Origin of the sequence: Acetobacter papayae JCM 25143 (assembly GCF_000613285.1) — a bacterium.
In the GTDB taxonomy this organism is placed as follows: Bacteria; Pseudomonadota; Alphaproteobacteria; order Acetobacterales; family Acetobacteraceae; genus Acetobacter; species Acetobacter papayae.
The window spans coordinates 1-57,671 of record NZ_BAIN01000013.1 but is presented as its reverse complement, the minus strand read 5'-3'; the positions used below and the strand labels follow the sequence as shown (position 1 = coordinate 57,671).

Below are 57,671 nucleotides of genomic sequence, written 5' to 3'. Positions count from 1 at the left end.
CACCGCTCACTGGGGTGCCATGTCATTCTGTTTCTGGCCCGCCAGACAATCCTGCTGGGCAAGCCTTACCTGTATCTGGGGTACTGGGTGCCGGGCAGCCCCAAAATGGCCTATAAAAGCCGATACCGCCCGGCGGAAATCCTGCGGGGCGGCCATTGGCGCCCCCTGAATACGGATGAACCCATAGCAACCGGGCGGGAGGATCTGTTTCCAGATGCCCCCCTGTTCTAAAAGCTAGGCTTTACGCAGCGCCCAAGGCGGAGCCTGTTTGCCAACCGCCGCCCGCTTGCCCTGCCATTCCCGCAGATCGTCCTCGCTTCTCGGGCGGGCATTGCCCGGCCAGATCAGCCCCTGCGCGCTATCAAAGACCATGGCCTGCCGCAAACCACCCTCGGCGTATTTCTGCAACGCCACACCCAGACCGCGCGCCATGACAGGCAGTTCCGCCAGCGGGAAGATCAAAAAGCGCCGGTTATCGCCCAGCACCGCCACCTGATTGCCCTGAGCGGCAACGCATACGCGCGCTACCTCTCCGGTTTTGAGGTTAAGCACCTGTCGGCCAGAGCGCTTTTCCGCCACCAGCGCATCATCCTCCACTATCATGCCGCGCCCTGCACTGGACGCCACAAGCCTGCGCCCGCCTTCTTCAAGCACGAATACGGCTACCAGTTCCTCGTCATTCGACAGATCCATCAGCAGACGCACAGGCTGGCCATCACCCCGCCCGCGCGGCAGATCTCCTGCACGCAGGGTAAAGGCGCGCCCATCGGTTGCGAAAAAGCACACCCTATCCGTGCTCTGGCAGGGCAACGCCAGCCTGAGGGCATCGCCCTCCTTGAACTTCTGGCTTTCCAGATCGCTCACATGACCCTTAAGCGCCCGCACCCAACCTTTTTGCGACAGGATCATGGTCAACGGCTCACGCTCCACCGCCTCCACCACGGACACATCCACCGCCTTGGGCGCGCTGGCGATGGTGCTACGCCGCTTGCCAATCGGGCCTTTGGCCAGTTGCACGGCCATGCCGTCCAGTTCGGTCGCGATACGCTCCCAGCGTAGGCTCTGGTCTCCCAGCAGGCCCAGCAGGCTACGCTTTTCGGTGGAAAGCGCATCATGCTCGCGCTTTATATCCATTTCCTCAAGCCGACGCAGGCTACGCAGGCGCATGTTCAGCACCGATTCCGCCTGCAGGTCTGTCAGGCTGAAAACCTGCATCAGACTGGCCTTTGCATCGTCCTCCTCACGGATGATGCGGATTACCTCATCAAGATTGAGGTAAACGACCAGAAAACCGGCCAGAATTTCCAACCTGCGCTCCACCGCCGCAAGCCGGTGGCGGCTCCGGCGCTCCAGCACCTCGTGCCGGTGGTCCAGCCATGCGCGCAAAACCGCTTTCAGCCCCATGACGGCAGGCGCGCGGTCTGGCCCCAGCACGTTCATATTCAGGGCAAAGCGGCTTTCCAGCAGCTTGGCCCTGAACAGGGTTTCCATCAGCACCTCGGGCTCGATCCCGCGTGACTTGGGCTCCAGCACCAGACGGATTTCATCCGTGCTTTCGTCACGCACATCACCCAGCAGGGGCAGTTTTTTCTGCTCCATGGCTTCGGCAATCTGCTCTATCAGGCGCGATTTCTGCACCTGATAGGGAATTTCCGTCACCACGATCTGCCACGTGCCAAAGCGCCCCTGCTCGACATGCCAGCGCGCCCGGATAAGAAAACCACCTCGGCCTGTCTCGTAAGCCTGTGCGATGGCGCGCGCATCTTCCATAATCAGGCCGCCGGTCGGGAAATCCGGCCCTGCGATATGGGTCAGAAGCTCCGCCGTTTCGGCCTCGGGCTTGCGTGCCAGCACAGCGGCGGCCTTGCACACCTCGGCTGCATTATGCGGCGGAATGTTCGTGGCCATACCCACCGCAATACCGGCCGCGCCATTGGCAAGGATGTTGGGAAAAGCCGCGGGCAGGACAACTGGTTCCTGCTCCTCGCCATCATAGGTCGGACGGAAATCCACCGCATCATCTTCAATACCGTCCAGCAGGGCTACAGCCACATCGGTCAGGCGGGCTTCGGTATAACGCATGGCGGCCGCGTTATCGCCATCAATGGAGCCGAAATTGCCCTGCCCTTCCACCAGCGGGTAGCGGGCGGCAAAATCCTGCGCCAGACGCACCAGCGCCTCGTAAACCGAGGCATCGCCATGGGGGTGGAACTTACCGATAACATCACCAACCACGCGCGCGCATTTCTTGAACCCGGAGGCCGGGTCGAGCTTGAGCTGGTGCATGGCGTAAACCAGCCGACGGTGAACAGGCTTGAGCCCGTCACGCACATCAGGCAGCGAGCGCGACATGATGGTGGACATCGCATAGGCCAGATAACGCTGGCTCAGCGCATCCGCCAGCTTTGTCTCTTCTATGTGACCTGCGACTGTCTCGTTCATTTCATGCTCCGCACACACGCCATTCCATCAATCGGGCGTTCCGACCTGCCTGCCAGACATATAGACCCTGCTTGCGTTGTGCCAGTCTTGTCATGACCGTATCACGCCAGAAGCGCGCATCACCTCATGCAAACGCGTCCTTTACCTGACCAGAAACACGGTCTGCCACGCCACGAGCAGCCCGCTCTTTGGCAGAACGCTGCCTGACACATCTTCCACCTGACATGCTCCCACCTGCACTCGCAGTGTCAGCCTGCCTCGTCACTCTGTGCCAGTCTTTGCGCAAGACGCGTGCGGGCGGCAGGCAGGGGGTGATGCCGCTGGCCGAAAGCGTGCCGCTCCAGAAAATATCCCGTTAACGCAAGACCCTGCTGCCAGTCCTTTATATCCCCTTCGGCCTGCGCATCGCGCAGGAAGGCGGGTAACGGCAGCAAGCGGTCTTTCCACGCCCCTGCCCCTTCCTCGCTCACAGCCCGGCCACTGCGCGGCGAGACATAGGCCAGATTATCCACACAGCCCGTTACGGCGCAGGCCTGCAGGTCCAGCCCAAACCCGAGTGTGCGCAGCAGCTCGGCCTCCCACAGAATATAGTGGGGCATGCCCTCGCGTTCCGCCACCGCCGCGTCATACCCCAGAAACGACAAAAGCCGCACGCTGGCGGCAAATAACGGCAGGCAGGGTTCGCGCTCCGGCAGGGTCGTTTCCAGCAGCGTGCAGGCTGACTGCACCATGCCAGCGCCAGCGGTGCTGAAAACAGCCGCCCCGCGCAGCCATAAAGCAGTTCGCCCGAAAACGTGGGCAGTCCCGTATCGCCCCGCTGGCGGATTGTGGTGCGCACCACATTACCGGGCTGCCACAGCGCACGCCCGGCCCGGCTGGCACCCCCATGCACCATACCGCGCACCAGCCCTTCGGCCTCGGTCAGCACATGCACGCGGGCTGCCGTCTCACCCATGAGGGTGGCAGAAACAACAAGGGCGGGGGCCTCCGCCGGAGACACCCCGCCCTTGTTCATGGCCACAGAAGCCTTACGCTCAGGCGCCGGCAACCTTGGCGACTTCAGCAGCGAAGTCGTCAGCAACCTTTTCAATGCCTTCGCCAAGCTGGAAGCGGTCGAAGCCAACCAGCTTCACGCCAGCCTTCTTCACCACGTCCTTCACGCGGGTTTCGCCGTCATGCACCCACACCTGCTCCAGCAGCACCACTTCTTCGTAGAACTTGCGGATACGGCCTTCGACCATCTTTTCGATGATGGCTTCGGGCTTGCCGGAAGCGCGGGACTGCTCGATCAGCACGGCGCGTTCACGTGCAACGGCATCCTGATCCAGATTGTCGACATCCAGCGAGGAAGGACGGGTAGCAGCAACATGCATGCCGATCTGACGACCCAGCACTTCAATCGCATCGGAGGTGCTCGGTGCTTCGATAGCAGCCAGAACGCCAATCTTGCCCAGACCCGGACGCAGTGCGCCGTGCACATAAGTTGCCACCACGCCAGACGGCACGGTGAAAACGCGGGCGCGACGCAGGGACATGTTCTCGCCGATGGTGGCGATCAGGTGCGTCAGTTCCTCGGCAACGGTGCGACCGCTGGCCAGCGTAGCTGCTTGATGGCTTCGAGGTCTTCACCAACCTTGAGGGCAACCTTGGCCACTTCCTCAACAAAGGTCTGGAAGGCTTCGTTACGCGCCACGAAGTCGGTTTCGGCGTTAACTTCAACCATGGCAGCGGAAAGGTCGTTGGAGGCCACGGCAACCAGACCTTCAGCCGCGACACGGCCGGACTTCTTGGCAGCGGCGGCAAGGCCCTTCTTACGCAGCCAGTCGACAGCGGCTTCGATGTCGCCAGCCGCTTCGTTCAGCGCCTTTTTGCAATCCATCATGCCCGCGCCGGTTTTCTCGCGCAGATCCTTGACCAGTGCTGCGGTAATTTCCGCCATGTTCCGTACTCCTTATAAGCCCTTGGCGCGCCCTTGCTCAGGGCGCGCCAAGGTATTTTTCCACCCGCTTAAAGCGGGCCGTGACAAATGAAAACAGCCCGGCCTAAACCGGGCTGCCTTCCTTGAAGACGTATCAGCCAGCCGCCGGGGCGTCGGCTGCGGCTTCTTCCAGAGCCGGTTCTTCAACCAGATCTTCAGCCGCACCAAGGTCAGCGCCGGAAGCGCCCAGCTCAGCCGAAATGCCGTCCAGAACGGAAGCAGACACCAGATCACAGTACAGGCCGATAGCGCGGATGGCGTCATCGTTGCCCGGAACCGGGAAGGTCACGCCACGCGGATCGGAGTTGCTGTCCAGAACGGCCACAACCGGGATACCCAGCTTGTTGGCTTCTTCAATGGCCAGCTTTTCCTTGTTGGTGTCGATCACGAACAGGACGTCCGGCAGGCCGCCCATTTCCTTGATACCACCGAGCGAACGCTCCAGCTTGTCGCGCTGGCGGGTCAGATCAAGAACTTCCTTCTTGGTCAGACCGGAGGTGTTGCCTTCGAGGGTTTCTTCGATCTGGCGCAGGCGCTTGATGGAACCCTGAATGGTCTTCCAGTTGGTGAGCATGCCGCCCAGCAGCGATGGTTGACGTAATACTGGCCGCAGCGACGCGCTGCTTCAGCAATCGGGTCCTGTGCGGCGCGCTTGGTGCCAACGAACAGAACGCGGCCACCACCGGCTACGACATCACGAATCGCCTTCAGGCGCGATCGAGCAGGCCAACGGTCTGCTGCAGGTCGATGATGTGAACCTGGTTGCGCACACCGAACAGGTACGGCGCCATGCGCGGGTTCCAGCGGCGGGTGTGGTGACCAAAGTGAACACCAGCTTCAAGGAGCTGGCGCAGAGTGAAATCGGGCATCGCCATTGGCGTTATCCTACTTATCTGGTTGTACCTCCGCGGAGCGCTACCGGGCTGTTAAAGACCGGCACCAGTGAGGCATGGCCCCGCGTGCGTTGTCCCGGCCATGGCCGGGCGGCGCCTGTATGGCGTTTTTTGGCCATGCAGGCAAGGATAAAAAGCTCAGACCGCAGCCGCAGGCACCTTGTCGGGCAAGGGCTGGGCATAGCGGTTGGGCACACCATGCGCAGCCAGTAGGGTGCGCAGGTTCCGCACCACGGGAAAGACCTCGATATTGTGGTCTCCCCCCAGTTCACGCCATGCGGCCTGCTCCATCTCCACGATTTCGCGGTCTTCTTCAAAAATACGGTGCGTGAACAGGCCAAGGGCGGGCCATGCGATATCGAGCAGAAATGCCCATTTGGGTTTCTTGACCGACAGGAGGCCGAAAGCCTGCGTAACCTGCTGGGTTTCGCCCAGCGGCACATAACACACCCACAGATCCATGATCAGATCGCCATCCTTATCGTGGATCTGCAATGTCTGGTACGGATAGGTGGTGCGGATGGAGACCACTTCCTCCACCGGCTGTTCACGCCCTTCAAGATCATGATGCCGCCCGAAAATCAGGGCTTCGGCCAGTGGCTGATTACCCGCCGTACGGGCAAAGCTGTACCGCGCCTCCATAAAATTCTCGCCCTTGTCCTGCCCCAAAAAGCGGGCGGTAATGGAGCCCATCTGGCGGCGGTGCAGGAACTGATGGTTCATATCCATCAGGTTTTCATGCATGAAGGTGTAGTGGCATTTCAGCCGTGGGTTGAACTGGCGGGTCTTATATTCCGGGTTACCCACCTGTGCGATATCGGGCACCGGGACGCTATCGGCCAGTGCCGGGTCTCCGGGGAAGATGAAAATCAGCCCACTTTTTTCGCGGCACGGAAAAGTCCGGACAGGGCGGCCCACATCCTCACGGTTAAGATAAGGAACGGTGACACAATGCCCCTGCTGGTTGAACGCCCAGCCATGGTAGCAGCACTTCACGCAGCCTTTTTCATCCACCACGCCCTTGCTCAGCGGCACCTGACGGTGGGCACAGCGATCTTCCAGCGCATAGACGGGGCCATATTCAGGGCGAATCAGCGCAATAGGCTGGCCAGCATAACGCGCGGCAAAAGCCTTGCCGGGCCGCACCTTGCGTGACCACGCGATCGGGTACCAGAAATTGGGGTCGCAATCGATCTGCCGCAGGTCATACCGGGGAGCATTCGCGCCACTGTCCTGCCGTGCTGTTGTTTCCGCCTGCATGATATCCCCCTCATGTTGCACTGCTTTGGTGCCACGGCATTACAGGTGTGATCGATCCATGCGTGGCATATGCCGCCCGACCCTGCGGCGGCTGGCACGATTCCGCCTAATGTACCGTCATGCAAGCGCCGTCCCTGCATGCCTGACCACCTGTGCACTCCTTAGGCCACCCGGCCAAGCCTGCCCGCCAGTATTCAGGACGGCCCGAAGCGGGCAAACCTGCATCAGCTCCATGCATCAGGCACGGTATCGAAACAGGTCGCCAGAGTCTCTGTCAACGCCAGATCGGTTGCCAGTGCCTGCCCATCCAGCACCGTGACTTCCCGCAAAGAAAGGGTGTTGACCAGCCAGACCCCACGCGCCCACAAAATCTGCTCATTCTCGAGCGTGGCCTCACGCACTAGACCGCGTGCCAACAGCACCCCGCGCGCAACCCCCGGCAGAGCGCCCTCGCTCACAGGCGGGGTTGTCAGTTCACCATCTTCCGAAGCGACAATAATCGTGCTGATGGTACTTTCCGCCACGCGGCCCTGCATGTTCAGCAACAAGGCTTCCTCCGCGCTGGCGCGGGCGGCTTCCTGCCGGGCCAGAATACCGGGCAGGTAGTTCAGGCTCTTGATCCGCGAAAGGGGCGAGGTTTCATCCCGTCGAATAAGCTTGCTGGTGATGGCACGCACCGTTGTGCGGGCAAACGCGCCGGGGCTGGCTGTCAGCGCCAGTGTAGGGCGGCCATTCACAGGCGGCTGCAACCCACGCGGGCCTTCGCCCCGGCTCAGGGTCAGGCGGATACTGCCTTCCTCAAGATCGGTCGCATCGAGCAGTTCACACAAAGCCTGACGCACGGCGGCGGTGTCAGGCACTGGCAGGCCCAGAACCCGCCCACCTTCGACCAGGCGCGCCATATGGGCATACAAATTCATGACCCAGCCTGCGCGCACGCGCATGGTCTCGAACAGGCCATCACCCAGTGTAAAGCCACGATCCATGGGGCTGATCCGCGCGGCATCGAGTGCCACCAGTTCCCCGTTCAGCCACATCAGGCTCATACGCCCTCCGCAAACGCAGCAAACGGAGCCAGTTTCAGACGCATTTCCTCATATTCCTTCTGTGGGTCGGACAGAATGGTAATACCGCCGCCAACGCCAATCCTCATGCCCCGTCCCGCACACTCAAAACTGCGGATAATGACGGCACTATCCATGCTGCCATCCACCCCGATACGAAAAACTGTTCCACAATAGGCCCCACGGGCGGAAGCCTCCAGCGCGTCAATAATTTCCAGCGCCCTGTGTTTGGGTGCCCCCGTTACCGAACCCGGCGGTAGGGTCGCACCCAGCAGGTCGAACGCATCACGTTCAGGCAGCAGGGTGCCACGCACTTCTGATACCAGATGATGCACATGGGCAAAGCGTTCAACCTTTAAGAAATCCTTAACCCTCATGCTCCCTATGCGCGCAACACGCCCTATGTCATGGCGCATCAGATCGACGATCATAAGGTTTTCGGCACATTCCTTTTCATCCGCCGCCAGCAGACCAGCCAGCACCTCATCCTGCGCAGCATCCACCCCACGCGGGGCTGTGCCTTTAATCGGCCGCGAGGTAACATCGCCCTGAGCGCTGACGCTCAGAAACCGCTCCGGTGAACAGGAAAGCAGCGAAAATCCTGCCCCGCATGACAGATACGCCCCAAAAGGGGCCGGAGCCTGCACGCGCAGGCGGCGGTACAGATCAACCCCGGCGACACCTTCAGGCAGCCGGGCCGTATATCGCCCGGTGATGTTAACCTGAAAAATATCTCCCGCAGCAATCAGGTCACGGGCTCGCGCAACAGCCTGACAATACGCGGCCTCAGACTGGTCGGCCTCAAGCCTCAAGGCCGGGCAGACCGGAGCCGGAGCCACCTGTTCCGGCAGAGCATGCCATGCTGCGACACAGCCCGCCTCCATATCGGACACTGACGAAAAACCGCTGACATAGCAGCGTTTTTCCTGCCTATCCCATACATAGGCATGATCATACAAGGCAACGGCCATATCCGGCACGCCACCCTGCGCCGGGTGGATACTGGGCACAGCTTCGAGCGCCAGACCAAACCCATAGCCCGCAAACCCCACCAGCCCACCACAGAACGGCACACCAGAATCCGCCTGCTCCAGCGCCTGAGAGGGCGGGCACAGTTCGCGCAACAGAGCCAGAACCTGATGGGGAGACAGCGCACCAAGATCACGCCCGTCCATAGTCACGTGCCCGGCACTAACACTCAGCACATGCCGTGGCGCGTGGCAGAAAAAATGCCACCGGCTACGTTCTTCCAATACGCCACCGCTATCGAGAAACGCACACCATGGCGCATGCCCCCATGCAGCCAGAACGGCATCCGGCTCGCGCCAGGGCAGTTCACGCAACCAAACCATGAATCAGAGCTGCTCCACCTTGGAAATACCGGGCACGGTGCGCAGTTTCTGGGCCAGAACGGGCGTAACCTTGTAGCCGCCTTTCAGCCTGACCTCGACATCGCGGCTTTCCGCCACACCGGGCATGAGCACAATACGCCCGGCTCCCCCTTTCTGCTCATCCAGCAGGGCCTGCAAAGGTGGCAGAGCGTGCACCCCCTCAAGCCAGACGCGCATCCGCCCCTCTTCCTGTGCTGCGGCCTGCTCCAGATCGATAATATCCTGTGCTGTCAGGCGCAGAGCCTCGCCCTCGAGCTTGACTTCTGCCGTCACCAGAACAGCAGCGCCCGCCACCAGATTTTCGCGCACACGGGTCAGCACTTCGGAAAACACCGTTACTTCGCATCCGCCAGAGGCATCGGACAGGCGCACCCAAGCCATCTTGTTGCCTGTGCGGGTTGGCCGCTCCTTGCGGTCCACCACACACCCCGCAATCCGCACCCGCCCCATGCCAGCTTCCGCCGCAGACAGAAGGTGCGACATACGCGTAACCCCCAGCCGCCGCAAAACCGCGCCATAGGAATCCAGCGGATGTGCCGTCATGTGAAAACCCACGGCCTCGGCTTCCATCGCCAGCCGTTCGAACTCGGGCCAATCTGGCCGGTCTTCCACCCGCAGGGGCTCTTTCTGCCCGCCCCCACCAAACAGGCCAATCTGCCCCGAAGCCGCTTCCTGTGCCTGTGCATGCGCGCGGCGCAACAGAGTGTCCGCCGCACCATGCACCCGCGCGCGATTAGGATCGATACTGGAAAATGCACCGGCTTTTGCAAGATTTTCCACCTGCATACGGTTGATGTTGCGCGGGTCTATGCGTGTGGCAAAATCCACCAGATCGGCAAAAGGCTGGGTGCCGCGCGTGGCCACGAGAGATTCCATGGCCCCAAAACCTACTTTCTTGATCGCGGCCAGCGCGTAGCGGATGGCATAGGTTCCATCTGGCTGCTGCTCCACGGAAAAATCGGCTTCGGAATAATTAATGTCTGGCGGAAGCACGGCAATACCCATGCGTTCGGCTTCCTGCCGCAGGGCTGCGAGTTTTTCGGTTTTTTCCCGCGCCAGCGACATGCACGCAGCCAGAAACGCCACAGGATGATTAGCCTTCATCCACGCTGTCTGGTAGGACACCAGCGCGTAAGCGGCTGCATGCGATTTATTAAAGCCGTAGTCAGCAAATTTTGCCATGAGGTCGAACACCTCAACGGCCTTGTCCTTGGGTATTCCGCGATTAATGGCGCCGGAGGTGAAAATCTCGCGCTGCTGGTCCATTTCCGCACGGATTTTCTTACCCATGGCGCGACGCAGCAGGTCAGCGCCACCCAGACTGTAGCCCGCCATTTTCTGGGCGATCTGCATGACCTGTTCCTGATAGACCATGATTCCGTAGGTCTCTTCAAGAATCTCGCGAATTTCCTCGTGCGGGGGTTCCCACGCCTCGCCATGCTTGCGCCGGCAATAATCGGGAATATTCGCCATAGGGCCGGGACGATACAGCGCCACGGCGGCAATCAGGTCTTCCAACCGTGTGGGGCGCATCTGCTTGAGCACGTCGCGCATGCCCGCGCCTTCGAACTGGAACACGCCCGCGGCATCGCCTCGGCCCAGCATGTCGTATGTTGCGGCATCATCCAGCGGGATACGGCCAAGCTCCACACTCTGCCCCATACGGGCAATGAAATCGACCCCGCGCCGCAGAATGGTGAGAGTTGTCAGGCCCAGAAAGTCGAACTTGACCAGCCCTGCCTGTTCAACAAACTTCATGTTATACTGGGTAACCAGCATATCACTCTTGGGGTCTCGGTAGAGCGGCACCAGTTCCACCAACGGGCGGTCACCAATCACCACACCTGCGGCATGGGTGCTGGCATGGCGGAAAAGCCCTTCAAGCTGCTGGGCAATTTCCAAAAGCCTGCGCAGAGCCTCATGCTGTCGCGCATTTCCTGCAATTTGGGTTCCCCCGCGATAGCTTCTTTCAGCGTCACGGGTTTTGCAGGATTGTTTGGTATAAGTTCGGCCACACGGTTGACCATACCGTAAGGCAGGCCCAGCACACGCCCCACGTCACGCACGGCCGCACGGGCCTGCAACTTACCGAACGTGATGATCTGCGCTACACGATCGGCCCCATATTCACCCCGCACATAGGCTATGACCTCGTCGCGCCGGTCCTGACAGAAATCGATATCGAAGTCAGGCATGGAAACACGTTCGGGGTTCAGAAACCGTTCGAACAGCAGGTTGAAGGGAATGGGGTCGATATCAGTAATGGTCAGCGCCCATGCGGCCAGCGAACCAGCCCCCGACCCACGCCCCGGCCCCACCGGAATGTCATGCGCCTTCGCCCACTGGATAAAGTCCGCAACGATCATGAAGTAACCGGGGAAACCCATTTTCGAGATGATATCCAGCTCGAATGTCAGGCGGGCCTGATAACGGGCCTTGGTTTCCTCATCCAGCGCCATATCGCTAAAGCGCTGCTCCAGCCCTTCATGCGCCATGGCGCGCAAGGTCTGGTCTTCGGTCGCTCCTTCACGCACTTTGGGGCAAATTGGCAGGAGTGGACTACGGGTTTCCACTTTAATGGCGCAGCGCCGGGCAATTTCCAGCGTGTTGTCACAGGCCTCGGGCAGATCCGCGAACAGGGCACGCATCATCTCGGGGGGTTTGAACCAGTGTTCTGACGTTACACGAAAGCGCTCCTGCTCCGCCATGGTGCGCCCCTGCGCAATGCAGAGCAGCGCATCATGCGCCTCGTATAGATCAGATGCCGGGAAGAAACATTCATTGGTGGCTACCAGCGGCAGGCCAAAACGGTTTGCCAGCCCCAGCACACCGGGCTCCACCGCTTTTTCAACGGCGAGCCCATGGCGGTGCAATTCCACGACCAGCCTGTCGCCAAAGACCCCAGCCAGTCGCTCCAGCCAGCGTTCGGCCTCTTCTTTCTGCCCTTCCGCCAGCATCTGGAACAGGGGGCCGCGCGTGCCACCTGTCAGCAGAATCAACCCTTCGGATTTTTCACATAGGGTATCCAGCCCCACAACGGGGTCTGCCGGATCACTATGCTGAAAACCGTACGATGACAGAAACTGGAGATTAGCCAGCCCCGCCTCATTCTGCGCAAGCAGGACAATGGGCTCTGCCGGCGCACCCGGCTTGTCGTTACGCGCGGGCAGGCCGATCTGGCAGCCAATAATGGGCTGCACGCCGGCCTTGGCGCAGTATTGCGAAAATTCCAGCGCGCCAAAAAGATTGCCTGAATCCGTCATGCCCACGGCGGGCATCCGCATTTCCTGCGCTTTGGCCGCGATATCGGGAACACGAATAGCCCCCTGACTCAGCGAGTAAGCGGAATGAACCCGAAGATGAACAAAATCTGCATGCGCCATGCCCCTGCATAGCATAACCCGGCAGTATTTTCCCACCCGTCTGACAGGCGCACCCGGCCTATCCGCACCGCAGCACGCAGCCCCAGCGACAGGCCGATTGCCCCCACCCGAGCCGGCACATCACTCAACCCCACTCAGCCCTCTGGCTGGCCCTGCGGGCAGGCTGGAGCTAGACTGCCGCCCGCGCTCTCTACCGCGCGGCTTGGTGTGATTGTTTTCAGGATTTTTCATGCATATCGTCCAGACCAGAAAAGACCTGCGCGCCCTTATTGGGCAATGGCGCGATGCGGGAGAAACCATTGGTGTTGTGCCTACCATGGGGGCCCTGCACGATGGACATCTGGCGCTGGTCAAAGCTCTTGACCGCAGGGTTACCCGGCGGATCGTGACCATTTTCGTCAACCCCATCCAGTTCAACAACCCCAAGGATTTTCAGCTCTACCCACGCGGGGTGGAGGCCGATGCCGCCCTGCTGGCCGCCACAGGCAAAGTGGACGTGTTGTACAACCCGTCCGAGCAGGAAATGTATCCACCGGGCTTTGCCTCGCACGTCATGGTTTCGGGGCTGGATTCCATGCTGTGTGGAGGGGACCGCCCCGGCCATTTTGATGGCGTGGCCACGGTTGTCAGCAAACTGTTCAACCAGACTGGTGCACAGGTCGCGGCTTTTGGCGAAAAAGACTACCAGCAACTCTGCATCATCCGCAGGCTGGTGAGCGATATGGATATGCCGGTGGATATTCTGCCCGTTGCCACCGTGCGCGAGGCCGATGGGCTGGCCCTGTCCTCACGCAATCGCAGGCTTAGCCCTGCCCTACGCCAACAGGCTGCCCTGCTACCCGCAGCCCTCAACACCGCCCTTGCAGCCATGCAGGCAGGCCAGCCGAGCACCGCGGCTCTGGCAGATTGCACAGCAACCCTACAGGCCGGGGGCTTTACGGTGCATTATCTGGAACTGCGCGCGCAACAAACGCTGCAACCCGTCACGCAGGCTGAGCCGGTGCCCGCCTGTTTGTAGCCGCAACCCTTGGCGATGTCAGGCTGATCGACAACATGCCTGTGCTGGTATCCGCGTAAACCGTCCCGCGAGACACCATCAGCAAACCAAACATAAAGGAAAAACCTCCATGACCAGCCCTACCCCACTAACCCGCCTAGCCCCGGAAGAGCGCCTGAGCGGTGCGGTCATTCATAACGGCCTGATCTATCTGGCTGGACAGGTAGCAGATGATTCCAGCTTGATGCGCAGGGACAGATGACCGACATTCTGCAACAGGTAGATGCGCTACTGGCCGAAGCCGGAACGGACAAAAGCCGCCTGATTTCCGTACAGATTTTTCTGGCTGACATGGCCGATATGGACGGCATGAACCGCGCATGGGACCTCTGGCTGGACCCCATGAACAAACCCGCCCGCGCAACGGTTGAAGCCAAGCTGGCCGACCCACGCTGGAAGGTGGAACTGACAGGTATTGCCGCTCTACCGTAATAGATTTTTTGGGAAATATTAAGGCTGGCTCCCGAAGTAGGACTCGAACCTACGACCCAGCGATTAACAGTCGCTTGCTCTACCAACTGAGCTATTCGGGATCAGCGAGGCATCGTATAGCCGCCCTTTTGGTACGCGTAAACCCCCTTACTGATGTTTTTTTTGCATTTTTTTGACTTCGCCGCCGACAGCCGCCTAACTCGTAGTAAGCAGGGAGAATGAGTAACCAAGGTCTTTCTTCCGTCTCGCGTCGTGCCCTGCTTGGCGGAGCAGCAATTGCCACAACCGCCACAGCCGCGGGTCTGTTGCTTGCCCCGCAATTTCGCCACAGACACCCACGCCTGCAACCGGATGGAACTTACCGCAAGCTACGTCTGGGCTGGGCCGGGGCGGAACACTGCCCGGTTTTTGCGGCGGCGCAGCAGAAAGGCTTTTTTGCTCATTACAACCTCGATATCGAGGTTGTTTCTTCCAGCGCCAACGGCCATGAGACGCTCGACGCCATGCAGAATAAAGCGTTTGATTACGCCGTGGCCTCGGCCCTGATCTGGATCCAGTATCTTAACAAGGCCATGCCTGCCCGGCTGGTTCTGGGTGTGCAGCCCGGCAACTTCCGCCTGCTGGTACGCCGCAGCAGCGGCATTACCCGGCTTGATCAACTCATGGGCCGCACAGTAGCCATTCCCGACCGCAATGCGGCGGACAAGCTGTTTTTTGCGGTGATGATGCGCCGCAAGGGGCTGGACGCCATGAACCGGATTACATGGCAGGACATGCCTTTCGGGCAGATCAGCGAGGCCGCACAGGCACAGAAGATCGAAGCCGTGGCCGCACATGACCCTTATGCCTGGCAGCTCCTGCACGACCACCCGGACCTGTTTACCGAACTGGTTGGCAGCAATACCGGCCATTATGCCGAACGCACCAGCCTTGTAATGGGCGTGAGTGACGCAGCACTGGCCGAAGACCCGGCAGCCGCCACCGCACTGGTGCTAGCCCTGATGGATGCCGCCCACTGGCCGATACCCACCGCGATGAAGCCGCCACACTTATTGCTGACGATACCCCGGCCCTGAGCAGCGATAGTGCCCGGGCCATGCTTCATAGCGAGCCACTCATACGCCCGGTTACGGGCAGCGCCTTTCGCGACCAGATCGCCCAGTATTGCGATGAACTACAACTGATCGGCCTTATGCCTGATCTTGAGGATTCCGCCGCACTCGCACACAATTTCACCCGCAACGTGCTGCACGCCTGATCACGCCATGCCCCCCGAAAGAACACACTCCCTGCCCGGCCATCAGCACCAAGACGCAAACAGGGTTTCCTACCTGCACATCAAACCATTACTCTTCACCTGTGAGTTATCCTGCCCAATGCAATCTTGTGACCCTCGGTAGGTTACGGGCAATCTCTCATGCATACCGCAAAACAACTGCGGTGGAGAAAAGTTTCACAGAACCCTAACCCCGCCCTGAAATTATGATGTATATAGGCTCTACGGCCTAAAATCAGGAGCACTGGGAAAGTATAAGGTATTGTATGGAATTTTTTTTAAAATTCAAAAACATACTCAGTCTGGAAATAATATCTTTTATCTCCGCCTGTCTGGCTTTGCTGGGAGCTTTACACGAGCGGAGCAATCATACCTCCACGCCCGCTAGTAAAATTATAAAGGCCAGCATACCCTGTTTTATGGCAACCAGTGTATGGATTATACACCATGTTGTGCTCGTTAAAATTTTTGGCCTTTCCAGCGAAAATTTCAATATCCCTCATTCCATTCTATCTTACGCCTTCCTTGTTTGCGGGTTTTATTTCGCTTTAAAGATTATAGATTTTGGTTTTCATTTTTCAAATTATATAGCCGGCGCAACTATCGGTATATTTATTTGCATTTATCACATTTCTGATAAATATTTTCTCATTCACCACGCCATTGCCCGCCCCTTTAAGGCGGAAATGAATGCAAATACTGTTTTTTTGATTTTATCATTTATTATTCTCTGGTCATCTATTGTTGGTTATTTAACGGATTATTACAAAAACCGCGAGCAGATATCCTATCTAAAGAAAATTGCCTATACCGATAATCTGACAAGCCTATCCAACAGAAACGCGCTGAATGACCACTTCAAAAATATACTTTCAAAAAGCACCCAAACAGGCAGACAATTTGCCTGTATGATCATTGATCTTAATAACTTTAAAGATATCAATGATAATTACGGCCACCTGATTGGAGATGAAATTCTCACACTCATTGGTGGCAAGCTTAAAGCGGCTTTCAAGAACACAAATCATTTCCTCGGCCGCCTCGGTGGCGATGAATTTATTGTTCTGGCGCATTATCAGAATCTGTCTGAAATCGAAGCCATTGCAGATAAAATCTACAACACTGTTGTTGAAGGCAATCGCATAGGGAATGACCTGCTCAAGGTCGGGTGCTGCATAGGCATTTCCCTATTCCCGGAAAATGGCACAACGCAAAAAATACTTATGAACCTTGCAGATGTCAGTCTTTATAAAATGAAAAAACAACGTCTGAATGGCGTATGTTTTTATAGCAGCAGCGCTACAGAGGACTAAAACAGGTAGCCATCCACGCCCGGTCAGCCGGATCGTGTAACAAAAACCTAACCGGGGTTTTTGTCAGCCGCTTTCTTGCCCAGCCGCATTTCACTCACCAGAACACCCAGCACAACCAGCCCGGCACCGGCCAGAGCACGCGCTGGTAGCGCCTCGCCAGCCAGCCAGCCCACAAGCCCGGCCCAGACAGGCTCACCCGCATAAATAACCGTTGCCCGGGTGGGAGAAACCGTCTGCTGTGCCCAATTCATGGCCGTATAAATCGCGGCACTTAAACCGCCCAGCCCCAGAACAGGCAAAGCCCAGCCCCATGAAAATGCAGGCGCAGCCTCATGAGCCAGCGGCATACCGCAGAGTGCAAGCACCCCCACCACCAGAAGCTGCACCACGGTCATACGGAAACTATCCAGACCGGGGCGGGCAAAATACCCAACCAGAACAATTTCAAGCGCGATCATGACCGCTGCTATCAACGTACCAACTTCGCCAGCGCCCAATTGCAGGCTGACAATCTGCCGCCACCCTGTCAGCAGCACCAGACCACAAAATGCGCAGCCTATACCCAACCACCCGGCAAGACGCGGCGCACGCCCGCTGAACAGCCACTGCACAAACGGCACGACCGGCACATACATACCGGTAATAAAGGCAGACTGACTGCTGGAAATGCTGCGCAACCCCCATGTCTGCAAGGTATAGGCGCCAAACATAACCACGCCGATCACACCACCCGCTACGCATTCCGCCCGGTTGAGGCCTCGCATGATCCGGGCAAAAAGCAGGCAGGTAAGCGCGCCGGCTGTCATAAACCGCGCAGCAACAAAAAACAGCGTGCCTGTATGCTGCTCCGCGCGCTGAACCACCAGAAAGGTGGCCCCCCATAAAGCCGCAGTAATAACCAGAACCAGTTCAGGCAGAAAAGAGCCAGAACGCGGCGTGTCAGCCCCCGCGCTGGCCTCTGCCATTACCGATGCATCGTTCAGCATAAGCCACTGACAAACCGGCTGATCCGCGCGCAGGCCTCGGCCAGTGCCTCGTCAGAGGTCGCGCAAGACAACCGCAGATAGGGCGAAGCCCCGAATGCGCTGCCCGGCACCGTGGCCACATATTCCTCTTCCAGCAGAGCCTGAGCAAAATCGAGATCACTCTCCAGCAGTCTTCCGCCCGCCGTGCGGCGACCCAGACACCCCGCCACACCGGGATAAGCATAAAAAGCCCCGGCTGGCAGGGCGCAGGTCAGCCCCGGCACAGCCTGCAGGGCTTCCACCACCATGCGCCGCCTGCGGCCATAAACCTCCACCATGGCCGAAACCAGATCAGCCGGGCCATCCAGCGCCGCCGCCGCCGCCGCCTGCGCAATGGTGCAGACACCTGATGTCGCATTGCCCTGCACGCCGCGCATGGCCGCGATAAGGTCTGTCGGCCCACCTGCAAACCCCACGCGCCAGCCTGTCATGGCATAGGCCTTGGACACACCGTTGAGCGTAACGGTGCGGTCTTTCAGGTCGGGCGCAACTGCTGCGATCGAGGGTGCATGCGCGCCGTCAAACACTAGGTGTTCGTAAATTTCGTCTGACAGAATCCATGTATCGGGATAGGCGCGCAGCACTTCCGCAATAGCCTCGAGATCCTCCACCGTGCACACGGCCCCGGTCGGATTGGAGGGGAAGTTCAGCACCAGCCAGCGTGTACGCGGTGTCATAGCCGCGGCCAGCGCATCGGCCCGGAGGCGAAATCCGTCTTCCTCCCGACAGGGCACGAATACCGGCTTCGCCCCGAACATACGGGCAATAAGCGGGTAGCTGACCCAGTATGGCGCGGGCACCACCACCTCATCCCCCGGATTGAGCGTGGCCATGAACGCGTTGAAAATGACCTGCTTGCCCCCGTTGGACACCATGATGTCCGATAGCGCGTAATCCAGCCCGTTATCGCGGGCAAACTTGCGCGCTACCGCAGCCTTGAGGGCGGGCGTGCCATCCACTGGCGGGTATTTGGTCTGCCCGGCAAGGGCTGCTTCATGCGCGGCCTGCACAACGGCTGGAGGCGTTGCAAAATCCGGCTCGCCCAGCGCCAGAGAAATGACCGGTGCGCCCTCGGCCCGCAGCGCGCGGGCACGGGCGGCCATTTCTATGGTCGCGGGGGCAGGCAGGCCCTTGAGGCGGTCAGCAAAAACCCGCGCCATGCGCCTAGTTCACACCCGCGCAGAAACGCTGGATACGCGTGCAAGCTTCACGCAGGCTTTCCGTATCCGTTGCGTAGGAAATACGCAGATACCCCGGATACATGAAGGCCGAACCATGCACGGCGGCCACGCCTTCCTCTTCCAGCAGGGCCCCCACAAAATCTTCATCCGTGGTCATCAGGCGGCCACCGGGCGAGGTCTTGCCCAGACAGTCCTCAATATTGGGGAACACATAGAACGCACCCTGCGGTGTATCGCACTGCATGCCCTGCGCCTGATTGAGCATGGACACCACCAGATCGCGCCGCGCCTGATAGACCGACACCATCTCGCCAATAAAGTCCTGCGGGCCGGTCAGGGCTTCGAGTGCTGCCGCCTGCGCGATGGAGCACGGGTTGGAGGTGGACTGTCCCTGCAGGGTGTTCATGGCCTTGGTAACGGCCACAGGCGCACCCGAAAAACCAATGCGCCAGCCTGTCATGGCATAGGCCTTGGATACGCCATTCATGGTGACCGTGCGCTCACGCAGGCGGGGCTCCACCTCCACGAAGGTGGCGGGGCGGAAGCCGTCATAAACCAGCTTGGCGTAAATATCGTCGGTAAAGACCCACACATGCGGGTGGCGCAGCAGCACGTCACAGAGCGGCCGCAGGTCTTCAGCCGAATAGGCCACACCCGTGGGGTTGCAGGGAGAGTTGAGGAAAAACCACTTGGTGCGCGGCGTAATGGCGGCCTCAAGCTCCTCGGCCGTCAGGCGGAAACCGTTTTCACGGCGGCAGGGCACGATAACGGGCACCCCTTCGGCCAGCGTGACGATATCGGGATAGGACACCCAGCACGGCGCGGGAATAATGGCTTCGTCCCCCGGGTTGAGGGTCGCCATCATGGCATTGTAGATCACCTGCTTGCCGCCGGTGGACACGATAATTTCCTCAGGCTTGTAATCCAGCCCGCTATCGAGCCTGAACCGCTCGGCAACAGCACGGCGCAGTTCGGGCGTGCCTGCCACATCGGTATAGCGTGTCTGCCCGGCCTCGATCGCGGTGATAGCCGCGCTGGCAATATTCTGGGGCGTACGGAAGTCTGGCTCGCCCGCCGACAGGCTGATAATGTCGCGGCCCTCGGCTTTCAACGCGCGGGCACGTGTTGAAATAACGATGGTCTGGCTCGGGCTGATCCTGGTCATGCGGTCAGCGACAATGCTCATGGCTTCCTACTTTCCAACACGTTTACCTCAGGCCCGCGGGGTGGAGCATCCACGCTCCCGGTTATCCCTGCGGTCTGTTATGACTGCGGCACACTAATCATGTTCGCGGGCGCGCGGAATATACGATTTCAGCCCGCAGGCGCTTTTTTCGACTACACGCACTGATTTTACCACAGCCCTTTTCGGCAACGCCCCTTTTACCATGCTCCCGGCCCCACTCTGCTTTCCTTCGCACTGGCTGGCGGCATATCTGCCATACTGGCAAGGGTCCTCACCGCCTCGGGGCTCAGCCCCTCCTCACGCATGGCACGAATGGAGCGCGCGCCTGCGCGTTTGGCCAGCCGGTGGCCCTGTGCATCGCACAGCAGGGGGTGGAAGCAATAGGCAGGAGCTGGCCAGCCCATCAGCACTTGTAACAGCCGGTGCAGGTCAGTTGCCGGGCGCAGGTCCTCCCCGCGCGTAACCAGCGTAATCCCCTGTGCGGCGTCATCATGGCAGACACACAGGTGATAAGATGCCGGAACATCGCGCCGCGCCAGCACCACATCGCCAAACAGTTCCGGGGTGCAGGTCACACTGCCGCGTTCGAGGTCATGATAGCTCAGGGGCCATTCAGCCCCACCATGCTGTCGCACCTGTTCCAGCGCCCGCGCCATATCAAGCCGCAGCACGTAAGGGTGCCCGGCCTCGATACGCTTCAGGCGCTCCGCGGCTGACAGGTGCCGACAGGTGCCGGGATAAACCACGCTGCCATCCGGAGCTGCATGGGGGGCGGACAGCATGCCAGCGCGCTCACGCTGGATATCAGACCGTGTGCAAAAACACGGATACAGCACACCCAGCGCCTGCAAATGCGCCAGCGTTTGCCCATACTCCGCCATGCGCTCGGACTGACGCAGCACCGGCGCACCGGAATGCAGGCCTAACCACGCCAGATCTTCCAGCAGGGCGGTTGAAAATTCAGGCCTGCACCGCTGGGGGTCTATGTCCTCCAGTCTGACCAGCCACAGGCCGCCAGCACGGGCATATCGCCAGCCGAACAGGGCCGCGGCCACATGGCCCAGATGCAAAAATCCGGTGGGGCTGGGTGCGAACCGCGTGCGCCAGCCCGCAGAGGGCGTATCAGGCGTAACACCATTGTAATGTAATGGAAAATTCATGGTTTTTATACCGAAAAACACCAGTACACAGCCTATATACCCCGTCGGTTTCTTTACGCTTTCTTGCCACACACCCGAAGCTCTGCAATACTGCGTGTAGTAATTATCTCGACGACGCATTGCCTGAATGGCCGTTCCCCGAGTTTTACGGCCCATCTCTGGCGGCGTTCCCGAGCATGATAGGGAGACGCGTCTTGGCGGATGGCAGTACTCTGAATTTTCCGGCCCTTGTCCTCAATGCCGATTTTAGGCCTCTCTCCTACTTTCCACTTTCCTTATGGTCCTGGCAGGATGCCATAAAGGCTGTATGCCTCGACCGTGTTTCGGTTCTGAACGAATACGATGTGGAAGTACGCTCGCCCCGGCAGACATTCCGCCTGCCCAGTGTCATCGCCCTGAAAGACTTTATTCCCGCAGCGCGCAAACCGGCCTTTACGCGGTTTAATGTCTTTTTACGCGACAATTTTTCCTGCCAGTATTGTGGCGAACGCTACCCTACTCAGGAACTGACATTCGACCACGTTATTCCACGCTGCAAGGGTGGGCGCACAAGCTGGGAAAACGTAGTGACGGCCTGCGGTTGCTGCAACCTGCGCAAAGGCCCGCACATGCCCCAGAAAATCGGCATGATTCCGCGCCGCCCTCCGGCCCGCCCTACCTCATGGGAGCTACAGGAAAACGGCCGCGCCTTTCCGCCTAACTACCTGCATAAAAGCTGGTGCGACTATCTCTACTGGGATACCGAACTGGATAGCTGATCGCCCGCGCAACAAAACCCTTGAGCGCAGGCTTAGGCCCGAGCTGGCAGTCAGGGCGTATAGCTGTAGCCGTGTTCCTGCGCGAGCTTTTGCAGGTCGGGCGCCCCTTTCAGGTTAAGGGGAATAAGCTTGGCGTCTTTCTCACCCAGCACAAAACCATGGTTGGTCAGGCGCTGGCAGGTATTGGCCGCCAGAGGAAAGCTGAGAAACATCGGCGGGGCCATCTGCTTACGCAGGCAGGATACATCGGTATCAGAGGGCAGACGCCCGATTTCGGACGAACAGCCGCCCAGCAGAATACCGCCCACGGCCAGAACGCTCAGGCCCAGTGTTGTCGTCTTACGCATTGTGGCCCTTGTCCGCCCTGTTATGCCCTATATCCCGTCTACCCCACAGCGTGGCCGGTTGCTGCTTATGGTGGCATGTCCACCCGCTTACCGCCAGCCACAGGAGGCTTGCACCATGCCACGCCAGCGCATGGCACGGCGGCGTTTTCAGCCTACCTCGTAACCCGCGCCACGAATGGCGTTGCGCAGGGAGGAAATGCCAGCCCGCGCCGGATCATAGGTAACCGTGACTTCACTGGTGGCCAGATTCACATCCGTGGACTCAACACCTTCAATGGCGGCAAGAGCGCGCTTCACGGCGGACACGCACCCGTCGCAGGTCATGCCATCAACCATGAAACTTGTCGTGCTGGAACTCATTGCACCCATTTCCCTTCTAAAAATAAACGAAGTATAACCATTTAGGTCATTCGTATCCTTACCATAGCCCAATTTCCCTCCGGCAGGAAACAGGGAACGCCCCCTGCGCACCGGATGCGGACATGGTATGCTCCACCAATGACCCAGCCACCGCCCACCCTGCCCGATACCCTGACTGACAGGCTTTATCTGTCCACCCTGATCGCCCGGCTTGAAAACGCCCTGCTGGCGTCCCCCAGTGCAACCCGTGCGCTGGAAGAGTGGATAGCGCTGGCCCCTGAGCGCATAGCCGCCCCCCTGCTGGTGGAAAGAACGCATGAACCGGCTACGCCCTGCCCGGCGGCCTTCGCCCCCCTGCTGGGCGAGGCCCCGCTGCACTACCGCAAAATCCGCATGACCTGCGGGCCGCTTGTCCTGTCCGAGGCTGAAAATTGGTACAGACCCGACCTGCTAGATACGGACATGCAGCAGGCACTGGACACAACCGACATACCCTTTGGCCGCGCTGTGCATGCGCTCGGTTTTTTCCGCCAGACCCTTGCGCGCGAAAGCCTGTGGTGGCCCCTGCCACAGGAAACCCTGTCTCGCGCGCAGCTTCAAACCCTGCGGGCTGGAACGGACAGGCAAACCGCCCCACAGGAAAATCTGCCCGCCTCCCCCCCCAGCGGAATTGCCCTGCCTGCGCATCTGTTCCGCCATACGGCACTGTTACGCACACAGGCAGGCAGGCCGTTCAGTCTGGTAGCTGAAACCTATACAGCCCAGAGCCTGTGGCCTTTTCTGGGCTGAAATACCGGATAAGCAGGCCAGACCTGCCTGAAATCAGACCTCCTCACCCATGCGCGTGGTATCGACAAATTTTTCGGTAGCATCATCCAGCGCGCGGGTTTTGCGCCCGCCCGGCCCATGCACATACAGGTCGGAGCGGGAAATATTGTCCACCGCATCGGGCTGGATCGGCATAAGGTAACGCGCCGGGCGCTGGTGATCCGCAAGCTGCAGGGCCGGGTTGAAAACGGAATTGAACTTCCACAGCATCTTTACAAAATTCGTCTGCCCCTGCCGCAACAGGCGCACGGCTATACCCGCCGTATCTTTCAGCGCTTCCCAACCCATATGCTTGGTGTTGAGCACCTGCTGGGTCTTGACCAGTTCTTCGTAAAACTCAGGCAACGGCAGGGTTGTGGGCAACACGGCATGCTGGATATCGAACAGGCGGTAATCGCGCGTGGTCAGACGGCGCGCTTCCTTGTGCCAGATTTCCGTGCCCGGATAGGGCGTGGTTACGGAAATATTGACGATATCGGGAATTTCAAGACACCACTGGCGCACGGTTTCAAAGCGTTTTTTGTCCCATGAGGGATCAGCAATAATGTTGATTGCGACAATCAGCCCCAGAGAGCGGGCATATTCGAGCGCTTCGAAATTCTTGTCGAGCGATACACGTTTGCGGAACTGTTTCAGTCCTTCCTCATCCACCGCTTCCAGCCCGATAAAGATGTAGGAAAGGCCAATCTCGCTCCAGACCTTGAACACCTCCTTGTTGCGCAGCAGCACATCGGCGCGGGTTTCAAGGTAGTATTCCTTTTTGATACCGCGCTTCTTGATCTCGTTGGCAATGGCCATGCCGTGCTCTTCATGCACGAAGGCCACATCATCAACGATAAAGATACCCGGCTCCTTGATCTCTTCCAGTTCATCCGCAATCACCTGCGGGCTGGCCGTGCGGTAGGAGCGCCCATAGAACGTCCAGGCGGAACAGAACGTACAGTCCCACGGACAGCCACGCGCAAACTCAATAGACGCAGCGGGGTCCAGCGTGCCGATGAAATACTTGTTGCGGTGCCTGAGCAGATCGCGCGCGGGGCGGACATCATCCAGCGATTTGACAAAAACCGGCGGCGGGCCTTCGCCTTTGATCGTGACAACCCCCGGCACCTCCATAAGATCCTGCCCGTCACGCATGGCGTTGAGCAGCAGCCCGATGGTGGCATCTCCCTCGCCCTTGAGGATACAGGTCACTGTTCCTTCGGCAAGGTCGAGCACATCCTTGGCAATAAACGAGACGGAATGCCCGCCTATGATCTGCACCGTGGACGGATTACGGTAATGGACCGCCCGGCACAGATCGAGAATTTCAGGCACATTGGCCAGATAATTACCCGAGTAGCAGACCGCATCAGGCTGGAAGTCATCCATAATCTTCCAGAAATCATCATGCGTTTCCACCTGCAGGTCGATAATGCGCACATCGTGACCCGCCGCGCGGGCCGCGCCCGCCACCAGTTCCAGCCCCAGAGGCTCCAGCCTGAGGAAAACCCGTGTGTACATGAGTGCGCTCGGATGAACGGCCAGAAGTTTCATGACATCCCTCTCTGCCGGTCTGACAATGGCGCGCAGTCAGGGCTGCCCGATGTCAGGCCAAAGTTTTTTCCGTATCCGGTAGTATAGAAACGATCTGTCCGGCTTGTCGTGCCTGTCAGGCAGGCACCACCCATGCGTGTGCGACCGGCTATTAGCTGCCATGCGCCAGAGCTTTACCTGAAGCTATGCAAGCGCCCGCACCCATCGTGCGAAACTGTCCCATAAACGCAAAACGGGCGCTCCCAGCATGGCTGGAGAGCGCCCGTTTTCAAATCATCCCGCCGGGAGTTGCCCGGCAGAAAAGATCTTACGGAAGGATTTCGGTTTCCGCGAAGAAGAAGCGGATTTCGTTAGCGGCGTTTTCAGCGCTGTCGGAACCGTGAACGGAGTTTGCTTCAATGCTTTCAGCAAACTGCGCGCGGACGGTGTGGGCTTCGGCCTTCTTGGGGTCGGTCGCACCCATGACGTCGCGGTTCTTGGCAACAGCGTTCTCGCCTTCGAGCACCTGCAGCACGACGGGGCCGGAAATCATGAAGGACACCAGATCGTTGTAAAAGGGGCGTTCCTTGTGCACGGCATAGAAAGCACCAGCCTGCGCGGGGGTGAGCTGGACGCGCTTCTGCGCAACGATGCTCAGGCCCGCATCTTCGAACACGGCGTTGATCTTGCCCGTCAGGTTACGGCGGGTTGCATCGGGCTTGATAATGGAAAGCGTGCGTTCCTTGGCCATGGGCCTTACTCCTGTCTTGCTGTACGATCCGCCCTCAAAGCGGCTTTCACGCCCCCATCTAGAGCATATCGGCCAAGGCTGGTAGGTACCACACAGAATGTAATGTACGATTCCATCAAATAACGGGAACCGCGTTGAGCCTTCTTGTCATCTCCGAGCTATCCTTACGCATGGCAGGCCGCCTGCTGCTGGATAACGCCAGTCTATCCGTTGAACCGGGCCGCAAAATAGGGCTTGTCGGCCGCAACGGCGCGGGAAAGTCTACCCTGCTGGCCGCCATAGCGGGAGATATAACCCCCGATGGGGGCGAAATCCGCCTTTCCGCCCGCGCCCGTATGGCCCGCGTCAAGCAGGAAGCCCCGGCCGACCTTGGCTCCCTGCTGCAAACCGTTCTGGCAGGGGATGAGGAACGCACGGCTCTGCTGGCCGAGGCCGAACACGCGACAGACCCGCAGCGCATTGCCGAAATTCATGAGAGACTCCGCGCCATTCAGGCCGATAGCGCCCCGGCCCGCGCGGCTTCCGTGCTGGCCGGGCTCGGGTTTGACACCGAAGCGCAGGCCCGCCCCGTTTCGGACTTTTCCGGCGGGTGGCGCATGCGCGTCTCTCTGGCCACGGCTCTGTTTCTCGAACCTGACCTGTTGCTGCTCGACGAGCCCACCAACCATCTCGACCTTGAAGCAACACTCTGGCTGGAAGACTGGCTGCGCCGATTCGCCGGGGCCGCGCTGATTGTCAGCCACGACCGCGGCCTGCTCGATTCGTGCGTGGATGCCATTGCCCATCTGGACCGTGGCAAGCTGAGCCTGACACCGGGCGGCTACGAAAATTTCGTACGCATCCGCACCGAGCAAGCCCTGCAACAAGCCCGGCAGGCTGAAAAAATCGCCACCCAGCGCGCGCATATGCAGTCTTTTGTGGACCGCTTTCGCGCCAAGGCCACCAAGGCCCGGCAGGCACAGGCCCGGCTGAAAGCGCTGGAAAAGCTGCCCGTCATCGAAAGCGTGGTGGAAGACACCCCCACACGCTTCGCTTTTCCTGAACCCGAAGGCTGCCGCCGCCTATCCTGAACATGAGCCGCGCCAGCGTGGGGTATGACGGGCGGCCCATTCTGTCTGGCCTGTCACTGCGGCTGGATATGGAAGACCGCATTGCCCTGCTGGGTGCCAACGGCAACGGCAAATCCACGCTGGTCAAACTGCTGGCGGGCAGGCTGGAGCCGATCAGCGGCACGGTGGAGCGCAACCCGCGGTTGAAAGTCGGCTATTTTGCCCAGCATCAGGCCGAGGAACTCCGGCTGGATGAAAACGCCATAGACCATATGAGCCGCGCACTGCCCAAGGCCACACCGCCAGCCGTGCGCGCCCAGCTTGCCCGCTTCGGGCTGGATGTGGACCGGGCCGAAACCCCCGTGCGCGATCTGTCGGGTGGCGAAAAAGCGCGCCTGCTACTGGCGCTGGCCACGCGCGACGCCCCGCAGCTTCTGCTGCTGGACGAACCCACCAACCATCTCGACCTCGATGCGCGTGACGCGCTGATCAGGCACTCTCCGCCTTTGAAGGCGCGGTCGTACTGATTAGCCATGACCCGCATCTGGTCGAACTGGTGGCGGACCGGCTCTGGCTGGTTGCCGATGGTAAGGTGACACCCTTTGAGGCGACATGGCGGAATACCGCACATGGTTGGCCGAACGCGCCCGCGCCGCCAACAGAGGCCGCACCACCCAGCGCCCCGATGCCGACAGCGCGGCCACACAAAGCAACCGTAAGGAAGACCGGCGCGAACGCGCCGAAGCCCGCAAGGCGCAGGCTCCCTTGCGCAAGATCATCAAGGATGCGGAAACAAAACTGGCCAAGCTGGAAGAAGAGCGCGCCAAACTGGAAAGCGCACTGGCCGACCCCGCTTTGTATGCCGAAGGCAAAGCCGCCGAAGTAACAAAACTCAATACCCGTCTGGCCGCCCTGCAACGTGAGCAGGATGAAACCGAAGAGCGCTGGCTGAGCGCGCAAACCGAAATGGAAGAAGCCGCGAACAACCCCGAAACCTGAGCCTGCGCGACACAGGCCCATGACAGGCACAGACCTTGCGGGTTAGCCCTCCGGCGGATCGGAAGAGTCCGCCGGGGCTGCCAGTTCCAGCCCCGCTACGGGGCCAGAAGACAGGGCGCAGGGCCAATAAAAACAGGCCCTGCATCATACAGGGTTAACCCGCCAGAGCGGCGGCCCGGTTGTTATCGCGCCGCTCCGCTGCCAAAGACAGTACAAACAGCACAAGCCCGATCACTGACAGCACCATGCCCGCCCAGCCCGTAGCAGCGGATCCAAAACCTGCTGTCAGCACCAGACCACCCAGCCATGCCCCCAGCGCGTTCGCCAGATTAAAGGCGGCATGGTTCATGGAGGCGGCCAGAGTCTGTGCGTCCGCCGCCACGTCCATCAACCTGACCTGCATGGCTGGCCCCACCGCAATACCACCACCGAGCATGAAAACTGCCAGTGCAGTCAGCCACATATGGGTTGCCACGAGGGAAAACAGCCCAAGTGCGAGCGCATTCCACACAAACGCACCAATAGCCGTCCATTTCAGGCTCTTGTCCATCAGGTGGCCACCGGCCCATGCGCCGGTGCACATACCTACACCCCACACAGCCTGAAACAGCGGCACGCCCCATACCGGCACGCCAGTCACCTCCTGCAACGTCACCGAGAAATAGGTGTACACACAAAACATGCCACCGCAGCCCACCGCCACGGTGCCCATGACGTACCAGACCTGCTTGCGCGTAAATGCCTGAAGTTCGGAAAGGGCGGAGCGCGCCTTGTTCGGCGGGTCATAGGGCACCCATGCCATAACCATCAGGCAGCAGAGTGCTCCCACAAGCCCGATCAGCACATAAGACAGACGCCATCCGAAATAGGAGCCCGCATAAGTGGCAAAAGGTGCCCCCACCACATTGGCAATCGTCAGGCCAGAAAAAACACGCCCAACCGCGCGGCCGCGATAGCCCCTGTCCACCAGCCCGGCCGCCACAAGGGCAGCTACCCCCATGAACGCCCCATGGGGCAGACCGGTTACAAACCGCGCCAGATCAAGCATGCCCAGTGTGGCAGCCAGAGTACCCAGACAGTTGGTAACGGCAAACCAGCCCATGAGTACGGCCAGCAACGTACGCCGCGAGAGTGTCGCCCCAAAAACCGCGATAAGGGGAGCCCCCACGACCACACCCATCGCATAGGCCGAAATGGCCTCACCCGTTCTGGGAATCGTAGCCTGCACGCCCTGCGCCATCTGGGGCAGAAGCCCCATGGCGGCAAACTCACCCGTACCAATCGCGAAAGTGCCCACCGCAAGGGCAAAAATAGCCTTGGAGGCCGCCGCGAGGCTTCCTTCTTTTACACCGGACATTCCTGGTGTTTACTCCCGTTTCACAAGATTCTTTCTCGACTGCGGATACGCGGCAACAAGAATTTAGAGAAAAAATTACGATATGGCGCTACCACAAACCGTATCAGACTGCCGTTACACAGACCCGCGCCTTTCCGAAAGAGCTTTTTGCATGTCTTCAGAACACCCTTCGGGACCGTCAGAACAGGTTTCCGCTCCGTCACATGCTGCGACACCGGATGAAACGGCGCCGCACAGCGCAAGCCACGGCACGCCATCCGCCACTGCCATCGTCGGCAAACAGTAGATGCCCTGCGCATGCTGCGTATCAGCCTGAGCACCGTGGCAGCAGGCATGCTGATCTGGCTGCTAGGTGATGTGATGATGGTCATCTTTGCCTCCGTGCTGTGCGCGGTGGTGCTGCATGGCCTGTCCGCCCTGCTGGTGCGCCACCTGCGCCTTTCCTACGCATGGGCGCTGGCGCTGGTTGTGGTTGCGGTTATCAGCAGTGTGGTGCTGCTGGTGTGGAACAGCGGCCCGTCCATCGCCAACGAAGTCATGCGTCTGCAGGAAGCCCTGCGCCAGCAGGAAACCGCTCTGCGCCAGACCATGCAGAACAGCCCGACGGGCCAGCTTATTGCCAAATACCTGCCTCATCGCTGGGCAACCCACAGGGGGGTGGCGAGAGCAGTCTGGCCTCTCTCGGCTCACGTCTGGCCGGTTCCATGACCGGCATGCTTGGCTCGGCTTTCGGCGCGCTTGGCACCATTCTGGTGGTGCTGATCGCGGGGCTGTATTTTGCCATGTCTCCCAGCACCTACGCCAATGGCCTGCTGCGGCTGGTGCCGCCCCCGCGCCGCCAACACATGCGCGGCTGATGATCCGGGCCGGGCGCACCCTGTGGGCATGGGTGGCCGGGCAGTCGCTTGATATGCTTGTGGTGGGCACGCTCTCCGCTCTGGGCCTGTGGTTTATCGGGGTACCGCTCGCGCTCGCACTGGGTGTGCTGGCGGGGCTGTGCAACTTCATTCCTTATATCGGTGCTATCATGGGAGCCGTGCCTGCGCTGCTGCTCGCGCTCTCACTGGGCACGCGCGAGACTGTTATGGTCGCAGCCCTTTACGCCACCATCCAGTTTTTGGAAGGCAACGTGCTGGCCCCCGTCATCCAGCGCCACGCAGTACAGATGCCCCCGGCCCTGACCGTGCTTTCACAGACATTGTTCGGTGCAATCCTCGGCTTTCCCGGCCTTATTCTGGCCTCGCCACTCACGGCAGTCCTGCTATCCATTCTGGATGGCGTAACCCCGGCCCTGTCTGAAAAGGATCGCCTGTAGCCCTATAGGTGACAAGACAGGGTTAATACTGTACCGTTCTTCGGTTTCATGCGAAACACCGAGGAGTGTCCATGCGTGTTCTGCTTGTCGAGGATGACCAGACAGTCCGCAGGTTTATCGCCAAAAGCCTGAGCGAGACAGGTCATCTGGTCGAACAGGCGGAAGACGGCCGTCAGGCGCTACTCCATGCGGGTGCTGCGGTCTTTGATGTCATCATCCTCGACCGGGTGCTGCCTGATACACCCGAGGGTCTGCATGTCCTCACCACCCTGCGCAAAATGGGCAACACTACGCCCGTTCTGCTGCTTTCCGCCCTGTCCGATGTTGAAGACAAGGTGGCGGGCCTGAAGGCGGGTGCTGACGATTACATGACCAAGCCTTTTTCTTTCGCCGAGCTTCTGGCCCGGCTTGAAGCGCTGACACGCCGCAACCGCACCATAGCCCAGCCCGCCACCCATCTTGACGTGGGTGATCTGGCCATAGACCTGCTTTCGCGCACCGTGCACCGCGCAGGCCAGAAAATCGACCTCCAGCCCCGCGAATTCCGCCTGCTGGAATTTCTCATGCGCCATGCAGGAGAAGTCGTAACCCGCTCCATGCTGCTCGAAGGTGTATGGGATTACCATTTCGACCCCCAGACCAATGTCATAGACGTTCATATTTCCCGACTGCGGCAAAAAATAGACAAACCGTTCGAACACCCCATGCTGCAGACCGTACGTAATGCCGGTTACATGCTCGCACGCGAAAGTACGCCCCCCCTGCCATGAACCTGCCGTCATGTGCAGGCGTTATGGAGCGTGATACGCAACAGAGCGCCTGCAGACATGGCGCATGGGAGTGGCTTGATGCCCGCATTTTTCCGCCCGACCGGTTTTTATCCCTCCGCACGCCGTGCAGCCACCATTGCGCTGCCCGCTCTCTGCACGGCACCCCTGCTGCTTGCCACCACGCAGGCGCAGGCCCAGACAGCGCCCTCCGGCCCCGCCCAGACCAAGCTGACCCTACGCGCCGAAGGGCATGTGCAGACTGCCCCAGATGAGCTCACCGCGACATTCCGAGTCGAATCCCGCGACAAAAGCCCCGCCAGCGCCCAGCAGGCCGTCAACAGCCGGGTAGGCAAGGCCATGGAACAGGCCGCCAAGGTGGAGGGCGTTACCACAGCGGCACTGGAATACACGGTTTCCGAACAGCATCAGGAAAAAAGCAATACGTCGTTCTGGGTTGCCCAGCAGACCATCACCCTCAAGGCCCATGACAACAAGATTCTGCTGCCGCTGGTAGGGCAGCTTCAGGCGCAGGGGCTTATTCTCGAACAGCTCGAATGGTCCGTTTCCGAGGAACGCCGTACAGCGCTGACCCTTCAGGCTGAAACCGAAGCCGTAAAGGACCTGCAAAAACAGGCCCACACACTGGCGGAAACACTGGGCCAGCAGGTCTCGCATTTTGAGCGGGTTGATGTTTCCGCCCAACCGCTGCCCCGCCCCATGCCTGTGATGCTCATGGCCGCGCGCATGGGAGCTGATGCAGCAGAGGCACCGGTTCCTTCCAGCACGGGTGAAGCCCAGACCATACGGGCCTCCGCCACAGCCACCGTGCTTCTGGCCCCCTAAATAAAACGTACCCTACGCTGCGGGGCGCGCTACATCCCCCTGAAAGCACAAAACCCGCTTCCGACCTGAGGCCTGAAGCGGGTTTTGTAAACAGAGCGGAGCAGACCCTTTAGCGGGGTGCCAGCACCATGATCATCTGCCGGTTTTCAAGACGCGGCATCTGTTCAACCTTGGTGAGTTCGTCCGTTTCGGCGCGAATCCTCTCCAGAACCTTGATCCCCAGTTCCTGATGGGCCATTTCGCGGCCACGGAAGCGCAGCGTGACCTTGACCTTGTCACCATCGCCAATGAAGCTTTTGATCGCGCGCATCTTAACCTGGTAGTCATTTTCGTCGATATTCGGACGAACCTTGACTTCCTTGATTTCGATAACCTTCTGCTTCTTCTTGGCTTCGTTGCGCTTTTTCTGCTGTTCGTACTTGAACTTGCCGTAGTCGAGAATCTTGACGACCGGCGGCTCCGCATTGGGGCTGATTTCCAGCAGATCAAGCCCGACACCATAGGCACGCGCCAGAGCGTCACGAACGGTCATGATGCCGATCATTTCGCCGTTTTCATCAATGAGACGCACCTGCGGAACGCGAATCTCTTCGTTCACTCGCGGCCCTTCGCGGCTCGGGGGCGCGGGAAAAGGGGATCTGGCTATGGTCGGCTCCTGTTTTTTGTTACAAATTTTGGCTCAAGCCCCAAGGGGGCTTTTTCGCGGCGGTATTATGTGCGTTCCCGATTTTTTATCAAGCCGCCCATAAGAAAAACCTGTCATTGCAGCCTTGCTGCAACGACAGCCGCTTTCCTTCCTTTTACTCGGGTGTGCGCGCTACCCGCATATCCGGCGGGGTCGCTTCCGCACCCAGCATCTGCAACGCTTCAGCCAGCGTCAGGTTCTGCTGATCCTGACTGCCAAGGCGGCGCATGGCCACGGTGCCTTCCTCCGCCTCGCGGCGGCCTACGACAAGCATGACCGGCACACGGGCCAGACTGTGCTCACGCACCTTGGCGTTGATCTTGTCGTTGCGGACATCCGCCTCAGCCACCAGACCCGCATCCCGCAGGGACTGGGCCACTTTTTCGGCATAAGGTGCGGCATCGCTCACGATAGACGCCACCACCACCTGCACCGGCGCCAGCCATAGCGGGAAGCGACCGGCGTGCTGCTCGATCAGAATACCGAGGAAACGCTCGAACGAACCCAGAATGGCCCGGTGCAGCATGACAGGCCGGTGGCGGGCCGAATCCTCGCCCACATAGCTGGCGTCAAGCCGTTCGGGCAGAACGAGGTCAACCTGCAACGTGCCGCACTGCCAGTCACGGCCGATGGCGTCACGCAGCACGAATTCCAGTTTGGGCCCGTAAAACGCACCTTCGCCGGGGTTATGTTCGTACTCTACCCCCGCGACAGCACAGGCTTCTTTCAAAGCGCTTTCCGCCTTGTCCCAGACATCCTCGCTGCCCGCGCGCTGCTCCGGCCGGTCAGCAAACTTCACGCGCACATGCTCGAAGCCGAGATCGCCATAGACTTCATGCAGCATCCGCACGAAGCGCACGGTTTCATCCGCAATCTGGTCTTCCGTGCAGAAGATATGCGCATCATCCTGCGTAAAGCCACGCACGCGCATAAGCCCGTGCAGCGCGCCCGAGGGTTCGTAACGGTGGCAGGCCCCAAATTCCGCCATACGCAGCGGCAACTCACGGTAGGAACGCAGGCCATGGCGGAAAATCTGCACATGGCATGGGCAGTTCATGGGCTTGAGGGCAAGTGTCTTGTCCTCGTCCTCCACGGTCGCCACAAACATGTGGTGGCGGTATTTGTCCCAGTGGCCTGAGGCTTCCCACAGCCCACGGTCAACAAGCTGCGGGGTCCGCACTTCCTGATAGCCGTGGCGGGTCTGCACGCGCCGCATGTAATCCTGCAGCACGCTGTAAATACGCCAGCCTTGGCGTGCCAGAATACCTGCCCCACAGCTTCTTCCTGAAAATGGAACAGGCCCATTTCCCGGCCAATACGGCGATGGTCGCGCTTTTCGGCTTCCTCAAGCTGGTGCAAATGGGCGTCGAGCTCTTTCTGATCGCGCCATGCGGTGCCGTAAACGCGGGTCAGCATCGGGTTGCGATGATCACCACGCCAGTAGGCGCCAGCCACCTTCATCAGCTTGAAAGCCGTGCCAACATCCTTTGTGGTGCGCAGATGCGGCCCACGGCACAGGTCCAGCCACTCGCCCTGACGATAGATGGAAATATCTTCGCTCTCGGGCAGGTCGCGGATCAACTGCGCCTTGAAGCTTTCTCCGCGCTCTTCAAAAAAAGCGATGGCGTCATTGCGGTTCCAGACCTCGCGCACGAAGGGCTCTGCCCCCTCCACGATTTCACGCATGCGCTTTTCAATGGCGGCGAAATCATCAGGGGTGAACGGCTCGGCCCGGTAGAAATCGTAATAGAACCCGTTTTCAATGGACGGCCCAATGGTCACCTGCGTACCGGGGAACAGGTCCTGCACGGCTTCGGCCAGCACATGGGCGGCATCGTGGCGGATCAGTTCAAGGGCTTCGGGGTCTTTGCGGGTAATGAAGCGCAGAGCCGCATCATGGCGGATATCCTCACGGATATCGCACAGGCGGCCATCCACTTCCATGGCCAGTGCGGCTTTGGCCAGTCCGGGCCCGATCGCTTCCGCCACCGTCGTCCCCGTAACCGGCCCGTCAAAACTGCGAACAGAACCGTCGGGTAGGGTGATAGCGGGCATGTTGATCCAAGCTCCAGTGTGTCGATATGGCTATTCAGGCCGCAATAAGGCGGCCCTGTGCTTAATGGCGCTACCAGAGCGCGGCTGCAACCCTCTGTACCGAAAGTAACGCCATATCACGCACCCACAGCACCCGCACCTGCCCCGGCACAAGCCCCATGGGGGCGGCCAGCGCAGGGTCGCCCTTGGCACAGAACAGGGTCAGGCAGCGGCAGCCTGTCAGTGCGGCAAGATGCATCGGGCCGGTATCGTTACCCACAGCGGCCCATGCGTTGGCCGCCAGCCCCGCTACATCTGCTATGGTCGTCAGGCCTGTCAGGTCCAGTGCCGTGGGGCAGAGTGCCTGCACCCCCTGGGCCAGAGGCTTTTCGGCCATGCCCCCCACCACAACAGGGCGAATGCCCCGCTCGGCCAGAATGGTAGCCAGTTCGCCATATCGCCGCAGCGGCCAGCATTTGGCAGGATGGCCGGGCGAGGCCCCCGGCACCAGCAGCCATATGGCTGTTCAAGCCCCAGACTGGCAGGGGTCAGTCTGGCCTGTGCCAGCAGCCAGCCAATCTCCGGTTCAGGCACGCTCTCAATCCCGGCCATGCGCAACTGATCTCGCTGGCGCGCACGGGTGTGCATATCGTTACGCCACGGGTTGCCATGCGCCAGAGCCGAGCCCGGCACATGACCCGACCACCCGGCCGGTTTGCCCGCCAGCCGGAAATACCGTGCCGTGCGCCCGGATGTCTGAAGATCGTAAACCCTGTCAAACCCGCGCAGGAACTGGCGCAATGCCAGCAGACGGCCCGGCGTGGCCAGACCGGGGCGCTCATCTTCCACCACCTCATCAAACCATGGGCATGAGCGGGCGAGTTCAAGAAACGGTCTGGTGGTCAGCAGGGTAATACGTGCCTGCGGGTGCGCCTGCCGGATCGCCTGAAACGGCGCGAAGCTATGAATGAAATCACCCAGCGCACCAAGACGGATCACAAGCACATCATGCACGGGAACAGGCGTGCCCTGCCCTACCCGATGCGACGTTTGTGTCACGGCGAATCCGGGTCCGCCGCCATGACGGCCAGATCCTGCCGGGCCAGATCGGCCTCATGGCTGTCGGGGGCCAGCTCAAGCACCTGCTGCCAGTCCTGCCGGGCGCTGGCGGCATGGCCTTGCTGTTCGCTGATAATCCCGCGTTCCAGCAGGGCTTCGGGGTTGAGCGGATCAAGTGCGAGCGCGCGGCTGACATGGCCCAGAGCCGGGCCAATCTGCCCCATGCGCCGTTCTGCCGTGGCCAGCAGGACATAAGTTTGCGAAGACGCTTGCGGGACCACCGCCAGAAAACCCGTCAGCACATCCCGCGCCGCACCAGTCTGGTTCTGATCCAGCAATGCCCGTGCCAGCACGATAACCAGCCCCTGATCCTGCTTCTGGCGTGCAAGGCCATATTCCGCGCAGGCCTGAGCACGGGCGGCCTGCCCCAGCGCCAGCCATGCATCCGCTGCCTCACGCGCAAGCTGGGCCTGATCCGCGCTGGATGGCCCATCCGCATGGCCTGTTGGCAGTTTCGCCAGCGCTTCCAGATCGGTTGCGGCGGTTGCCTCATCCCCCGTTTCAAGCTGCGCTAACGCACGGCAGTGCCGGGCCTGCCAGCCGCTCCGGCATGCACGGCGTCCTGTGCGTAATCCAGCGCACCGGAGGGGTCTTCTCCCACCATTTTCATGCATGCGGCCACCGACCATGGCGGGGCCTTGACAGCACCCGCCCCATGGCCGCGCGTTGCCGCCACGGCCCACGACCCTGTGGCGAACAACGCCGTACCGGCCAGCACACCCCGCACAGGCAGGATGAGGAGAGCCGCGATATCCGAAAAGAACGACACATGGTAGTTTTCATAGCAGACACCGGCCAGCACAGGTCAAGCTGAACCCATTCCCCGCTACCCTCCGGCACACCAGACTCAGGCGCATGGTAGGCGTGCGGGCGCAAAGCATGGTAAGGGGCGAGCATGACCCAAGCCCCTGCCTCTCCCGTTATTATGCAGGTTCTCCCGGCACTTGATCAGGGCGGTGTGGAACGCGGCACGATAGAAATGGCCGAAGCCATTACCCTTGCCGGCGGGCAGGCGCTGGTTGTCAGTACCGGCGGGAGGCTGGAAAGCCGCCTGCGCCATGCGGGGGGCACGCATCTCGCCCTCCCCCGTGCCAGCAGCCGCAACCCGCTGCATATCCTGCGTAATGCCCGCGCCCTTGAGCGAATTATCCGCGCACATGATGTTGCGCTGGTTCATGCCCGCTCGCGCGCACCGGCTTGGGCGGCACGGCTGGCCTGCCGCCGGGCAGGTGTTCCGCTTGTCACCACATGGCATGGCGACCACGCAGCCCGCTTTGGCGCCAAAAAGCTCTACAACGCCGTTCTGGCCAGCGGTGACAGGGTTATTGCCATCAGCGCGCATATCGCCCGGCGACTAGCGGGGGAATACCATGTCGGTCCTGACAGGCTGCGGACCATTCCGCGTGGGGCCGATATCCGACAGTTCTCTCCCGATTCCGTCAGCGGCCAACGTGTGCATGATCTGGCCGAACAGTGGCGCGTGCCCCCTGATATTCCCGTCATCCTCATGCCCGGACGCCTGACCGCATGGAAAGGACAGGCCCTTGTGCTGCAGGCACTGGGGCAGATTGCCACAACCCGCCCCGAGCTTAGATGGTGCTGTGTGCTGATCGGCTCGGATTCACAAGGCGGCCAGTATGCCCGCACACTGGCGGAACAGGCCGCACAGGCCGGGGTGAGCGAGCATATCCGCTTTGCAGGGCATTGCGATGACATGCCCGCCGCCATGGCCATGGCCTGCATGGTACTGGCCCCTTCACTCCGGCCCGAACCCTTTGGCCGTGTGGTCGTGGAAGCACAGGCACTGGCCAAGCCCGTTATTGTTGCGCGCCATGGCGGTGCCATCGAAACCGTGCAGGACGGCGAGACCGGGCTGGCCATAACACCCGGCAACGCTACCGAACTGGCCCACGCCATTGAAACCGTGCTGGACAGCCTGAAGAGGCCCGCGCTTTCATGGGAGACAAGGCCCGACAGGCCGTGCTTGACCACTACACAACACAGGCCATGCAATACGCCACCCTGGCAGTCTATGATGAACTGCTGGGCACGGCGCTTGCCCCCCATTTTGCGGCTGCCCTTACACCGGAAACACAGCCATGACCGCTCCGGCCCCTCTGTCACCCTTCAGCCAGCCCCCCAGCCGCCTTGCCTTCATGGCCGCACCCAGCGTCGAAGCCCGGCACGAACTGGACAGGCTTGTCGCGCGCTATGGCAACCGCCACCCCGGCGAGGCCGATGTGATCGTCTGCCTCGGGGGCGACGGCTTCATGCTGGAAACATTAAGCGGCGTGCTGGAAGCCGGGCTTGAAACACCCGTTTACGGCATGAACTACGGCTCTGTCGGGTTTCTGATGAACCCCACGGACGAGGAAAATCTGCCAGAGCGCCTGTGGCATGCGCAGGCAGCCACGCTGCACCCGCTGCGCATGAACGCCACCACCGTGCGGGGTGAGCATTTCGAGGCCTTGGCCCTCAACGATGTCTATCTGTTCCGCCAGACTAGACAGGCGGCCAAGCTCCGTATCGATGTAGATGGTCTGGTGCGCCTGCCTGAACTGATCTGCGATGGTGCATTGCTGGCCACGCCCGCAGGCTCCACTGCCTATAACCTGTCCGCTCATGGGCCGATCGTGCCGCTCTCGGGCAACCTTCTGCCCCTGACCCCCATCTGCGCCTTTCGCCCCCGGCGCTGGCGCGGCGCGCTGCTGCCTTCCTCCGCTGAGGTCAGCTTTACCGTTCTGGAGCAGGACAAGCGCCCGGTGGCAGCCGTGGCCGATTCGATGGAAATTCGCGAGGTGGCGCATGTCAGCGTGCGTGAAGACCGGAGCCAGAGCGTGACGGTTCTGTTCGACCCCGGCCAGACCCTTTCCGAGCGGATCGCCAGCGAACAGTTCAATGCCTGAGCGGCAGGGCGGGCCAATGCCTGATTATTCGCAAAAGCCACGCCACAGGGCCTGACATTTTGCCCAGTTCACCCTTTTCATTTTGTGGGCTATTCTGCGCGACAATGCAAAACGTGTTCTCTCTTTCCCGCCGGTTTTCCCTGTTCTGTGCCGCAACCCTGCTGTCCCTTCAGGGTGCGCAGGCGCAGATCGTCACCAGCAATTCCGCGCTGGACCAGCTCGGCTCGGCCCCGGAAAAGGCCAGACCAGCCGCCCCAGCCAAACGGGCAAACACGACCACAACGCGCGAAAAGAGCCAGTCCCACGCAGCGGCACACAAGCCCGCGCAGGAAACCAATACCCACGAAACCGAAGCCACAACTCAGGCTTCCACAACACCGCCTGTGGCCTCAGGCACAGGTGCAACCACGGCAACGACTGCCCCAACGCCTGCAGCCACCCATACGCCGGGGCACCCGCCCCCGGCGGCAACCATTCCCGCGGCACCGCCCCCGCCGCCGGTTCTGACCCCCACGCCGGAAATCGCCCTGCACCCCTTCCCCATTCCACCGCAGCCCACTGTGGTGGTCACGGCCACGGGTACGGCCACCCCTATTGCCGGTGGGGTGCGCATCACCTTTGCTCCAGGGTCTGACGAACTGAATCCGGCCACGCATCAGGCTATTCTGACATACGGGCAGTCCTTGGCCGATAAGCCGAATGTCCGTGCCATTGTCATGGCCTATAGCTCAGGGGCACCCAACGACCCGTCCCTGCCACGGCGGATGGCGCTGCTGCGCGGTCTGGCCGCGCGCAGCGTGCTGATGAACAGCGGCATTCCCTCAACGCGGATATATGTGCGTGTTATTGGCCAGCCTGCGGCAGGCGCACAGGGCGCCCCGCAGGACTATATCGACCTTGCCCAGTCCGACAGCCAACCCTGAGGTAGCCAGCCCCTACGGGCTGGCTCCCATCAAAGCGTCTGTTCGATCTTGATCCGGGCTTCGGTGGCGAGTTGGTCCACCCGCTCGTTTTCCGGCACGCCGGAATGGCCCTTAACCCAGTGCCACGAAACATCATGCGGCTTGGCGGCATCCAGCAACCGGCGCCACAGATCCATATTGGCAACCGGGTCGCCCGAGGCGTTGCGCCAGTTGCGCCGCACCCAGCCCGTATGCCAGCGCGTAATGCCATTACGGACATATTCGCTATCGGTATGCAGGCTGACAACGCACGGGCGCTTGAGCGCTTCAAGCGCCTCGGCGGCAGCTGTCAGCTCCATGCGGTTATTGGTGGTTGCCGTCTCACCACCTGACAGTTCGCGTTCCTTACCCTTGCACCGCAGCAGAACACCCCAGCCACCGGGGCCGGGATTGGGCTTGCAGCCGCCATCTGTCCAGATTTCAACCACCATTGTGGCAGACTGTTCAGAGGCAGCAGCCTCCCCTTCCGGCATAAGGGCTGAGGGATCAGAATCCGTAGCCACTGGCAGTCTCCGTCGCCATGTGAAAGCGCAGCCGGCGGACATAGTCCATCGGGTCCTTGGGGGTAACCAGCGCTCCGTCAGGTGTGTTCAGCCAGTCATATAGCCGGGTCAGCAGGAAACGTAGTGCCGCACCACGTGCCAGCACCGGCATGGCGTTACGCTCAGCCGTTTCAAGCGGGCGTACTTCCTCATACCCCAGCATAATCTGCCGCGCGAAGGTAATGTTGAACGCCCCGCTCTGCTCAAAGCACCAAGCGTTCAGGCAGATGGCGATATCATAGGCCAGGAAATCGGTGCAGGCGAAATAGAAGTCGATCAGCCCGGACAGGTCGTGATTAAGAAAGAACACGTTGTCAGGAAACAGGTCGGCATGAATCTGCCCGCGCGGCAAAGCGGGCGTTTGCCCGTGGCCCGGCCATGCAGGCAGTGTCGCGGCCAGAGCGGTATCAAGCTCCGCCGCCAGACCGGGGAATGCGGTCTGCGCTGCGGGGCGGCAGCTTTGCAGCAGGCCAGCCCATGCATCCGGTCCAAGGCTGTTGGCCCGTTCAGGCGTATAGGACCGCCCAGCCAGATGCAGCCGCGCCATGGCGCGGCCCAGCGGGCGGCAATGCTCGCTGCGCACGCTGCGGGGCCATACACCGGGCAGGAAGGTGGTAATGGCGGCAGGCCGCCCCGCCAGTTCCAGTAGTGTGCGCCCCTGCTGGTCAGCCACGGGCTGCGGGCAGGTTACCCCCTCGCGCGCCAGATGCTGCATCAGCCCAGAAACCACGGCAGTTCCGCCGCATTCACACGTTTTTCGTACAGGGTGAGAATGAAATCGCCTTCTGTCGTACGCAGATGGAAATTACTGTTCTCAACCCCTTCGGCAATACCTCGGAACGAGACCAGCGTGCCTATGGAAAAACCTTCCAGAAACGCACGCAGGTCTTCATCCCCAATGTCCGTATAGACGGCCATGAACCACCCTTTAGCCCAGCGGAGCAGGAAGACGGAAAGTGACGTTTTCCTCCTTCACGATCCGCTCCTCGATGCACAGGGTATAACGCTTGGCCATTTCGGCCAGCATTTCCTGCACCAGCGCTTCCGGCGCGGATGCACCCGCCGTAATCCCCAGCGTGCTCACGCCTTCCAGCACCGACCAGTCCAGAGAATCCAGACGAGGCACCAGCAGTGCGCGCCCGGCCCCCGAACGCTCCGCCACTTCACGCAGGCGCTGGGAGTTGGAGGAATTGGGCGAACCGATCACGATCACCAGATCGCATTCAGGCGCGATATCCTTTACCGCTTCCTGACGGTTGGTGGTGGCGTAGCAGATATCCTCACGCTTGGGGCCTTCGATCAGGGGAAAGCGGGTGCGCAGGATATCGACAATTTCAGCCGTATCATCCACCGAGAGCGTAGTCTGAGTAATGAAGGCAAGTCGTGCGGGGTCTTCAGGCTGGACGGTGCGGGCTTCTTCCGCATCGTTGATCAGCGTCATGGCGCCGGGCGGAAGCTGCCCCATGGTGCCAACCACCTCGGGGTGGCCCGCATGCCCAATCATCAGGATATGGCGGCTATCCGGCCCACCTGCGGCATAATGGCGCTCAGCCTCGCGGTGCACCTTGGACACCAGCGGGCAGGTTGCATCTAGATACAGCAGGTTGCGGCGTTCGGCCTCGACGGGAACCGTCTTGGGCACGCCATGAGCCGAGAACACGACATGGCCGTCTGCCGGCACTTCATCGAGTTCTTCGACAAAAATGGCACCCTGGCTTCCAGTTCCTCCACCACGGTACGATTGTGCACGATCTCATGGCGGACATAGACCGGCGCGCCGTAACGGCGGATGGCTTCCTCCACAACACGGATGGCACGATCCACCCCGGCGCAGAAGCCACGCGGCCCAGCCAGAAGAACCTTGAGAGAGCGGCCCTGCAGGGCATCCGAACCCTGAGGAGCGGCTTTGATTTCAGTTTGATCGGGCATGGTGTTCCCCAAAGTTGCCGCGGACTGTATAGAAGAGAGCTGGCTATGAAGAAGCATATTGAAAACCGGCTATGCCCGGAACCAGAAAAGGTAACAGCAGGTGTGGCCTACGCAAAGGACGCAAGGGATGCAACCCGTTTTGCGGCATATTTACCCCGAAAAGCACCTACGCAGGCATGCGGCCTTCATATGACCAGTGTTTTCCAGCCTGTTTTTCCTGTTTTCCTGTAACGCCGGACTGTCCTCATGTTTCATGATCTCACGCCCATGCGCCATTCCCTGCCCCGCATCGCGGCCACCGGCGGGGCTGCTCTGGCCATGCTGACAACGCTCGCCGGGTGCGGCAACCAGGATGACAAGTCCATGGTGTTTCCGCCCGCATGCCCCATTACGCATATCCCATCCGAGGCGGCGGACTATTATCTTTATGCCAATAATAGCACGAATTTCCGTGATCTGATCGCACGCGCCAGCATTACCAAGCTGCAGGGCGACTGCCTCGCCGCCGGGCCGAAAGACCTCAAGACCCGAATCGTGCTCCGAATCAGCGTCGAGCGCGGTCCAGCCTCAACGGCCAGCACGCTGTCCCTGCCCTGGTTCGTAGCTGTGCTGCATGGCGACAAGATCGTGAACAAGCATGTGTTCCACCACACACTGACCTTCCCGCCCAATCTGTCCAATTTCCAGACCGATACCAAGGTTGTCAGCGTCGATCTGCCGATTGTCCCCAAGAACATCGATTCCGACTACCGTTTCGAAATCGGCTTCCAGCTCGACAAGGACCAGCTCGACTACAACAAGGTTCATCTCAAGCGCGCGAACTATCAGGCTTACTGATAAGCCAACGCCTGAAAAGGCCGCTGCTCTCAACAGAGCAGCGGCCTTTTTTATAGAGCGGGCTGCGCGTCAGCCGGAAAACGCGCCAGTTCCAGCATTCTGGCCTGCCGTTCGGCCAATGCCTTTTCATCAAACCCGTCCACAATTTCGTGGAACAGGGCATTCCAGTTCATTTTCACCTTCAGGCGCATGAACACCGAGCCCAGCCCGATAGCCGAGCGATCCACCAGCACGAATTCACGCGGCAGGCGAACACCACCTACTTTCTGCAGGCTTTCATGCACCCGGCCCAGAACCTCGCGCCCATGGGCGGGAGCGTTGTCTTCCTGAATGGAGCGTTCGCGGTCATCCATCAGCGGTGTGAACAGCAGACCCGCCCATTCATTGAGCACCTCCACCTTCTCGCGCGTTAGATCCTTGAAGCCCCATGCTTCATACGCATGGGCGGCAAGGTCGATATCGCCCGTTTTCAACGCCGTGTAGAGGTCGATATTCCCCTTGATGAAACTCGGCTTGAAAATACGAATCGCGCCGAAATCAAGCAGGTTCAGCCCGCCATCCTCCCGCACCGTAAAGTTGCCCATATGCGGGTCACCATGCACCACGCCGTACTGGTAAAGCGGCACATACCAAGCGCGGAACAGGGCTCGGGCAATGGATTTTTTTCGCTCTTCATCCATACCCGCCTTGATGGCCGTGCCCAGACTTTCCCCCTGCACCCATTCCATGGTCAGCAGACGGCGGGTGCATAGCTCATCAACTGGGCGTGGCACCGTAATCTCGGGGCAGTCAGCCAGTATGGCGTGATACAGCCGCATGTTCGCGGCTTCGCGACGGTAGTCGAGTTCTTCACGCAGGCGCTCGCTCAGCTCCTCCACCACATCATCCTGACGGATAGCGTTATCAAGCTTGTGGTAAACCCCGATAGCCATGCGGAACTGCCGCAGATCGGCCTCCACGGCGGTATTCATGTCGGGATATTGCAGCTTGCAGGCTACGCGGCGGCCATCGGCCAGCACGGCCTGATGCACCTGCCCCAGACTGGCCGCAGCCGATGCCTCGCGCCCGAAAGAGCGGAAGTGTTTTTCCCAGCCCGGCCCCAGTTCCGCCGTCATACGGCGGCGGACAAAATTCCAGCCCATGGGCGGTGCATTGGACTGAAGCTCGGCCAGTTCTTCGGCATAGTCCTCAGGCAGGGCACCGGGGATGGTGGCCAGAAGCTGAGCCGCCTTCATCAGCGGGCCTTTCAGCCCGCCCAGAACCGTTTTGAGGTCTTCCGCATGGGCGGCACCCCCGTTGTACAGGCCAATCTTATGCCCGGCCAGCCGGGCGGCAATGCCACCCACGGTGCCCGTGGTCTGGACCATGCGCCGGAATTCGCCAAAAACCCCGGAATTATCGAGATCGCGCGCCATGCTCAGTCCCGCTCCAGTTCGTCAATAAAGCCGGAAATCACATCCAGCCCCTTGCGCCAGAAAGCCGGGTCCGAGGCATCCAGCCCGAAGGGGGCCAGAAGCTCACGGTGGCGTAGCGTGCCGCCGGCCTCGAGCATGGCAAGGTATTTGTCAGCAAAGCCCGGAGCGCCTTCGCTGTAAACACGATAGAGCGCGTTCACCAGACAGTCGCCAAACGCATAGGCGTACACATAGAACGGCGAATGGATGAAATGCGGAATATACGCCCAGAACACATCGTAATCTGGCGTGAAGTTAAAGACCGGGCCGAGGCTTTCCGTCTGCACCGCACGCCAGATTTCACCAATACGCTCGGGCAGCAATTCGCCGCTACGGCGCTCGTCATGCACACGGGTTTCGAAATCATAAAAGGCAATCTGCCGCACCACGGTGTTGAGCATGTCCTCCACCTTGCCGGCCAGCAGCAGCCGACGGCGCTGGGGGTCGGTTTCGGCATCCAGCAGGGAGCGGAAGGTCAGCATCTCGCCAAACACGCTGGCGGTTTCCGCCAGTGTCAGCGGCGTATCAGACATCAGATACCCCTGCCGCGCGGCCAGAACCTGATGCACTCCGTGCCCAAGTTCATGGGCCAGCGTCATGACATCACGAATACGCTCGTGATAATTCAGCAGGATATAAGGATGCGCCGAAGGCACGGTGGGGTGTGCAAACGCACCGGGCGATTTGCCGGGCGCGGGTGGTACGTCAATCCACGGATTGCTCAGAAAGGTGCTGATAATGCTGCCCAGACGCGGATCAAACCCGTCATAGGCCTTTTGCACGATGTCCTTGGCCTCGGCCCAAGGAATAGCACGCTCGTCACTACCCGGCAGGGGAGCGTTACGGTCCCAGTGTTCAAGCTTTTCCAGCCCCATCCAGCGGGCCTTGAGCGCATAGTAGCGGTGCGAAAGACGCGGGTAGTCAGTCTTTACGGCTGAAACCAGCGCATCCACCACCTCATCTTCCACCATATTGGACAGATTGCGCGACGAGGTGGGCCGGGCGTAATGCCGCAGCCCGTCGGCAATGGACTTGTCCTTGGCCAGCGTGTTGGTAATGAGCGAGAACAGCCGCAGATTGGTGCCAAAAACCTCGCCCACGGCCTTGCCCGCCAGCTCGCGCACGGCGCGCTCGGGGGAGGACAGGCGGTTGAGCGCCTCGCCCACCGTCATCTCGCGACCATCCAGCGTGACACGCAGGGCTGCGATTGTCTCGTCAAACAGGCGGCACCAAGCCTGAGCCCCTGTGACGGATTTCTCCAGAAAGACCTTTTCCACTTCATCGGAAAGCTGGTGCTCACGATACATCCGCACATCGCGCAGGTAAGGCTGCCAGCGCGCCAGTGCGGGGTCTTTCAGCTTTTGAGCAAGGTCGCCCTCTTCCAGCCGGTTCAGCTCAAGGCCGAAAAACAGCAGGTCCGCTGCGATCGTGGTCAGCCGTTCATTCATGGACTGGCTGAAACGGCTGATGGCGGCATCCGACGAATCCGCGGCAAACAGCAAGGAAGAATAAGAGCCAGCACGGCCCAGCTTTTCTTCCACCGCCTCGAATGTTTCGAGGGCTTCGGCCAGTTGCGCGCCGGATAGGGCGGCAAGTTTCCCCTGATAACGCGCGCTGAACGCCCGCGCCTGCTCGGCAGCCTGCGCCAGATCGGCCTCAAGCTTGGGGTCGTCCATCCCCGCATACAGGGCGGAAAGATCCCAGCGCGGCAGGCTCGCCTGTGTATCGGCGGCAGCCTGTTCCACCTCGGAGGAATAGGCGGCAGCACCGCAGGAGGGTGCGGCACGCCGCAGGGAAGACATGAAATGGGGGGATGACTTGGTCTGTTCCATACCCCCACTCTAACCTGCAAATTTGCCCGAGGCGAGAGCACTTGCCGGGTGCGGCACGCAGCGCCCCAATACCGCCCCCCAAATACGAAGCGGGCAAAGAGGAAGCCCCTTCGCCCGCTATCGTTCATTTACCTGTTCGCAAAGGGATCAGGCCGTTTTTTCCAGCGCCACTTCGGGAACGGAAAAACCAATCACCTTGGCGTAATCGGTGGGTACGATCTGCCAGAAGCGCGGCAGAACCTCTTCCCACTTGTGCAGCAGCATGGCCGCATAGGCAGAATCGGTTTCTTCCACGTGGCGTTCAACCAGCCGCTTGAGGGTATCGGCCCATTTCGGATCGACAACCCGTGTCCAGATCAGGGATTCGGGGTTGATGCGCTTGTCGAAGGTATTGTGCTCATCCAACACGAAAGCCATGCCGCCGGTAAAGCCTGCGCCGAAATTGTCGCCCACATCACCCAGCACCACAACGGTGCCGCCGGTCATGTATTCGCACCCGTTCGACCCGCAGCCTTCCACCACGGCCACAGCCCCCGAGTTACGCACCGCAAAGCGCTCACCCGCCTGCCCCGCCGCATACAGCTCACCCGCCGTTGCGCCATACAGCACCGTGTTGCCGATAATGGCGTTCTGGTTGGACACCAGCGTGGAGGACACGGACGGACGCACCGTAATGGTAGCCCCCGAAAGCCCCTTACCCACGTAATCGTTGGCATCGCCAATGACTTCGAGCTTGAGCCCCTGCACCGCAAACGCCCCGAGCGACTGCCCAGCGGAACCGCGCAGGCGCACCGTCAGGTGCCCCGGCGCCAGCGTTGCCATGCCGAACTGACGCACGATCAGCGAAGACATGCGCGTGCCAATGGCGCGCTGCGTGTTCTGCACGTTGTAATGCAGCTGCATTTTCTCGCCATGCGAGAACAGCGGCTGGGCATCGCCAATCATCTGCGCGTCAAGCGTATCGGGCACCTCGTTACGGCCTTCAAGCGTGCAGTAGCGCGCATACGGGCCGGGGTCCGCCTGAGACAGCAGGGAGTTCAGATCCAGATCATCCAGATCATCCGTGCCACGTGAAACCTGATGCAGCAGATCCGTGCGCCCGATCACCTCATTGAGGGTACGGAAGCCGAGCGATGCCAGAATGTTGCGCACATCTTCGGCAATGAAGGAGAACAGGTTGATCACCTTCTCCGGCGTGCCTTCAAACTTGGCGCGCATGGCCGGGTCCTGCGAACACACGCCCACCGGGCATGTGTTGGAATGGCACTGACGCACCATAATGCAGCCCATGGCCACAAGGCTGGCCGTGCCGATACCGAATTCTTCGGCACCCAGCATGGCGGCAATCACCACATCACGCCCGGTCTTGATCCCGCCATCCGCACGCAGGCGCACGCGGTGACGCAGACGGTTGAGCATGAGCACCTGATGCGTTTCCGCCAGACCCAGCTCCCACGGCAGACCCGCATATTTGATGGAGCTGACCGGACTGGCCCCCGTGCCACCGCAATGGCCGGAAATCAGGATGGCATCAGCCTTGGCCTTGGCCACACCTGCCGCAATGGTACCGATACCCGAGCGCGCCACCAGCTTGACGGTTACCGTCGCATCCGGGTTGATCTGCTTGAGATCGTAGATGAGCTGCGCCAGATCCTCGATCGAGTAGATATCATGGTGCGGCGGGGGCGAGATAAGGGTCACACCCGGCGTTGCATGACGCAGCTTGGCGATCAGCTCCGTAACCTTGAAGCCCGGCAACTGCCCGCCTTCACCCGGCTTGGCACCCTGCGCCACCTTGATTTCAAGCTCGCGGCAATCATTGAGATACTGCGCGGTCACGCCAAAACGGCCCGATGCCACCTGCTTGATGGCAGAGGAGGCATTGTCACCATTGGGGCGCGGCTTGGCGCGTGCCGGATCTTCACCACCTTCACCGGAATCGGATTTCGCACCGATACGGTTCATGGCGATGGAGAGCGTCTCATGCGCTTCGGGGCTGAGCGCACCCAGAGAAATGGCGGGCGAGATCAGGCGCTTACGCAGCTGCGTAATGCTTTCGACCTCTTCCACCGGAATAGGCGTGCGCCCTTCGCGGAAGTCGAGCAGGTCACGCAGCGCCACGGGGGGCTGCGCGCGCACGGCATCGGCATAACGCTTGTAGGTGGTGAAGCTGTCGGTTGCCACGGCGGTCTGGAGCATGTGGATCACCCCGCCGTCGAACGCATGCTGCTCCCCGGTGCGGCGCATCTTGTACAGCCCGCCCACCGGCAGGGTCAGAGCGGAAGCCGCCGACCACGCCTGCTTGTGCAGACCCAGCACCTTACGAGCGATGCCCGACAGGCCAATACCGGAAACGCGCGAGGGCATGCCGGGGAAGAATTCCGCCGCCAGCGCACGGGACAGGCCCACGGCCTCGAAATTGCAGCCGCCACGATACGACGCACGATGGAAATACCCATCTTGGACATGATCTTGAGCAGACCCTTGTCCACCGCCTTACGATAACGCTCCATGCACTCACGCAGGCTACGCTCGCCAAACAGGCCCCGACGGTGCCGCTCGGCAATGCTTTCCTGCGCCAGATACGGGTTGACCGTGGTCGCACCGACCCCGATCGTCACCGCAATGGCATGCACATCCAGCGCCGTGGCCGTGCGTACGTTCAGCGAGGTGAACGTACGCAGCGAGGTGCGCACCAGATGCGTATGCACCGCCGCCGTAGCCAGAATCATGGGAATGGAAGCGCGTTCGGCGGACTGATCCTCATCCGTCAGGAACACATGGGTGCAGCCACGGCGCACGCCTTCCTCGGCCTCACGGCGAATACGGGCAATGGCTTCACGCAGGCCGGCCTCGCCATCGGCAGCGGGGAAGGTGCAGTCGATCACACAGCCCGCGTCCTTACAGAACGCGCGCAGGGCTTCATATTCACCCGAAGTCAGCACTGGGCTGGGCAGTTGCAGCATGGCGCACTGCTCGGCCGACTGGTCGAGAATGTTGCCCAGATTCCCCAGCCGCGTCACGAGGCTCATGACACCCGATTCACGCAGGGAATCGATAGGCGGGTTGGTCACCTGGCTGAACATCTGGCGGAAATAATGCGACAGCCCGCGATAGCGTGAGGACAGAACGGCCAGAGGCGTATCATCACCCATGGAGCCGATGGCTTCGCTCGCATCTTCCACCATGGGGTGGAGAATGGCTTCCAGTTCCTCAAGCGTAGTGCCAACCGCAAGCTGGCGGCGGCGCAGTTCGTCGCCCGTATAATGCGCGGGCTCCGTCACATCGGAACGAACCAGATGCCCGACCTTTTGCGTGCGCTTGATCCAGTCCGAGAAATCCTGACGTTCGGACAGCACATCAAGCAGTTCGGCATTGCCGTACAGCCGCGCCTCGTCCAGATCCACGCCAATCATCTCGCCCGGGCCAAGGCGGCCACGGCTGACAATGGCGTTGTCAGGCACGCGCACCATACCCGTTTCCGAACCCACGATCAGCAGATTGTCGGTGGTGATGGTGTAGCGCAGCGGACGCAGGCCGGAACGGTCAAGCCCCGCAACGATCCAGCGCCCATCGGTGGCGCACAGGGCGGCCGGGCCGTCCCACGGTTCCATAACCGCGTTGCAGTAGGTGAACATGTCCCGATGCGCCTGCTTCATGGAGGAATTACCCCCCACGCTGGCCGGGATCATCAAAGCCTTGGCCGCAGGCGCATCACGCCCGGCAAAGGTCAGCAGTTCAAACACGTTGTCCAGTGTCGCGGTATCGGAGCCACCAGCCTGCACCAGCGGCTTGATATCGTTCATCCACGGATCAAGATCGGGGTGAGAAAGCCGCGTCTCGTGACTTTTCATCCAGTTGACGTTGCCCGAAATGGTGTTGATTTCACCATTATGCGCCAGACGGCGGAAAGCTGCGCCAGCTTCCATGTCGGGAAGGTGTTGGTCGAATAGCGCTGATGATAGATGGCAAAACGGCTGATAAACCGCTCGTCGAGCAGATCAGGATAGAATTCCGTCAGATGCTCGGCCAGAAACATGCCCTTATAGATAAGGGAGCGGCATGAGAGCGAGCAGATATACAGGTCAACCTGTGCTGCGATAGCCGCCTTTTCGATACGCCGACGGATCACGTACAGGTCGCGCTCGAACGTTTCCTCGTCCCGGCAAGGCAGGTTGCGGATCAGGATCTGTTCGATTTCAGGCCGGGTCGCATTGGCTTTCTCACCAATGCAGGCCGTGTCAATCGGCACCTGACGCCAGCCGTAAATGCCGTAACCCAGAGCCAGAATTTCGGTTTCGATAATCTGGCGGCACTGTTCCTGCGCGCTCATATCAGTCTTGGGCAGAAAGACCTGCCCCACCGCAATCGGCCCCTTGTCCGGGCTATCGCCCGTACGACGGATGGCATCGGCAAAGAACGCCTGCGGAATTTCAACGTGAATACCAGCGCCATCGCCCGTCTTGCCGTCGGCATCGACAGCACCACGGTGCCAGATGGCCTTCAGGGCTGCGATACCGGCTTCCACCACCTCGCGGCGGCGCTGGCCGTCGAGAGCAGCAATAAGGCCCACACCGCAGGAATCGCGCTCATCAGCCGGGTCGTACAGCCCGTCCAGCGCTGTTACGTTGGCGTCCCACGCGTTCAGGAACTCCGCGCCGCTTTCCATGTTCGGAACCTGTTCCATCGTCATCAACCCTGCTCCTGCGCGGCGGGTGCCGTATTGTTTGCTTCAATCCACTGCTGAATGCTGTCGGCAGCCTCACGCCCGTCCTTGATGGCCCACACCACAAGGCTGGCGCCGCGCACGATATCGCCCGCGGCAAAAACGCCGGGCACCGTGGTCTGGAAATCCTGCTGGCCAACCTTGAGCGTGCCCCAGCGCGAAACCTCAAGCCCCGGCTGCGCCCAGAGCTGGGGCAGCGGCTCGGGATCAAACCCCAGCGCCTTGATGACCAGATCGGCCTCAAGCGTGAAGGAAGAACCTTCAAGCGCTTCCACGGACTGACGGCCCGAGGCATCAGGCAGACCCAGCTTCATGCGCGTGGCGCGCACACCCGTAACATGACCATCGCCCACGAACGCCTCGGGAGCGGCCAGCCATTCGAACTGCACGCCTTCTTCCTCGGCGTTTTTCACTTCACGGGCGGAGCCGGGCATGTTCGCCTTGTCGCGCCGGTAGAGGCAGCGCACGGATTTGGCACCCTGACGGATAGCGGTGCGCACGCAGTCCATGGCGGTATCGCCACCACCCAGCACCACCACATTCTTGCCGTTGGCATCCAGCGCCTGCGCGTCATCCGGCAGGACATCGCCCAGCGAGCGACGGTTGGAAGCGGTCAGGTAATCAAGCGCGCGCTCGATTCCAGCCAGACCTGCACCGGGGCCACCGATTTCGCGCGACTTGTAAACACCCGTGGCAATCAGTACGGCATTGTGGCGCGCACGCAGGGCGTCGAACGACAGTTCGCCTTCCCCGCTACCAATCCCCTGACCGAGGTGGAACGTAACGCCGCTTTCCACCAGCAGATCATGACGGCGGGCCACGATATGTTTTTCGAGCTTGAAGCCGGGAATACCATAAACCAGCAGACCACCCACGCGGTCGTAACGGTCATAGACATGCACCTGAAAACCGGCAGCACGCAGGCGCTCGGCCGCGGCAAGCCCGGCTGGGCCTGCGCCAACGATCCCCACCGATTCCTCACGCTCCGCGAAAGGACGGGTCGGGCGCACCCAGCCGTTTTCAAAAGCTGTATCGGTAATGTAGCGCTCAACGGCACCAATGGTCACGCTCTCGAACCCCGGTTCGATCACGCAGTTGCCTTCGCACAGCCTGTCCTGCGGGCAGATACGGCCACAGATTTCAGGAAAACTGTTGGTGGCGGAGGACACGCCATAGGCTTCCTCCAGCCGCCCCTGAGCGGTGAGCATCAGCCAGTCGGGAATGTTGTTCCCCAGCGGGCAGTGAACCGAGCAGAACGGCACGCCGCACTGCGAGCAGCGGCTGGACTGTTCCACGGCACCGGCAGGCACGAAATCCGTATAGATTTCGTCAAAATCCGCGCGACGATCTTCGGCCGTGCGTTTCTCCGGCTGTCTCTGCTGAACGGAGACAAATTTCAGCATCTTGTTTGTCATGCGCAATCCCCGGACGACAGGGCGCGCCAGACAGACCTCGCCCCTTAAATCAAGCGACGCGCACCCTGCCCGTTCCTACGGGCAATAAAAAGACAGCATTGCTGTCCTTTTTGTGTTTTCTGGCAGTTTTCTGCAGAAAAATCACACATCTTTACCCTAAAAAGCACCCAGCATCACCGCTCAGGAACAAAAATACCCGCGCGACCACCCCCAGCCCGGTAGCGCTCCAGATAAAACGGCACACAGGAGGCCACACTGCGCGGCACCAGCCCGAACGGCTCAAACCCCGATTCGTTCGCGGGCATGACCGTATCGCGCGAGAGCATGAGCAACTGATCGCGCGTTAGCAGCTTGCCCGGCAGTTTTTCCAAAACCCAAGCCTGAAGCCGGGCGAGAGACAACGGCACATGCAGCAGGGATTTGTCGCGCCCGGTTTCTTTCAACACCAGCCGTGCAATCTCACACATAGACATAACCTGCGGTCCACCCAGCGGCCAGCTCCGGGCCACGTAACCATCCTGCGTGGCAAGCCTACCCACCACCTCTGCCACATCACCCACATAAACAGGCTGCACCCGCGTATCGGGCTCATAAACCGGCAAAACAGGCAGGTAGCGCACCAGCGTGGCGAACAGATTGAAAAAACGATCCTCAGGCCCAAAAATCACGGACGGGCGCACAATAGCGGCATCGGGCCGGTACTGCTTGACGGCATTTTCACCCTCCGCCCGACTGCGCCCGTAAGCGGATGGCGCATTATCTTCCGGCCCGCACCCAAGGGCGGACATATGCACGAAACGCGCCACACCCGCCTGCGCGGCTAAGCGAGCCACACGCCCCGCCCCCTCCACATTGACCGCCTGAAGAGTCTGCCCGCCCGATGACCCAGCACCGCCGCAAGATTGATCACCACATCCGCCCCACGCACCACGCAGGCCACGGATTGCTCATCCCGCACGCTGGCATAGAACGGCGCCACCTGCCCCACACGCCCCAGAGGCCGCAGCAGCGCACCACGGTCCGGCCTGCGGCTGGCCACGCGCACCATGTAGCCAGCCTGCGCCAGAAACTGCACGACATACTGCCCGACAAAACCGCCGCCACCAAAAACGACCGCCGTCCCGCTTACACTCATGACCCTGCCTTTCCGCATGCCGCCAGCAGCACACCGGACACAGAACACGCGCCCGGCCCCCGACGACCGTGATGTGTAGGTGGAGTGTGACCCAATCACGCACACTCGGGAACCTCCCCACAGGGAATTCCCCTTTACCTTCACAGGAATGTGGTCAAGTGGCGGAGCGGACAGGATTCTTTTTGCCTGTTTCAGAAAAAATACATTTTGTGCGTTGACGTGCCCTCACACCCACGGTAAACGCCTCTCCACCAGCCTGCTCCGAGCGGGTTGCCATTTGAGCCCAGATGGCGGAATTGGTAGACGCGCAGGTTTCAGGTACCTGTGGCCGCAAGGTCGTGGAAGTTCGAGTCTTCTTCTGGGCACCATCTCTCCCAAATAAAAATAAATACATCCCCTTTGGGGAGCCACCCTCTCGCTTGGGTCAGCTTTTACCTTGCTGTACACAAACCCCTGATATGGCGTAATTTATTTTCCACTCGCACCACGTTTTGCCAGTTGACGCCCACCCGCACCCACGGTAAACGCCTCTTCACCAGCCTGCTTCAAGCGGGTTGCCGTTTGTGCCCAGATGGCGGAATTGGTAGACGCGCAGGTTTCAGGTACCTGTGGCCGCAAGGTCGTGGAAGTTCGAGTCTTCTTCTGGGCACCATCTCTCCCGAACAATAATATAAAGCCTATCCGGCTAGCCCGCGCCCGCTGCGGCAAAGTAGCGGTTAATGGCATCGCACAGCGCACCTGCAACCATCGCCCGGTGCCCGGCCTGCTTGAGTGCTGCCTCGTCCAGCCTGTTGGACATGAAACCCATCTCCACCAGCACAGAGGGAATCTGGGCCGATTTCAGCACCGCAAAGGCGGCATGCCGGTGTGGGTGCGACAGCAGCAGCACACGTGAGCGGAAAGAGGACACCACCGCCTGCGCCATATGCGCCGAGCCCGTGCGTGTTTCCTCCGTAACCAGACTGGCCAGAATCTGCTGCACCTCGGGCGAGGCCCCATGCACCAGCGGACCACCGTAACGGTCCGCACTGTTTTCCGTGCGCGCCAGATCAGCCGTCTGCGTGTCGGATGCGCCATGGGCATGCGTATAGACACTCGCCCCACGCACCGAAGGATTATGCAGGGCATCCGCATGCATGGACAAAAACAGCGCCGCACCATGCTGCTGCGCCAGTTCAACCCGCCCTGCCAGTGGAATGAAGTGATCGCTGCTGCGCGTCATGGCGACACGATAGCGGCCCGTTGCCAGAAGCTGGTTCCGCAATTCCTGCCCCGCTGCCTCGGCCACATGCTTTTCATACGTGCCGGACAGGCCGATAGCGCCGGGGTCCTTACCGCCATGCCCGGGGTCGAGCATGATCAGGGGCTTGGGCGGCTCCGCCCCGCCAATAATCGCAGGGGCCGCAAGCTTGGGGGCATGATGCGCCGCACGCGCCAGCGCGCCAGCCCACGGCACGGCACCCCCACCGCAACACCACCGAGAATAAGGCGCCTCGGGAGTAAAAGCCCTGAAGAGCCACGCCCGTAAAGCGCATCTTCGGTAGGATAAGACTGCATTACCCCGGAATTTTTCCCGCCATCCTGCGACATTGGCTCTCCCTGACAGCATTCCCCGCAAAGTCTAGCACCGTGCGCGCTCCCTGTGCCAAGAAATCACGCTGGATAAAATGCCCCACAGTCTACTTATCTCAGACTAGCCAAAGCCTTCTGGTCGCGTTGTCATATGGCTGTCACATGAATGTCTTGCAGACAGCCAGTATTTGCGCCATGCTTATTGTGCATGGAAAAAGGGCTTTAATGCCCGCCGTGCAGACTGTGTTCCAGTTTCTGGCCCGCAACGCCCGCAGGCCGCCCGGATTGAGGGTGGCCCGGTATGGAGCATCAGAAGTCGGCGCACATAACAAAGGACACGTGACAATCGCCCGTTTCAACGCCCTGAACACGACGGACAGACCGCAGGTGGCATGCCCCCTGGCTGGTGCCGCGCCGTGGCTTCCGGTCGGTTGGGGCGCAAGCGCTATCCGTGTTCCAGTTCATGCCTCTTTTTACCCGCAGGAAGCGCCCCCGCGCCACGTTATGCCCTTGTGGCAGCAGCGCGGCACGGGCTGGCCACCTGCGCACCGGAGTTGTTTTTTTTATGTCAAAGCGGATGCTTATCGACGCGACACACGCGGAAGAAACGCGCGTGGTCGTGATGGATGGAAACAGACTTGAAGATTACGATGTTGAATCGGCTGCCAAAAAGCAGCTCAAAGGCAACATCTACCTAGCACGTGTTATCCGGGTTGAACCCAGCCTTCAGGCCGCTTTTGTGGAATATGGTGGCAACCGGCACGGCTTTCTGGCCTTCAGCGAAATCCACCCGGATTACTATCAGATCCCCGTAGCGGATCGTGAGCAGCTTCTGGCCCTGCAGGCCGAAGAAGAAACCCTGCTCCAAAACGCCGAGGACGAAGATGAGGAAGGGGACGCCCCCAGCGCCTCCGCCGAGGACGCGGAAGGTGCCGAACCCTCTGAAGAAGGCGAAGACGCCCCCTCGTCCGAACAGGCCGATGCCCCGGAATATGTGAGCGGTGAAACCGATACGGGCGAGGAAGCGCTGATCCAGAAGCGCATTGCCCGTTTCCTGCGCAATTACCGTATTCAGGAAGTCATTCGCCGCCGTCAGGTCATGCTGGTGCAGGTGGTCAAGGAAGAACGCGGCAACAAGGGTGCCGCGCTGACCACCTATGTATCGCTGGCCGGCCGCTACTGCGTGCTGATGCCCAACGCCCTGCGTGGCGGCGGTGTGTCGCGCAAGATTACCTCCGTGCCCGACCGCAAGCGCCTGCGCGATATCATCAGCGGGCTGAACCTGCCACGCGGCATGGCCATGATTGTCCGCACCGCAGGCGCACAGCGCCCCGGACCGGAAATCACCCGTGACTGCGAATACCTGCTGCACCTGTGGGATGACATCCGCGATCATACGCTGGGCTCCATGGCCCCGGCGCTGATCTATGAGGAAGCCAGTCTGGTCAAACGCGCCATCCGCGATGTGTATACGCGTGATGTGAGCGAGATCGTGGTGGATGGCGAAAGTGGCTGGAAAGCCGCCCGCGACTTCATGCGCATGCTCATGCCCCAGCACGCCGAAAAAGTGCGGCTGTGGAACAAGGAAAACCAGCCCCTCTTCACCCATTATCAGGTGGAAGGGCACCTTGATGCCATGTTCTCCCCCGTGGTGCCGCTGCGCTCGGGTGGGTATCTGGTTATCAACCAGACCGAGGCACTCGTCGCGATCGACGTGAACTCGGGCAAGGCCACAAGCCAGCGCAACATCGAGGAAACCGCCTTCCGCACCAATCAGGAAGCGGCAGATGAAGTGGCGCGCCAGCTCCGCCTGCGCGACCTTGCCGGGCTGATTGTGATCGACTTCATCGACATGGAGTCCCGCCGTCACAACGCCATGATCGAGCGCCGCCTGAAGGACGCCCTGCGCAACGACCGCGCCCGCATCCAGATTGGCTCCATCTCCCATTTCGGGTTGCTGGAAATGTCACGCCAGCGGCTGCGCCCCTCGGTGGCGGAAGCGGCTTTCGTGCCCTGCCCGCACTGCAATGGCACCGGCGTTACCCGCAGCGTGGAAAGCTCCGCCCTGCATGTGCTCCGCTCCGTGGAAGAAGAAGGCGCACGCCGCCGGGCCTCGGCCATTACGGTGCATGTCGCCGCGGATATCGCTTTCTATATCCTGAACAACAAGCGCGACTGGCTGGGCCAGATCGAACAGCGCCACCAGATGGAGGTTCTGTTCTCGCCTGACGCCACGCTGCAGGTGCCGGAAATCCGCATCGAGCGTCGCCAGAGTGCGCGCCATCCGTCGGCATCGCAGCAGGCCACTCAGCTTGCCCCGGTTGAAAACGTGGTGGCCGACGAGCCCGCGACGGAAGAAAACCTGCCCACCACACAGGCCACGCAGCCTGTGGCACAGGCACAGCCCCGGCAGAATGAAGCCGAGGCCGCCGTGCAGGGTGAAGCCGGTGCTCAGGGTGAGGACGAGCCGCGCCGCCGTCGCCGCCGTCGCCGTCGCCGTCGTGGTGGTGGCGGGAACGAAAACGCCCAGTCCGATGCCACTCAGCACGCGGATGCCGATACCGAGGAAGACGCGGATGAAGGGCAGGAC

The 57,671-nt window shown here is 60.6% G+C and carries 36 protein-coding genes, 3 tRNA genes and 15 pseudogenes (1 of these 54 running past the window's edge); 19 read left to right on the top strand and 35 right to left on the bottom strand.

Annotated features, from left to right (window positions below):
• A protein-coding gene (locus tag JCM25143_RS05470) for an arginyltransferase (protein WP_025860302.1) crosses the window boundary here: on the top strand, positions 1-231 show its final stretch. 543 nt of this gene lie to the left of the window's left edge; only the last 231 of its 774 coding nucleotides appear in the window; its start codon lies beyond the left edge, outside the window; it ends in the stop codon at positions 229-231.
• A gap of 3 nt (positions 232-234) precedes the next feature.
• Here the strand turns inward: JCM25143_RS05470 and parC are convergent, their stop codons facing one another.
• From parC to JCM25143_RS21905, 10 genes and pseudogenes are all read right to left on the bottom strand, one after another.
• The gene (gene parC / locus JCM25143_RS05465) at positions 235-2,442 is read right to left on the bottom strand and encodes a DNA topoisomerase IV subunit A (RefSeq protein ID WP_025860301.1); all 2,208 of its coding nucleotides are present in this window, start codon (positions 2,440-2,442) and stop codon (positions 235-237) included.
• Between the two features lie 248 nt (positions 2,443-2,690).
• Positions 2,691-3,457 (bottom strand): annotated as a pseudogene (recO, locus tag JCM25143_RS17150) (DNA repair protein RecO).
• A gap of 19 nt (positions 3,458-3,476) precedes the next feature.
• A pseudogene (tsf, locus tag JCM25143_RS17145) lies at positions 3,477-4,381 on the bottom strand (translation elongation factor Ts).
• A 133-nt stretch (positions 4,382-4,514) separates the two neighbouring features.
• A pseudogene (gene rpsB, locus JCM25143_RS05445) lies at positions 4,515-5,295 on the bottom strand (30S ribosomal protein S2).
• A gap of 156 nt (positions 5,296-5,451) precedes the next feature.
• A complete protein-coding gene (locus JCM25143_RS05440; RefSeq protein WP_025860299.1) occupies positions 5,452-6,573 on the bottom strand; it encodes a Rieske 2Fe-2S domain-containing protein in 1,122 nt (373 codons plus the stop codon).
• Between the two features lie 224 nt (positions 6,574-6,797).
• A complete protein-coding gene (locus JCM25143_RS05435; RefSeq protein ID WP_025860298.1) occupies positions 6,798-7,619 on the bottom strand; it encodes an aminotransferase class IV in 822 nt (273 codons plus the stop codon).
• Entirely contained in the window at positions 7,616-8,989 is a 1,374-nt protein-coding gene (locus JCM25143_RS05430) for an anthranilate synthase component I family protein (RefSeq protein ID WP_025860297.1), read from the bottom strand. The genes JCM25143_RS05435 and JCM25143_RS05430 overlap by 4 nt, the downstream gene beginning before the upstream one ends.
• 3 nt (positions 8,990-8,992) lie before the next feature.
• The gene (locus tag JCM25143_RS23540) at positions 8,993-9,409 is read right to left on the bottom strand and encodes a hypothetical protein (protein ID WP_234394997.1); all 417 of its coding nucleotides are present in this window, start codon (positions 9,407-9,409) and stop codon (positions 8,993-8,995) included.
• A 6-nt stretch (positions 9,410-9,415) separates the two neighbouring features.
• Positions 9,416-12,411: pseudogene (gene dnaE, locus JCM25143_RS17140) on the bottom strand (DNA polymerase III subunit alpha); the annotation flags it as partial.
• Entirely contained in the window at positions 12,360-12,539 is a 180-nt protein-coding gene (locus tag JCM25143_RS21905) for a hypothetical protein (RefSeq protein WP_148300019.1), read from the bottom strand. The gene JCM25143_RS21905 and the pseudogene dnaE, both read right to left, overlap by 52 nt.
• Before the next feature lie 101 nt (positions 12,540-12,640).
• Between JCM25143_RS21905 and panC the strand changes: the two are divergent.
• Both panC and JCM25143_RS17130 read left to right on the top strand, forming a co-directional pair.
• Positions 12,641-13,488 (top strand): annotated as a pseudogene (gene panC / locus JCM25143_RS17135) (pantoate--beta-alanine ligase).
• A gap of 50 nt (positions 13,489-13,538) precedes the next feature.
• Positions 13,539-13,900: pseudogene (locus JCM25143_RS17130) on the top strand (RidA family protein).
• A gap of 25 nt (positions 13,901-13,925) precedes the next feature.
• On the opposite strand, the gene JCM25143_RS05410 reads toward JCM25143_RS17130, so the two are convergent.
• Positions 13,926-14,001: transfer RNA gene (locus JCM25143_RS05410), tRNA-Asn, on the bottom strand.
• A gap of 117 nt (positions 14,002-14,118) precedes the next feature.
• Between JCM25143_RS05410 and JCM25143_RS17125 the strand changes: the two genes are divergently transcribed.
• The 3 genes from JCM25143_RS17125 to JCM25143_RS05400 all read left to right on the top strand — a co-directional run bounded on the left by JCM25143_RS17125 (position 14,119) and on the right by JCM25143_RS05400 (position 16,489).
• Positions 14,119-14,976 (top strand): ABC transporter substrate-binding protein, encoded by an 858-nt coding sequence (locus JCM25143_RS17125; protein WP_234394995.1) that lies wholly within the window; start codon positions 14,119-14,121, stop codon positions 14,974-14,976.
• 20 nt (positions 14,977-14,996) lie between these two features.
• Entirely contained in the window at positions 14,997-15,158 is a 162-nt protein-coding gene (locus JCM25143_RS23535) for a hypothetical protein (protein ID WP_234394994.1), read from the top strand.
• 437 nt (positions 15,159-15,595) lie between these two features.
• Entirely contained in the window at positions 15,596-16,489 is an 894-nt protein-coding gene (locus JCM25143_RS05400; RefSeq protein WP_234394993.1) for a GGDEF domain-containing protein, read from the top strand.
• 47 nt (positions 16,490-16,536) lie between these two features.
• On the opposite strand, the gene JCM25143_RS05395 is transcribed toward JCM25143_RS05400, so the two are convergent.
• The 4 genes from JCM25143_RS05395 to gluQRS form a co-directional block, all read right to left on the bottom strand.
• Positions 16,537-17,454 (bottom strand): DMT family transporter, encoded by a 918-nt coding sequence (locus tag JCM25143_RS05395; protein WP_051542957.1) that lies wholly within the window; start codon positions 17,452-17,454, stop codon positions 16,537-16,539.
• Positions 17,455-17,468: 14 nt separating this feature from the next.
• Positions 17,469-18,674 carry a pyridoxal phosphate-dependent aminotransferase gene (locus tag JCM25143_RS05390; protein ID WP_025860294.1) on the bottom strand — a complete coding sequence of 402 codons (1,206 nt, stop codon included), beginning with the start codon at positions 18,672-18,674 and terminating at the stop codon, positions 17,469-17,471.
• Positions 18,675-18,678: 4 nt separating this feature from the next.
• A complete protein-coding gene (locus JCM25143_RS05385) occupies positions 18,679-19,881 on the bottom strand; it encodes a pyridoxal phosphate-dependent aminotransferase (protein WP_025860293.1) in 1,203 nt (400 codons plus the stop codon).
• Positions 19,882-20,078: 197 nt separating this feature from the next.
• On the bottom strand, positions 20,079-21,041 hold the full coding sequence (gluQRS, locus tag JCM25143_RS05380) for a tRNA glutamyl-Q(34) synthetase GluQRS (RefSeq protein WP_025860292.1): 963 nt from the start codon (positions 21,039-21,041) through the stop codon (positions 20,079-20,081).
• Positions 21,042-21,235: 194 nt separating this feature from the next.
• Here gluQRS and JCM25143_RS05375 point away from each other — a divergent pair, with 194 nt between their 5' ends.
• Positions 21,236-21,799 (top strand): HNH endonuclease, encoded by a 564-nt coding sequence (locus JCM25143_RS05375; protein WP_025860291.1) that lies wholly within the window; start codon positions 21,236-21,238, stop codon positions 21,797-21,799.
• A gap of 50 nt (positions 21,800-21,849) precedes the next feature.
• Here the strand turns inward: JCM25143_RS05375 and JCM25143_RS05370 are convergent, their stop codons facing one another.
• Positions 21,850-22,146, bottom strand: coding sequence for a hypothetical protein (locus tag JCM25143_RS05370; protein WP_025860290.1), 297 nt, complete (start codon positions 22,144-22,146; stop codon positions 21,850-21,852).
• Positions 22,147-22,293: 147 nt separating this feature from the next.
• Entirely contained in the window at positions 22,294-22,506 is a 213-nt protein-coding gene (locus tag JCM25143_RS05365) for a heavy-metal-associated domain-containing protein (protein ID WP_025860289.1), read from the bottom strand.
• Between the two features lie 138 nt (positions 22,507-22,644).
• On the opposite strand from JCM25143_RS05365, the gene JCM25143_RS05360 reads away from it, so the two are divergent.
• A complete protein-coding gene (locus tag JCM25143_RS05360; protein WP_025860288.1) occupies positions 22,645-23,295 on the top strand; it encodes a hypothetical protein in 651 nt (216 codons plus the stop codon).
• A 33-nt stretch (positions 23,296-23,328) separates the two neighbouring features.
• Here JCM25143_RS05360 and hpnR read toward each other — a convergent pair whose 3' ends face one another.
• Together hpnR and ndk are read right to left on the bottom strand one after the other, a co-directional pair.
• Entirely contained in the window at positions 23,329-24,870 is a 1,542-nt protein-coding gene (gene hpnR / locus JCM25143_RS05355; RefSeq protein ID WP_025860287.1) for a hopanoid C-3 methylase HpnR, read from the bottom strand.
• Positions 24,871-25,177: 307 nt separating this feature from the next.
• Entirely contained in the window at positions 25,178-25,600 is a 423-nt protein-coding gene (gene ndk / locus JCM25143_RS05350; RefSeq protein WP_025860286.1) for a nucleoside-diphosphate kinase, read from the bottom strand.
• Positions 25,601-25,734: 134 nt separating this feature from the next.
• On the opposite strand from ndk, the pseudogene JCM25143_RS17120 reads away from it, so the two are divergent.
• Positions 25,735-27,648 (top strand): annotated as a pseudogene (locus JCM25143_RS17120) (ABC-F family ATP-binding cassette domain-containing protein).
• 154 nt (positions 27,649-27,802) lie between these two features.
• Here JCM25143_RS17120 and JCM25143_RS05340 read toward each other — a convergent pair.
• On the bottom strand, positions 27,803-29,005 hold the full coding sequence (locus JCM25143_RS05340; RefSeq protein WP_199897830.1) for an MFS transporter: 1,203 nt from the start codon (positions 29,003-29,005) through the stop codon (positions 27,803-27,805).
• Positions 29,006-29,302: 297 nt separating this feature from the next.
• Between JCM25143_RS05340 and JCM25143_RS17115 the strand changes: the two are divergent.
• The 3 genes and pseudogenes from JCM25143_RS17115 to JCM25143_RS05325 all read left to right on the top strand — a co-directional run bounded on the left by JCM25143_RS17115 (position 29,303) and on the right by JCM25143_RS05325 (position 31,933).
• Positions 29,303-30,320: pseudogene (locus JCM25143_RS17115) on the top strand (AI-2E family transporter).
• A gap of 71 nt (positions 30,321-30,391) precedes the next feature.
• On the top strand, positions 30,392-31,090 hold the full coding sequence (locus JCM25143_RS05330) for a response regulator transcription factor (RefSeq protein WP_025860284.1): 699 nt from the start codon (positions 30,392-30,394) through the stop codon (positions 31,088-31,090).
• Between the two features lie 30 nt (positions 31,091-31,120).
• Positions 31,121-31,933, top strand: coding sequence for an SIMPL domain-containing protein (locus tag JCM25143_RS05325; protein WP_148300018.1), 813 nt, complete (start codon positions 31,121-31,123; stop codon positions 31,931-31,933).
• A 109-nt stretch (positions 31,934-32,042) separates the two neighbouring features.
• Here the strand turns inward: JCM25143_RS05325 and infC are convergent, their stop codons facing one another.
• The 5 genes and pseudogenes from infC to JCM25143_RS21900 all read right to left on the bottom strand — a co-directional run bounded on the left by infC (position 32,043) and on the right by JCM25143_RS21900 (position 36,573).
• Complete coding sequence (infC, locus tag JCM25143_RS05320) at positions 32,043-32,579, bottom strand: translation initiation factor IF-3 (protein ID WP_035370517.1); 537 nt, start codon at positions 32,577-32,579, stop codon at positions 32,043-32,045.
• A 154-nt stretch (positions 32,580-32,733) separates the two neighbouring features.
• A pseudogene (gene thrS, locus JCM25143_RS17110) lies at positions 32,734-34,673 on the bottom strand (threonine--tRNA ligase).
• 70 nt (positions 34,674-34,743) lie between these two features.
• Positions 34,744-35,666, bottom strand: a pseudogene (locus JCM25143_RS17105) (glycosyltransferase family 9 protein).
• A gap of 41 nt (positions 35,667-35,707) precedes the next feature.
• Complete coding sequence (locus tag JCM25143_RS17100) at positions 35,708-36,385, bottom strand: tetratricopeptide repeat protein (RefSeq protein WP_159101589.1); 678 nt, start codon at positions 36,383-36,385, stop codon at positions 35,708-35,710.
• The gene (locus JCM25143_RS21900; protein WP_148300016.1) at positions 36,283-36,573 is read right to left on the bottom strand and encodes a hypothetical protein; all 291 of its coding nucleotides are present in this window, start codon (positions 36,571-36,573) and stop codon (positions 36,283-36,285) included. Before JCM25143_RS21900 ends, JCM25143_RS17100 begins: the two co-directional genes overlap by 103 nt.
• Positions 36,574-36,666: 93 nt before the next feature.
• Between JCM25143_RS21900 and JCM25143_RS17095 the strand changes: the two are divergent.
• The 3 genes and pseudogenes from JCM25143_RS17095 to JCM25143_RS05290 all read left to right on the top strand — a co-directional run bounded on the left by JCM25143_RS17095 (position 36,667) and on the right by JCM25143_RS05290 (position 39,600).
• Positions 36,667-37,874, top strand: a pseudogene (locus JCM25143_RS17095) (glycosyltransferase family 4 protein).
• Complete coding sequence (locus tag JCM25143_RS05295) at positions 37,871-38,677, top strand: NAD kinase (RefSeq protein WP_025860281.1); 807 nt, start codon at positions 37,871-37,873, stop codon at positions 38,675-38,677. The pseudogene JCM25143_RS17095 and the gene JCM25143_RS05295 overlap by 4 nt, the downstream one beginning before the upstream one ends.
• Positions 38,678-38,781: 104 nt before the next feature.
• Positions 38,782-39,600 (top strand): OmpA family protein, encoded by an 819-nt coding sequence (locus JCM25143_RS05290; protein ID WP_081773480.1) that lies wholly within the window; start codon positions 38,782-38,784, stop codon positions 39,598-39,600.
• A gap of 29 nt (positions 39,601-39,629) precedes the next feature.
• Here JCM25143_RS05290 and rnhA read toward each other — a convergent pair whose 3' ends face one another.
• From rnhA to ispH, 3 genes and pseudogenes are all read right to left on the bottom strand, one after another.
• Positions 39,630-40,112, bottom strand: coding sequence for a ribonuclease HI (gene rnhA, locus JCM25143_RS05285; protein WP_025860279.1), 483 nt, complete (start codon positions 40,110-40,112; stop codon positions 39,630-39,632).
• 13 nt (positions 40,113-40,125) lie between these two features.
• Positions 40,126-41,099 (bottom strand): annotated as a pseudogene (locus JCM25143_RS17090) (homoserine kinase).
• A 10-nt stretch (positions 41,100-41,109) separates the two neighbouring features.
• Positions 41,110-42,110: pseudogene (gene ispH / locus JCM25143_RS17085) on the bottom strand (4-hydroxy-3-methylbut-2-enyl diphosphate reductase).
• Between the two features lie 246 nt (positions 42,111-42,356).
• Between ispH and JCM25143_RS05265 the strand changes: the two are divergent.
• Positions 42,357-42,947 carry a hypothetical protein gene (locus JCM25143_RS05265; protein ID WP_025860277.1) on the top strand — a complete coding sequence of 197 codons (591 nt, stop codon included), beginning with the start codon at positions 42,357-42,359 and terminating at the stop codon, positions 42,945-42,947.
• 50 nt (positions 42,948-42,997) lie between these two features.
• Here JCM25143_RS05265 and JCM25143_RS05260 read toward each other — a convergent pair whose 3' ends face one another.
• From JCM25143_RS05260 to JCM25143_RS17075, 6 genes and pseudogenes are all read right to left on the bottom strand, one after another.
• Positions 42,998-44,362 carry an ABC1 kinase family protein gene (locus tag JCM25143_RS05260; protein WP_025860276.1) on the bottom strand — a complete coding sequence of 455 codons (1,365 nt, stop codon included), beginning with the start codon at positions 44,360-44,362 and terminating at the stop codon, positions 42,998-43,000.
• A gap of 2 nt (positions 44,363-44,364) precedes the next feature.
• Complete coding sequence (locus JCM25143_RS05255; protein ID WP_408735025.1) at positions 44,365-46,233, bottom strand: M3 family oligoendopeptidase; 1,869 nt, start codon at positions 46,231-46,233, stop codon at positions 44,365-44,367.
• A 147-nt stretch (positions 46,234-46,380) separates the two neighbouring features.
• Positions 46,381-48,642: a glutamate synthase-related protein gene (locus JCM25143_RS23530; protein ID WP_234394992.1), complete on the bottom strand. Its 2,262-nt coding sequence runs from the start codon at positions 48,640-48,642 to the stop codon at positions 46,381-46,383.
• 89 nt (positions 48,643-48,731) lie between these two features.
• Positions 48,732-50,902 (bottom strand): annotated as a pseudogene (locus tag JCM25143_RS23525) (glutamate synthase central domain-containing protein); the annotation flags it as partial.
• A 23-nt stretch (positions 50,903-50,925) separates the two neighbouring features.
• Complete coding sequence (locus tag JCM25143_RS05245; protein ID WP_025860274.1) at positions 50,926-52,374, bottom strand: NAD(P)-dependent oxidoreductase; 1,449 nt, start codon at positions 52,372-52,374, stop codon at positions 50,926-50,928.
• A 173-nt stretch (positions 52,375-52,547) separates the two neighbouring features.
• Positions 52,548-53,543, bottom strand: a pseudogene (locus tag JCM25143_RS17075) (complex I NDUFA9 subunit family protein); the annotation flags it as partial.
• Positions 53,544-53,790: 247 nt separating this feature from the next.
• On the opposite strand from JCM25143_RS17075, the gene JCM25143_RS05235 reads away from it, so the two are divergent.
• A tRNA-Leu gene (locus JCM25143_RS05235) sits at positions 53,791-53,877 on the top strand.
• 197 nt (positions 53,878-54,074) lie between these two features.
• Positions 54,075-54,161 (top strand) — tRNA-Leu (locus JCM25143_RS05230).
• 33 nt (positions 54,162-54,194) lie between these two features.
• Here the strand turns inward: JCM25143_RS05230 and JCM25143_RS05225 are convergent.
• On the bottom strand, positions 54,195-54,965 hold the full coding sequence (locus JCM25143_RS05225) for an N-acetylmuramoyl-L-alanine amidase family protein (protein ID WP_025860273.1): 771 nt from the start codon (positions 54,963-54,965) through the stop codon (positions 54,195-54,197).
• Between the two features lie 681 nt (positions 54,966-55,646).
• Here JCM25143_RS05225 and JCM25143_RS05220 point away from each other — a divergent pair.
• Positions 55,647-57,671: Rne/Rng family ribonuclease (locus JCM25143_RS05220; protein ID WP_025860272.1), on the top strand; the 2,025-nt coding region annotated here is incomplete at its 3' end.

Excerpts from the sequence above, each read along its gene's own strand:
- JCM25143_RS05390 (WP_025860294.1), bottom strand. The coding sequence starts at position 18,674 with ATGGCGCGGGTTTTTGCTGACCGCCTCAAGGGCCTGCCTGCCCCCGCG.
- JCM25143_RS05295 (WP_025860281.1), top strand. The coding sequence starts at position 37,871 with ATGACCGCTCCGGCCCCTCTGTCACCCTTCAGCCAGCCCCCCAGCCGC.
- JCM25143_RS05290 (WP_081773480.1), top strand. The coding sequence starts at position 38,782 with ATGCAAAACGTGTTCTCTCTTTCCCGCCGGTTTTCCCTGTTCTGTGCC.
- JCM25143_RS05400 (WP_234394993.1), top strand. The coding sequence starts at position 15,596 with ATGGCAACCAGTGTATGGATTATACACCATGTTGTGCTCGTTAAAATT.
- JCM25143_RS05360 (WP_025860288.1), top strand. The coding sequence starts at position 22,645 with ATGACCCAGCCACCGCCCACCCTGCCCGATACCCTGACTGACAGGCTT.
- JCM25143_RS05330 (WP_025860284.1), top strand. The coding sequence starts at position 30,392 with ATGCGTGTTCTGCTTGTCGAGGATGACCAGACAGTCCGCAGGTTTATC.
- hpnR (WP_025860287.1), bottom strand. The coding sequence starts at position 24,870 with ATGAAACTTCTGGCCGTTCATCCGAGCGCACTCATGTACACACGGGTT.
- JCM25143_RS05385 (WP_025860293.1), bottom strand. The coding sequence starts at position 19,881 with ATGAGCATTGTCGCTGACCGCATGACCAGGATCAGCCCGAGCCAGACC.
- rnhA (WP_025860279.1), bottom strand. The coding sequence starts at position 40,112 with ATGCCGGAAGGGGAGGCTGCTGCCTCTGAACAGTCTGCCACAATGGTG.
- JCM25143_RS05255 (WP_408735025.1), bottom strand. The coding sequence starts at position 46,233 with ATGGAACAGACCAAGTCATCCCCCCATTTCATGTCTTCCCTGCGGCGT.
- JCM25143_RS05435 (WP_025860298.1), bottom strand. The coding sequence starts at position 7,619 with ATGAGCCTGATGTGGCTGAACGGGGAACTGGTGGCACTCGATGCCGCG.
- JCM25143_RS17100 (WP_159101589.1), bottom strand. The coding sequence starts at position 36,385 with ATGCATGAAAATGGTGGGAGAAGACCCCTCCGGTGCGCTGGATTACGC.
- JCM25143_RS17125 (WP_234394995.1), top strand. The coding sequence starts at position 14,119 with ATGAGTAACCAAGGTCTTTCTTCCGTCTCGCGTCGTGCCCTGCTTGGC.
- JCM25143_RS05430 (WP_025860297.1), bottom strand. The coding sequence starts at position 8,989 with ATGGTTTGGTTGCGTGAACTGCCCTGGCGCGAGCCGGATGCCGTTCTG.
- JCM25143_RS05245 (WP_025860274.1), bottom strand. The coding sequence starts at position 52,374 with ATGACAAACAAGATGCTGAAATTTGTCTCCGTTCAGCAGAGACAGCCG.
- JCM25143_RS05340 (WP_199897830.1), bottom strand. The coding sequence starts at position 29,005 with ATGTCCGGTGTAAAAGAAGGAAGCCTCGCGGCGGCCTCCAAGGCTATT.
- JCM25143_RS05370 (WP_025860290.1), bottom strand. The coding sequence starts at position 22,146 with ATGCGTAAGACGACAACACTGGGCCTGAGCGTTCTGGCCGTGGGCGGT.
- gluQRS (WP_025860292.1), bottom strand. The coding sequence starts at position 21,041 with ATGAATTTTCCATTACATTACAATGGTGTTACGCCTGATACGCCCTCT.
- JCM25143_RS23540 (WP_234394997.1), bottom strand. The coding sequence starts at position 9,409 with ATGGCTTGGGTGCGCCTGTCCGATGCCTCTGGCGGATGCGAAGTAACG.
- ndk (WP_025860286.1), bottom strand. The coding sequence starts at position 25,600 with ATGGCCAAGGAACGCACGCTTTCCATTATCAAGCCCGATGCAACCCGC.
- JCM25143_RS05365 (WP_025860289.1), bottom strand. The coding sequence starts at position 22,506 with ATGAGTTCCAGCACGACAAGTTTCATGGTTGATGGCATGACCTGCGAC.
- JCM25143_RS23535 (WP_234394994.1), top strand. The coding sequence starts at position 14,997 with ATGCTTCATAGCGAGCCACTCATACGCCCGGTTACGGGCAGCGCCTTT.
- JCM25143_RS05265 (WP_025860277.1), top strand. The coding sequence starts at position 42,357 with ATGTTTCATGATCTCACGCCCATGCGCCATTCCCTGCCCCGCATCGCG.
- JCM25143_RS05395 (WP_051542957.1), bottom strand. The coding sequence starts at position 17,454 with ATGGCAGAGGCCAGCGCGGGGGCTGACACGCCGCGTTCTGGCTCTTTT.
- JCM25143_RS05440 (WP_025860299.1), bottom strand. The coding sequence starts at position 6,573 with ATGCAGGCGGAAACAACAGCACGGCAGGACAGTGGCGCGAATGCTCCC.
- parC (WP_025860301.1), bottom strand. The coding sequence starts at position 2,442 with ATGAACGAGACAGTCGCAGGTCACATAGAAGAGACAAAGCTGGCGGAT.
- JCM25143_RS05260 (WP_025860276.1), bottom strand. The coding sequence starts at position 44,362 with ATGGCGCGCGATCTCGATAATTCCGGGGTTTTTGGCGAATTCCGGCGC.